This is a genomic window from Segatella copri, from assembly GCF_019127135.1.
Lineage (GTDB): Bacteria > Bacteroidota > Bacteroidia > Bacteroidales > Bacteroidaceae > Prevotella.
In genome coordinates this window covers 1-57,671 of record NZ_JAHOEA010000022.1, presented here as the reverse complement: position 1 = coordinate 57,671, position 57,671 = coordinate 1, and the positions used below count along the sequence as shown (strand labels likewise).

Below are 57,671 nucleotides of genomic sequence, written 5' to 3'. Positions count from 1 at the left end.
AGGACGAGTATCAGGCAGCGGCTTGATGCGGATAGACCGGAACTGTATAAGCGCAAAAGAAGATGGCTGATAAAGCAAAGCCACATCTATGCCTCGTTCATCAGGCGAATCGGTCATCACATAATCATAATTCACACCGCGAAGAGCTGAACGCCGGGTTAAATCAAACAGCACACTATCGTTCTCCACTTCGCAAAGCGCCACAAAATCGGGAACATGCCAGGACTTCTCCGAGGGTCTTGAAGGATTATCTGGGGAGGCGGTACCAACAAGCGACAAATCTTCATAACCCAAAGCTACTATAGTCTTGGAAAGATTTGCCAGCTTGCGCCAATAGCGATAAGGCGTCCACTTGTAACTGCTCTGTGGCAGGAATTCATAGTCATTCTTCAGCGAATCATGCTTCGTATCGAAGAGGTTTTCGCAGTTCAACTCCACAAAAGTGAGGAAACTTGATAAGATGAGAGTGAAAAACATAACATTTTATTTTGTATTGTCAACGATTTGATGTATCTTTGCAGTCGGTTTACAATGGTCCTATAGTTTAACGGATAGAACGGAGGTTTCCTAAACCTTTGATCCGAGTTCGATTCTCGGTGGGACCACGTACTTTCCTTATCATTCCAGAGATGATAAAACAATAAAGGTCGCTCCTGACAATCAGGAAGCGACCTTTATTATTTTTATATTCTTTCCAGTATCTTTCTCTATCCGACATACATCGGACAGAGAAAGAATGAAGAGTTTCTGATTACTTAACTTCTGCAACCTCCTCAGCTGGCTCTTCCTTAATCTTACGACCAAGAACGATGTAAGCCATTGGAGATGCAATGAAGATAGATGACAATGTACCGAATACAACACCCAGGATCATTGCGAATGAGAAGCTGCGGATGCTGTCACCACCGAGGATGAAGATACAGAGCAACACGAGCAATGTAGATGTAGATGTATTGATGGTACGAGCCAATGTCTCATTGATAGATGCATTGAAGAGCTGCTGACGGTCGCCCTTAGGATGCAACTTCAAGTTCTCACGGATACGGTCGAACACAACCACCTTATCGTTGATAGAGTAACCTACCACGGTCAGGATAGCACCGATGAAGGTCTGGTCAATCTCCAATGAGAATGGAACGAGCCCCCACAGGAGTGAGTAGAAACCGATTACTGTCAAGGCATCAAATGCCAAAGCTACAGTAGAACCTACAGAGAAGGCCACGTTGCGGAAACGTACCAGGATGTAGAGGAAGATAGCAATCAATGCGAAGAGCACACTATAGATAGCACCCATAGTGATATCCTTAGCCACTGAAGGACCTACCTTTGTACTACTGATGATAGAACCACCCTGACGAACATCTGGATTCTTGAATGCCTCAACACTCTTCTGAGAAACCAGGTTAGCCTTCTTCAAGGCATTGTAAAGGATAGTCTCAGCCTCATCGTCAACAGTTGGACTGTTGCTCTCAATCATATAGTTGGTAGATACACGGATAGTCTTACCGTCTGTACCGATAGCAATAGCGCCAGTAGTTGCCTTAGAACCATCTGCATTAACGAATGCATCACCAAGAACGGTACGGATCTGCTCAGGCTCTACAGGATTCTCGAACTGTACCACATAGTTACGACCACCAGTAAAGTCGATACTCTTACTCAAGCCACGAACAAAGAAGCTACCGATGAATACCACTGCAGCAACGATGGCTACGGTGAAGGTAGTCTTGTACATAGACATGAACTTATACTTCTTGCCCTGCATCAGGTTGTGAGAAACTGGAGTATCAAACTTGCAGTGCATCCACTTATCGTGGTTCAACTTATAATCGTAAACCAGACGAGTCAGGAACACAGCAGTAAAGAATGAAACTACGATACCGATGATCCATGTAGTAGCGAAACCACGGATAGGACCTGTACCGGTAGTCAACAGGATAACACCAGTAATCAAAGATGTCAAGTTAGAGTCGAAGATAGCAGAGAAAGCGTTACCATAACCGGCAGCTACAGCCTGCTTCATACCCTTGCCAGAGCGGAGCTCCTCCTTGATACGCTCATAGATAAGCACGTTGGCATCCACGGCAGTACCCAGAGACAAGACCATACCGGCAAGACCTGGTAACGTCAGAGCCGCCTGGAAGGACGTCAGAATACCCAACGTGAAGAATACGTTGACGAGCAATGCCAGGTTAGCCATCATACCAGGAATGACATTGTACATCATCACCATGTAAACCATCAGGAGTACGAAAGCTACAACGAATGATACAATACCCATCTGGATAGACTGTGCACCGAGTGTAGGACCTACAACCTCCTCCTGAACGATACGTGCAGGAGCTGGCATACGACCAGACTTCAATGTGTTAGCCAAGTCCTTGGTATCCTCGATAGTGAAGTTACCGGAAATCTGAGAGCTACCACCGTCAATCTCGCCGTTTACACGAGGAGCAGAGTAAACTACGCCATCCAGAACGATAGCAATAGCCTTACCTACGTTAGCCTTTGTCATCTGAGCCCACTTACGTGCGCCCTCAGTATTCATCTTCATGCTAACAACAGGTGAACCCATCTGGTCGAACTCGTCCTTAGCATCGGTAATTACATCACCCTCCAAAGGAGCACGACCGGTAGTAGTTGTAACCTTCAAAGCATGAAGCTCATAGATATTCTTAACCTTCAGGTTATCAGCTGGCTTAGCACTCCAAAGCAGACGCAAGTCTGATGGCAAAACGCGCTTAGCCACAGCAGAGTAGATAATCTTGTTGATGGCAGCAGTATCGCGAACACTAGCATAACCAACAGTGCTCAAACCACCACCGAGCTGCAAACGAGCCAACAATGGGTGAGCCTTGATAGCAGCAGCATTCTGAGCATCCTCGCCTACCTTGCTTGCAGCATCGTCCTTCTTCTTGATAGAGAACTTAGCCTCAGCCTTCTTAGGCTCAGCCTTAGCAACTTCCTTCTTTGCAGCAGTTGAATCAGCAGCAACAGAGTCAGTCTTCTCCTCACCGTTATCACCATTAGCGATACGAGTATCAAGCTGCTGGAGATAAGGAGCAACTTCCTCTGAGTTATATGTCTCCCAGAACTCAAGGTTAGCACTACCCTGAAGCATCTTACGCATACGTTCAGGCTGGCTGATACCAGGCATTTCTACCATGATACGGCCCTGCTGACCTTCCAGCTTCTGGATGTTAGGCTGAACAACACCGAACTTATCGATACGGGTGCGGACAACATTGAATGAGTTGTCGATAGCATCCTGTACAGAAGCGCGGATAGCCTTCTCTACCTCTGCATCGCTGCTCTGAGGAGAAACCTTGCCCTGCAACTGCTGGGTAGCGAACACTTCTGCTAGTTTATGACCTGGTGCGCTCTTATGATAAGCGTTAATGAAAAGTGACACGAAGTCACCACCGTTAGCTTCTTCCTGAGCTCTAGCTTCCTTCATGGCATTGGTAAAACCAGCGTCGGTCTTATGATCGGCAAGGTTTTCAAGTACATCAGGTACAGAAATCTCAAGAATTACATTCATACCGCCCTTAAGGTCAAGTCCAAGACCAATCTGAGTCTCCAAGCAGTTCTGGTAAGAATAAACACCTAAGTACTTAACAGAATCCTTATAATCCTGCTGAGCAATAGGATCTTTAATCTTTGCAGCCTCGCTGTCATAGTAACGTGTGGCAAACGAGAATGACAAATAGAAGATACTTGCGAGTGTCAGTAAGACGGCTACACAAATTACAATTCCTTTGTTTTGCATTTCTATTTATTGTTATTAATTATTTGTTTCTTTTCAATTGCTTTTAGGGATTCTTTCAAAAACCTCCATAAAGTTGTGCAAAAATAAGCATTTTTTTTCTTATATAAGAATAATTTGCTCTATTTTTGCTTTTTAGGGCGCATTTTTAGCTTACAAATGATAGGATAGTGGTCTGAAACGGCGATTTTATCATCAACTTTACATTCATAAGGCTCCCAATCGTCTGAACACATGATATTGTCAATGCGAACAAAAAAGCCTCCATGATGATAGCTGATACCCGGTCCGTTACCACTTGCAATGTAGCAATCCGTCAAATCTTTAGCTATCGTTCGATGAGCATAAGAGATAGGACCATCATTAAAGTCACCGCACAAAATAATACTCTGTTCTTTATGCTGCTGAATGTATTTTGCTACAGCCTCAGCCTCCGGAGCCCGTTTCTTTGTTGCCTCGGCAAGTTTTACAACGAGCAGTTTGGACGTTTCTTCTGCAGTATCAACCTGCAATTTTCCGATAACCAGATTCTTGAACTGGCGTCTGTCCTCTAAACTTAAGCCGGTAGTTTCCAAATGATTATTGATGAGAAGGACCTCTCTATCTTTCATTTTCAGACGATATGCTACACTCATATTTCCTTGCGATTCATAAGAAATTCGCTCTTTTGAAAGAATAGGGTATTTACTGAGCAACATAAGACAATTTCCACCATTCACGTGCATCGTTGTATCCTGATAAGCATACATCGGCTTGAGCATACTATCTATCTGCTCAATATTCCGGGCTGTAGGACATGCTTCCTGCAGACAAACTATGTCAGCATCCTGCTCCTGCAGATAAGCAATACAGACATTAGTTCCTTCGGCATCCTCTGTCTGTGCACCAAAATTCCAAGTATTATATGATAGAACTTTGATACAACCTTTTGGAGTTTCGCCAGAAAAATTGATTGGCATATACTTGCGAACAGGAACAAAACAAATCAAAAAGCCCAAGAATGGAATAATGGCATACTTAGACCGGAAGAGCAACCAGAAAAGCAAAAAGCCTAGGTTAACTATAAGAAAAACCGGGAAAAGTAAGCCAAGATTAGCCAATGCGGCGAACTTTTCCGGCTGAAAGAAGTCAGAAAAGCCCACCAGCAACATGATGATGATAGTTGCCACATTAGCACCAGCTATCATCTTATATGTAAATTCCTTAAATCCTTTAAACATGCTTTTTACTTATTACTCTGATCAAAGAGCATCTGCTTTTCACTAGGAGTCAAGCTATCATAACCGCTCTTTCTTATTTTATCTAAGATTCGATCTATCTCTTCCTGTGATACAACCTTTTCGTTGGTCTTACATTCAGCATCCTGTTCATAAGTCTGATTATAAGATTCATTCTTGGTATAAGTAAAATGCGTTCTACCAGCCCGACGCTTTCCACCGAACATACCTTTCAACTTATCAAAAGCGTCTGCAGAATTTGAATGATAGTAACCATTATCAATCTGCTTACGCCAATAACGGATCAGGAAGAATCCAAAGACCATACCTCCCAAATGGGCAATATGAGCCACACCATCATCAGAGAGAGAGAATGTTGAAACCAATTCTATGACAGCATAGCCTATCACGAAGAATTTAGCTTTAATAGGAACTGGCAACGGGAAAATGAAGAGACGCTCGTTTGGATAAATCATACCAAAGGCAAGCAATATGGCATAAATAGCTCCTGAAGCACCCACGGTAGTCCATAGGTTCAGATATTGCTCCATTGTAATTCTGGCCCCATTAACACTTACATAATCATAAGCAACCATATCCTTTGCCACATACGTAATATACTGGGCTGCCTCTTGGAACAAGCCGGCTCCGATTCCACACACCATGTAATAAAAAAGGAATTTCTTAGGTCCCCAAACTCTTTCTACCACACAGCCAAACATCCATAGGGCAAACATATTGAAGAGAATATGCTGAAAACCGCCATGCATAAACATGTAGGTAACTAACTGATAAATATGGAAATCTGAAGCTAAGAAGAAATGGAGCCCAAACATATCTGTCAAACTAGAACCACCACCCATACTCTTATCCATCAGCATGCATGCCAGGAATGCTACTACATTCACTATCAGCAAATTCTTTGTTACAATTGGAATATTGCGCATAACTTTATTTCTCTAAACTGTTTAATAATCTAACTAATATTTGTATTTTGGCGGCAAAATTACGAAAAATATCCGTGAAAACACCAAAAAATAGGCTTATTACACTTAATTTTCAATAAATTCATCACTTTTCTGCTTTTTTTATTTGAACTTTCACAAGAAAAAGCTATATTTGTAAACGAATTCAACTTAGAAACAACAATATTATTCATTTAATAACGAAAAATTATGAACAAGACAGAATTGATTGACAAGATTGCAGCAGGTGCTGAGATTACAAAGGCACAGGCTAAGGCCGCTCTCGAAGCTACAACAAATGCATTGAAGGAAGCTCTCATTGCAGGTGATAAGATTCAGTTGGTAGGTTTCGGTACATTCAGCATTAACGAGCGTCCTGCTCGTGAGGGTATCAATCCAGCTACTAAGGAGAAAATCCAGATTGCAGCTAAAAAGGTTGCTAAGTTCAAGGCTGGTGCTGAGCTCGCAGATGCAATCAACAAATAATTGTAAAGATTATTTTAATCATAAATATAGGGCAGCCCTTTATGGCTGCCCTATATTTTTTTATTCTATTCAAGTTTATTCTAACTCAAATCTACAAGTTTAATCCTTTATTTTGGCTGTTTTCCGATATATGCCAAGATACCACCATCTACGTAGAGAATGTGGCCATTCACTGCATTAGAAGCATCTGAAGCCAAGAAAACAGCAGGACCTGCCAACTCTTCTGGTTCCAACCAGCGACCTGCAGGAGTCTTTGCACAGATAAAGCTATCGAATGGATGACGGCTACCATCAGCCTGACGCTCACGGAGAGGTGCAGTCTGAGGAGTTGCGATGTAACCAGGGCCCAAACCATTGCACTGGATGTTGTACTCACCATACTCAGAGCAGATGTTACGTGTCAACATCTTCAAGCCACCCTTGGCAGCAGCGTATGCAGAAACTGTCTCACGGCCCAGCTCGCTCATCATAGAGCAGATGTTGATAATCTTACCATGACCCTTCTTGATCATACCTGGGATAACTGCCTTAGATACAATAAAAGGTGCTGTGAGGTCAATGTCAATAACCTGCTTAAAGTCATCTACAGACATCTCAGTCATAGGAATACGCTTGATAATACCTGCATTGTTTACCAAAATATCAATAACACCAAGTTCCTTCTCGATGTCAGCTACCATGTTTTTCACCTGTTCCTCATCAGTTACATCACAGATATAACCCTTTGCCTCAATACCCTTTGCTTTGTAATCAGCAAGAGCCTGATCCATGTGATGCTGGCTGCGGCAGTTGAAAGCAATCTTAGCACCAGCCTTGGCATAAGCCTCAGCAATAGCGAAACCGATACCATAAGCGGCACCTGTCACGAGGGCAACCTTACCCTCTAATGAGAATAGTTTATTAAAGTCCATAATTTTATTTTTTATAAATTGTTTGATTTGTTACGAGGGCAAAGATACAAAATAATTTTGAATATCACCCTAAATCAATACGAAAGATGCACCCTTTTTACTTATTTTCTCATTTTATTGCCTACTTTTCCTAAGTTTGTCCCTTTTTACGATGTTTTATTCACACACTTATCTTATCTGAACACCCAATGTTTCTTCTATTACTTGGATGATCTGTGGGATGGAATTGGTATCAAAATCACCCGTCAGACGCTTGCTCTCATCAGAAGCCGTATATCTTGTACCAGATAATTTAGAAAGATCCTCCAATACTTCTGATAATGGAGTATTGTCGAAATGCAGGCGATGGGTAGCCCATGCCACATCATTGATATCATAATCTGCCAACAACTTAGGTTGGACAGCCCCTTTCAACAGACGTGCCCGCTTGCCTTTAATCAGGAAGACACCCTCTTCAGAGTTACGAGCTGTGAAAAGCACCTTTCCGCTGGTTACCATCACTTCGGGAGCATCCGTTCTTTCATCCACCATAAACTGGGTACCGAGCACCCTTACGTGTCCATGCTCTCCCATCACATCGAAAGGATGCTGTTCATCATGCTTCACCTGATAATAGATACAGCCCTTCATCTCCACCTTTCTGCAATCATCTTCCTGATAGGAAAGAGAAGAATGAGGCATCAACGATACCTTCGTTCCATCAGGCAGATGATATGCCACTACTTCTGAATCAGCAGAAAGCGTCACCGTCTTTGGCTGCAAAAGCGTATAGGCTCCTATGGTGAAGAGCACCAAAATAGATGCAGCCACAGCTATCCAGCGGATGCGACACATGCGTAAAGATACAGTTGCAGCATGCGAAACCTCTTCATCAGAAATGCCAACCCGAGCCTTCACCTTCTGCAAGGCCTTCCGGGTATCCAGCTTGCCCGGCTGAAAATACTTCAGCACAAATTCCTGTTCATTCTTGTTGATCTTCATCATAGAATCCCTTTCTTCCTTTAAAATTGTCCTGTAATAGATGCAAAGAGCGTATTGGTATGCTTATACTTCTCGATGCCATTATATCGCTTACCCTTTGTATAGCGGATATTGTTTCTGCTATTTTCGATATTGAAGTCGCTTGTCAGCCATCCCAAAGACAGAAATACATCGCCCGAACGGAAGGTCAAAGCCGACTTGATGCGCCAAGCCAGCCATTTTCCACCATGATTACTGACGGTTCGGATAGTTGCATTACCATAAAGCTCATCTTCATAAGATGCAGGATGCCCCACACCTTGTGCATCCTTGATTTCGGTAAAAGATACCCAATCATTATAAAATGGCGTGATGCAGAGTCCCGGCTCGCAATGCAGCATCAAGCCCGCAGAACGACGCCTGCTCAACCACAAGGTAGGAGTACGAAAAGCCAAACCTGGTGTCAGGTTGATTTTAATCACCCTCTTTGGATCATATTCATCATCTTCATAACGTTCCATCAATGGTCTATCCCCGTAGTTATCGTTCCATTCTATTCCACAGGAAACGCCTGCATAGGTCAGGGGATAATAGGCAAATGTCAACTCAACCATGTAGCTGTCTTCATTGGCATCACAAAGTCCGCCCGTAATACCAGCCACATAGCGCAGCAGCTTGGTATCCTGCTTTAACTTCATGCGATTGATCATTTCCACACGCTGTTCAAAAGTCATAGAATCCTTCACCGCTTCCACGGTATCATTCAAGATACGATAACCCGTATTCGCCTTTTGAACAGAAACATCAGAACCTTGTGCCTTGCCGGCAATGGCAAAGCACAAGGTACCTAAAATGATAAAAAGACTTCTTTTCATACTCCTCACCTTTTTTATTTGGTATATATTCCGCCTTGATTATCCGATGGCAATGGGGCGATATATTTCGAAGCTTCACAGACATTAAATCCTGCCACTACACCGAAACCACCTTTTACGTTCGAATAAGTAGGTGTCACCTGCATCAATCCAGCGTCCGCCCAACTATTGCTCTGCGCATCGTTAATGCTCTTCAAGAAGCGATAGTACTCTGGAGTAACCTTGCAAAGTTGTACATTATAAGTAAAGCCAAACAAACGGTCCCAACCATCATACGTGTGCCAATAAGAATCATTACTGTTCACTTCCAAATGCATCGTATAGGTCTGTCCATTTATCGTCCGGTCATTGAAGATATAAACATCATCAAAGTATTCGTATTCGTCAAAGCCGAAATCATTATCCAACTCTGACTTCTTGCTAATCAATGGCTCACTGGTGGTCACCATCTCAGGCCAAACGATATTTGATGCCAAACTATCAAAACACCATTCATATTCATCCTCCCTACCCAAATAATTAAGATAATCTTGGTAATTATTAGCATAAACATCATGTTGCCATCTATTGCCTTCTTTGGGAACACCTTTCAAGTTTCCATATTTCTGCTTGCGAGTTACCTTCACAGAATAATAATCCGTGGTTGAAGCAGGGTCACTAAAAGTCGCTTCCAACTTATCTACCGAGAAATAAACATCATGATCCGACGATTTCTCTTTCAAATGGATGTCACCTATATTTACATCAACCTTCTCGGGAATGGAAGTCGAAGCAGAAACCTCGGAGAGACCATCTGCCGATACCTGGACCTCAATCTTATCTCCAGCCTTCTGCTTTCCTACGGCATAATACTGTCCTATTAGGGTAGAAAGAGACCAACTATCGGAAACTTGAGAAAAGAACTGCGCTTCCTTTATGTTTTCGATACGTTTCACCTCCTGTGGCATTCCATTTACCTTATATACGACACTTGCATCCACGGTTAAACGTGATTGGGTATCTATATCTCCTTTGAAAGAAGAAACGGGCAAGCTTTTCGTTACAACGATAAGTGTGGTATCTCCCTCCGTTGGAAAACAATAAAGTACCAATCGGGGAGTATCTTGCAGCTTCTTCACATCAAAATCATCTATGCAAGAAGAAAAGGCCACGCTCATCAAAAAGAAGAACAGTCCCCATTTCCAACTTACATTGATTTTTATTCTTCTATGATTTGTATTCATATCCAATGAGATTTCTTTTGTTTTAAAACTTGATAGTATAACTAAATGAAGGTATTATTGGAATAAATCCCTTGTTTTTCGCCTCAAACTGCTGCGTACCCTCATTATAGTCCACCTTGACGTACATCGAGTTGAGATGACAATAAGCATTATAGATGCTCAAATTCCAAATGCGCTCATGTCCATGCTTGGTGACATGACGGAAATCAAATCCCAAGTCCAAGCGATGATAAGCTGGAAGCGTCAAATTATTGGGGATGGCATAGACATAAGAGGCGGAATTCCACCAATTCCTGTAATACTTGCCTTCTTGATCTGGCAAGCTTGGCAATGCCGCCAACTGGGTTGGCACCGTGGCATGATTGCCCGTGTGACAGTTCCAGACCGCAAAGCAACTCACCTTTTTGTTAAACGCATACCGCAAAGACAGATTCAACTTATGGCGGTTGTCAAACTTGTCGTAATACCAATCCTGATAGAAGTCATCATACTTTCGCTTGTTCCAAGAGAGCGTATAAGAACCACTCAAAGTCAGATGATTGGTGCGATAAGTGGCATCAGCCTCAACGCCATAGAAGAGCCCCTTGCCATCCATCACTTGCGAATCCCAATGCTCAGCAGGCGGCTCTATGCCTACCCAACTGCTGTATTGAAGCAGATGCTTGGACAACTTGTAATACCCTTCGAGCGACAGAAGCCAATGGCGGTTGGGCTGGGCATAGATTCCTGCCGCAAACTGATAAGAACGCATTGGCTTCAGATTTCGGGTAGTCGGTACCCAATAATCCGTAGGCAAGGACAAGTAGCTGTTAGAGACCTTATGCACATACTGGGTCATCTGAGTAAAGGAAGCCTTCAGCGACACCTCATTGCTCAGTTGATATTTCAGGGCAAAACGTGGGTCGATATTCAAGAAGTTCTTGTTACTGATATGAAAAAGGCCCATATTGAAGCCAACATTCATACTCCAGTTGCGGTTGATATTGATTTCATCCTCTGCGTATACCGTCCACTCATGCGCCACATGACGATTACTACTATTCATTCGGATGGTATCAACTTGGGCTGATGCATTTCCCTCATATCCAGTATAATCCAATTGCATAGCTGTCTGGGGGCGAAAGAGATGCATCGTATAGTCGCTTCCAAAACGGAAATGATGACGAGGGTTCGGACGGTAATCGAATGCCAGACGATAGCCCGCATCATAAATCGTTGAGGTATAACCATGCTCCAAGTGAGTGACAGAAGTGGCATTCTCTCCCGAAGGATTGATGTAACGATCATCATCAAAGGAATACAACTTGGAACGATTATGGGAATACACCGCTGTAATGTTTGAAAAGAGCTTCGGAGAGAACAGGTAGTTCCAGTTGAGTGCTACATTAAAGTTTCCCCAATCCAGCTGCGACTTCGTCAAGTCCTTGTCATAGCTTTGGTTGGGTTGATACCCATCTGCCTTACTTTGATCAAAATCATCCTTCACATCCCAGCTGTCTTTTCCGTGATAGAGACTCAAGTCTATCTTCGAGCGGTCGTTGAAACGATGGGTTACCTTGGCATTCAGGTCCATGAAGTAATAACCTATCGAGAGTTTATCGTCTGGATCAGAGAAAGCCTTGGTCAAGGGACGGGACAGCAAATCCATCCAGGAACGGCGCATACCTATATTATAAGAGGTCTTGCCTTTCCGGATAGGTCCCTCAAACTGCACACTGGCATCGAGCAGTCCGATGCGATAGGCACCATGAAACTGATTCATGTTTCCATCGGCAGTACGCACATCCACCACCGACGACAATCTTCCACCATATCGTGCAGGAAAGCCGCTCTTGTAGAAATCCACATTCTTCACCACATCGGCATTGAAACTGGAGAAAAGCCCCAGCGCATGATTCGTATCATAAAGCGGAGTACCATCTATCAGATAAAGGTTCTCATCGCCATTGCCACCATGCACATAGAGTCCGCTTGCCAACTCCTGTCCTTCTGCCACACCACTCACACGCTGCAGGGTCTTCACCACATCCGGCGAAGACATCAGGGCAAACTCTGTCTTGATATCCTTGTTCGAAAAGGAGCGCTTGCCGGTTTGTGTGGTCAGAAGCGGAGAGTTCAAATCGCCATCTACCACCACCTCAGGCAGTTTACCATCAACACGGAGTGCCATATTATGATGCATATCTTTCGAGAGATTCAATTTTTCCACCTTATCGGCATAGCCCACATACGAAAAGCGGAGCTGGTGCTCGCCTTCGGGCAGGGTAAGCGAAAAGAAACCATACTCATTGGTGGTTGTGCCGATGCCATCCGTCAGATCATAGATGGTGGCATTAATCAGCGATTCGCCACTCTCATCACGGACATATCCGCTGAGAGTGTGGCGACGCTGAACCTGCTGAACTTTGTGATTGATATTCGTGTAAGATGTTGATATTTGTTGTACGGGTTTTCGCTTCAATATCACATAGTTCGCATTGATATTATATAGAATATGAGTTTTCTCGAAAAGCGCCTTCAGTGCCTTCTTCACCGGAAGATGCTGGATGTCTGGTCCATGATACTTGATGTTCAATTCCCCATCAAGCGATGAATCATAGACGAAGTTGATTTTCCTGATACGGTGCAGCCAATCCATCTGCTGACGGATGGTGGTAGAAGTCTGAGCCTCCACCATCATCTTCGGCGTGCCTGCCAACGTTGGAGCTGGCAAGGCTAGAATTGAGAGCGCAAAAATAATCTCTTTACCTTTCATAACTGTACTTTTATTCATTCTTTTATTGCTATAACGCAAGAATTACAGAATACCCCCATGGATGAAAGGTAAAATATAGAAAAAATCTGCAAGAAAATCATCTTTCTTGCCTCGTAAGGTCTTTAAAGCCTTGGAAATCTGATGCTCCACGGTCTTTTCCGACAGGTTCAGTTCTTCAGCTATCTCCCGATAAGTCATTCCGTCACGCTTGCTCATCAGGAAGATTTCCCTGCATCGTTCGGGTTATAGCTCGATAGCCGTCCACAATTCTGCCTCCCGGAAAGAACTTTCCTGTGCCTGGTCTTCAGAAATCACGCCACATAAATCGGTAGGAGAAATCTCCGTATCTATCGGAGACTGGCGGCGCAACAGGTCGATGCAGGCATTGCGCACAGAGATATATAAGAAAGCCTTGATGTTTTCCGGCATGATGCTTCTACTTATCAATTTCACAAAACAATCCTGCACCACGTCTTCAGCCTCATCGATACCATGCAGATAATGAGTGGCATAAAGACATAGCGGACGATAATACTGCTGAAATATCAAGTCTATCTCTTGCATAAACTTTCTCTACCTAAACTAAACTCTTATATAACAAAATAACCCTTCAAATCCGCAAAGACTTGAAGGGTTATTTATGACCTGTTGTCCCAGGCGGATTCGAACCACCACTGACAGAACCAAAAACTGTAGTGCTACCATTACACCATAGGACAAGCAAATCGAATGCAAAGGTAGTGGATTTTTTCTCCACTACCAAATATTTTCAATACTTTTAACGATTACTTAACGGTAATCAAGAAGTAGTTCTTCTTACCTTTCTGAACCAAAAGATACTTACCGTCAATCAGGTCATCAGCAGTTACAACCTGGTCGAAAGCAGCGAGCTTCTCCTTGTTGAGTGAAACGCCACCACCCTTAACGAGCTTGCGCATCTCGCTCTTGCTTGGGAAAATCTGCATGCCCTCCTGATTGAAGAGATCTACAGCAGTTCCACCGAGCAGGTTCTTATCGAGGTCGTAGTGAGGAACATTGGCGAATACATCGTTCAATGTTGCCTCATCGAGCTGTGCCAAGTTCTCCTTGGTAGCCTTACCGAAGAGGATGTTGCTGGCTGCGATAGCCATATCCAAATCCTCCTGAGAATGAACCATTATGGTAACCTCCTCAGCCAGACGCTTCTGGAGTACACGGCGACCAGGATCCTGCTTGTGCTCCTCTACAAGGGCATCAATAGTCTCCTTATCGAGGTCGGTAAAGATCTTGATATACTTCTCTGCGTCGTCATCGCTTACGTTCAACCAGAACTGGTAGAAAGCGTAAGGAGTAGTGCGGTTACGGTCCAACCAGATGTTACCGCTCTCTGTCTTACCGAACTTCTTACCGTCTGCCTTGGTAATCAATGGGCAAGTAAGGCAGAAGCACTCTGCGTCGTTACCCAATGTACGGTGAATCAACTCAGTACCGGTAGTCATGTTACCCCACTGGTCGTTACCACCCAACTGGAGGCGCACGCCATACTTCTCATACTGATAGAGGAAGTCATAGCCCTGGAGCAACTGATAGGTGAACTCAGTGAAAGACAAGCCATCACGTGCCTCACCGTTCAAGCGCTTCTGCACGCTATCCTTCGCCATCATATAGTTAACTGTGATGTGCTTACCTACCACACGAGCAAAGTCGAGGAAGGTGAAGTCCTTCATCCAGTCATAGTTATTAACCAACTCCGCCTTGTTTGGCTCATTGCCATCAAAGTCGAGGAACTTAGATACCTGCTTCTTGATAGCTTCCTGGTTATGATAGAGAGTCTCTGAATCGAGAAGATTGCGCTCCTGGCTCTTGCCAGAAGGGTCGCCAATCATACCTGTAGCACCTCCCACGAGGAGATAAGGCTTATGGCCACAACGCTGCAAGTGGCGCAACATCATGATACCACAAAGGTGACCGATGTGCAGAGAGTCTGCAGTAGGGTCGGTTCCGAGATAGGCAGACACCATGTGGGTGTTGAGATATTCCTCAGTACCTGGCATTATCTGCGCCAGCATACCACGCCATTTCAATTCTTCAACAAAATTTTTTGCCATAGAATATGATTCTTTATTATATTATATAATATGTATAAGGGGCCCAACAACACAGTCGGAAACTTACGGTACGGGATCATAACCCGAACCACCCCAAGGATTGCATCTTAAGATGCGCCAAACAGCCAAAGCCAATCCTTTAAAGGGACCATGCTTTAGAATGGCTTGTCTCGCATACTCTGAGCAAGTGGGCTGAAAGCGACAGGAAGGTGGCGTATAAGGAGTAATACACTTCTGATAAAACAATATCGGCAGTATAAGAATCCATATTAACACCTTTTTCATGCCATGTGCTATCATTAACAGAATCTTCATCATAAACTGCTCTCTTTTATGACAGTTTCAGATTGCATCTCCTTGATGTTATCAACCAATCTGTCCAAAAGTTTAGCCATTTTGGTTGAAACCAACTTTGAAGGCTGCAATTGTTCTGTTTGCCAAACAAAAGCCACAAGCAATTGTTTTCCAACATAATTCTGCATACAAGTCTCCAGCTCTTGTTTTTGATAACGAAAAGCTTCACGTATCTGTCGCTTTACCCGATTGCGTTTTACTGCACGTTTAAAATACCGCTTTGATACACTGATAAGAACTTGAACAGAAGGAGCTTGCTCATCTTTCTTGTCAACAAGAAGAAACACCATTCTCATAGGCCATGCCGTCATTGCTTTAGCACCACCTCCAAAGAGCTGTTCTATAAGTGTCAGTTTACATAGATGCTCTTTCTTTCCGAATGTTTTATTTCTGTCTGATGACATAATATATACTATTAAATATTTCCTATTTATTGTGACGTTTCAGATAATCAGCCAAGGCACCAGTCATAGATGGAAAAGCTTTATTAGGAGCCTCCAAATCAAGACGTAAGCCTTCATCTGTTGCAGTCTTGGCTGTAGCAGGTCCAAAAGCACCAACAGCGATATTCCCTTGTTCAAAGTTAGGGAAATTCTTCTTCAGAGCCTTTACACCTGTTGGACTAAAGAAAAGCATCATATCATAGTCGAAGTTCTTGATTTCCTCTTCAGAGAAATCATTGCTCACGGTACGATACATTACACATTCTGTATGATTGAGTTTTTTCTCATCAAGCAAGTTGGCAATATCATCATTATGAACACTGCTTAATGGTACCAGATATTTCTCGTTTTTATGGCGAGCCATCTGTCCCATCAAACCATCAATTTTACCTGTATCACCAAAGAACACTTTACGCTTGCGATACTGCACATACTTTTGGATGTAGAGAGCGATAGTTTCTATCACACAAAAATATTTCATATCTTCAGGAATTGTGATACGCATCTCCTTAGCTAATTTAAAGTAGTTGTCTACTGCATGACGAGATGTAAATACGACAGCAGTATAGTCAAGCAAATTTATCTTCTGCTGACGGAATTCTTTAGAAGAGAGTCCCTCTACCTTAAAGAATGGACGGAACACGCATTCTACTCCATATTGATCCTGGATATCGAAGTAAGGAGACTTCTCACTTGCAGGTTTTGGCTGAGAAACTAAAATTTTCTTTATCATTTTGTCTTAAAAGTTTATTTTCAAATAATGACTGATTAGCACAAGTCCACCCCAAAGAGCGAACAAGGGTACCACTTCAAGGGCACAAAAGTACAAAAATATTTGCAGAAACACGCCATTTCTTCTAAAAAAGATAATGTAAGCCTTCAAAAAAGCCAATATTTTAACTAATCCAAGTACTATCAACGTGTATATAACTGCAATTTGTAATGGGAAATCGAAATACGACAAAAGCATCACCATAGGAAACAAGAGCACTCCCTGACATGAAATAAGGAACAAGTATGCCTTGAGCCATTGTATATTTTTTTTCTTTTCAAAGAAAACCCATCCAGAAACCATATAAAGGAATGTCTTCAACAAGAAATAGCCTCCCATGCAACCAGCATATATACTGATAACCTGATATTGGTCTACGATAAACGTATCGCTGATAGATGCTTTCGAATAAATAAAATACCCGATTGCCAACAAAAGACAGGTCTGCAACACGAAGAAGAACTGATATCTTACCTCAGAACTGGTCTCAGTCACCTCTGTTGTACCTATACGCGGAGTACGAAAGAAGGTTTTTGCCTGGCGTATAACAAAATGCTTAGACTTAGAGAATGCTATACAAGCCAAGAGAAAACAGACCAACAGCAATGAAGTAATAAAGCTATCACCTGCTACAGTATAGGGAACAGGATCACCTGCCACTCCTAAACGTCCACCCTTTAATTCCGGATGAAACAGAGAATCTTTTGAAAAGAATGACTCACGATAATATTGTGGCAAACTTACATCCCTAAAACTCTTGCCTGCCTCATGTCCTGGCAAGTGCAAAGTATCCGGCATCTCACTCCAATGAATCTCACTTGGCTTGATATGCGCCCTAATCATGGAGTCTTGCTGAGCTGGCGTAGCATTCTTAGGCAACCAACCCAACACCTCTTTGGGTGTGGGTTGGCTGCTATGTTGCCTAAGCACTTGCGGTTGCGATTCTGCCTCAAGTGCGGCTTCTGTTTGTATCGAATCTGCCTGTTGCACCATTCCTTAAAGTCCGAAAGCTTTCTTGATTTCGTCTACCTTATCTAATTTTTCCCATGTAAAGAGTTCCACCTTTACAGTTTTAGCCTCATGATATCGGCTGGTGAAGGTCTTCTCTACAATTTCATTCTTACGTCCCATGTGTCCATATGCTGCAGTTTCCTGGAACATAGGCTGGCGCAACTTCAACTGGCGCTCGATAGCCTTTGGACGGAGATCAAACATTTCAGCAATTTTCTTTGCAATCTCACCATCCGTCATATTCACATGGCTTCTGCCGTAAGTATTTACATAGATACTAACCGGCTCTGCAACACCAATGGCATAACTTACCTGAACCAACATTTCATCAGCAACGCCAGCTGCAACCATATTCTTTGCGATGTAACGGGCAGCATAAGCAGCAGAACGGTCAACCTTACTGCTATCTTTACCAGAGAAAGCACCACCACCATGAGCGCCCTTACCTCCATAAGTATCTACAATGATCTTACGACCGGTAAGACCTGTATCTCCATGAGGACCCCCAATCACGAACTTACCTGTAGGGTTTACGAAGTACTTGATGTCATCATTGAAGAGAGCCAACACCTTGTCGCTCAGGTGAGTCTTTACTCTTGGAATCAGGATATTGATTACATCCTCACGAATTTTTGCCAGCATAGCATCATCATCGTCCTCACCATTTGCCTTCTTGATGAAATCATCATGCTGGGTAGAAACTACGATGGTATCAATACGCTGTGGGATATTATCGTCAGAATATTCGATGGTAACCTGGCTCTTAGAGTCAGGACGGAGATAAGTCATCACCTTGCCCTCCTTGCGGATATCTGCAAGTACACGCATGATGAGCTGAGCCAAGTCAAGTGATACCGGCATATAATTTTCGGTTTCCGTTGTAGCATAACCGAACATCATACCCTGGTCGCCTGCACCCTGATTATCATCCTCCTCACGACTTACACCGCGGTTAATATCATCGCTCTGCTCATGGATAGCAGTGAGCACACCACAAGAGTCGCCGTCAAACTGATATTCGCTCTTGGTATAACCGATTTTCTTGATGGTCTTGCGGGCAATGGTCTGCAAATCAACATAAACGTTAGAGCGAACCTCACCCATGACTACTACCTGACCTGTAGTACAAAAGGTTTCGATGGCGCAATGAGCGTGGTCATCGTATGCCAAAAACTGGTCAAGCAATGCATCTGAAATCTGATCAGCCACTTTATCTGGATGTCCTTCAGAAACTGATTCTGATGAAAACAAATATGCCATATTTTCTTACTTTATTTCTTTTAATTATTGATATTCATTATTTTGCGGCTGCAAAGTTACTCATATTTTTTCAGATTTTGTCATATTCCTATATAAAAAACGTCAATTCCTTGTGCTTTATCCGTTATTCGGGTATCTTTTGTCTGTTTTATCTGAATCAAGCACTTGATTTTCTTCACTATATTTGATATTTCGAGGATGATGTTCCAAGATAGCCCTGCGCAAATCTGAAGTTTCAAGATGAGTATAAATCTCTGTAGTTCCAATATCCTCATGCCCCAATAAGGCCTGAATTACCCGCAAATCTGCTCCACCCTTCAACAAGGCTGTAGCAAAACTATGACGCAAAGTATGAGGAGAAATAGTTTTCTTGATTCCTGCCTCATAAGCCGCATTTTTAATCATGATAAGTATCATATTGCGCGTGAGATGAGCGCCTCTACGGTTCAAGAAGACATAGTCTTCCTCACCTGGCTTGATTGCCATCAGATTCCGGTCTATATACCAAAGATTGATTTCTTTCAGAGCTTTGCCTGAAATAGGAACTATGCGTTCCTTGTTACCTTTACCTATGATCCTAATAAACTTTTCTTCTTCAAACACATCGCTTTTCTTTAGATTCACAAGTTCCGAAACGCGAAGGCCACATGAGAACAGAGTTTCTATAATCGCCTTATTACGCTGTCCCTCCCATTTTTCCAAATCAATAGCCCCTTCAAGCATGTCAACCTCTTCTACAGATAAATATTCCGGCAAATGCTTTCCTATTTGGGGAGAAACCAGTAATTCGGTCGGATCGTCTTTTATATAATCATCAAGTACCAGATACCGGTAGAAAGAACGGATTCCGCTCAAAATCCGAGCTTGTGAACGAGCAGAAACGCCACGATCATGCAAACTTGCAGAAAAATTCTCCAAGTCTTCCAATTTTATTTCCGTCAGCACCAAATTATTCTTATCTGCATACTCCAAGAGAAAATTCAAGTCATGATAATAGGCATCCAACGTATTTTTGGAGAAATTACGCCCCAACTTGAGGTATCTCATATAGTTCTTTATAATTTCATTCCTCATTTTTTGTCAGTTTCCTTAATTTATTGTATCTTTGCATCGTCTTTGCATAAGACAGGAGAGTACAAAAGATCTCTGCCGCAAAGATACGAAAAAAATATGGATTACGATTAAAAATCAAGTAAATATGAAGATACAAATTATTAATGGTCCAAACTTGAACCTTCTTGGTGTAAGAGAACCAGGTATTTATGGCAGCAATTCTTTCGAGAGTTATCTGCCCAAACTGAAAGCGAAATTCCCTGATATTGAGATAGAGTACTTTCAGAGCAACATTGAAGGCGAGTTAATCAACAAACTGCAGGAAGTAGGTTTTTCCTATGATGGTGTAGTACTCAATGCTGGTGCTTATACTCATACCAGCATCGCCTTGCAGGATTGTATTCGCAGTTTGAAATGCCCTTGCGTTGAAGTACATATTTCCAATGTACATAAACGTGAAGAGTTCCGCCATCATTCATATATTTCCTGTGCTTGCCTGGGCGTAATCTGTGGTTTCGGTCTGGCTTCTTACGAACTTGCCATTTCTGGAATCTTAGCACAGAAAGAAACAGAAGAGTAAGATTTCCACTACTCTCTAAATCCATAAGATTATGACTGAGACTGAACTCATAGATAAATATATCTGCCAGCATATAGAGCCTGAAGGCGATTATCTGTATCGTCTTTACCGCGCCACCAATATACATACTATCCATGGACGTATGGCTAGCGGCCATATTCAGGGCAGGCTTCTCAAAATGCTTGTAGAGATGATTCGCCCGAAGAACATTCTGGAAGTAGGCACTTTTAGTGGATATAGTGCCATCTGCCTGGCCCAGGGATTGCAGGAAGGTGGAAAACTCTATACTTTCGAGATCAATGATGAGATGGAAGATTTTACCCGTCCCTGGATAGAAGGGTCGAATGTTGCCGATAAGATTGACTTCCGCATCGGTGATGCCAACGTAGAAGCGCCCCAATTAGGTGTAAAATTTGATATGGCTTTTGTTGATGGAGATAAACGTACCTATATAGAAACATATGAAATGGTTATGAGCATCCTGAACCCTGGAGGCTACATCCTTGCAGACAATACTCTTTGGGATGGTCACGTCATCGATCCAGCCTACGACCGAGACCACCAGACTCAAGGCATTCGGGCTTTCAATGATTTAATAGCAAGAGATTCTAGAGTAGAGGTTGTTATCTTACCACTACGCGATGGTCTTACACTCATCAGGAAAAAATAAATAAAGGAGTTAAGGAGTTAAGACAACAGTCTTTTGGCATATATTTAAAACCAATAAGACATACGTCTTAACTCCTTAACTCCTTTAACTCCTTTAACTCCTTAATAAAAAAAAGTTCAGCACTAACTCAAAAGCCTTTTACTCAGCGCTCTTACAGGATACCATACAGCAAGCCAACCTACAGCAATTACTGTAACGAAAATAATGGCAACATCTGAGTAATGAACGCTTACAGGATAAGCATCAACGATAAAGGAGCCTTCAGAATCTCCCAGACGTACAAATCCATATTGCTGCTGCAAAAAGCAGAGGAGCAAGCCCAATCCGATACCGATGACCGCACCTATCACAGCTATCATTCTACCTTCAAAAAGAAATACCCTGGTAATCTGCTTATCGTTAGCTCCAAGATTACGAAGAGTCACAACATCATTTTTCTTATCAATAATAAGCATAGAAAGCGACCCGATGATATTGAAACATGCAACAACTAAGATAAAGGTCAGGAAGATATAAGCAATCATCTTCTCTATCGACATAATTTTAAAGGTATCTTCCTGTTGTTCAAATCTGTCAAGCACTTTATATTTATTACCAGCTATCTGCTGCATCTCAGCCTTTACAGCATCCAAATTACTACCCGGTTTCAGCCGTATCTCCAAATCAGAGAGCATACCTTGCTGACCAAAGAGATTACGGGCAAATGAGATAGAAGTGATGATGTAGTTTTTATCATACTTTGCCTGTTTAACGGCAAAAAGCACTCCAGGAGAGTTGAGCGAGTCAGCTACAAAGCCATCACCAGGGTTAGTCATATCCAGCTGTCCCTCTTTTTTAGGAGCATAGATTTTCAGGAAACCATCCCATTGTGCTCCTATACCTAAGTTCTGGGCAAGACGAATACCTACGGTTCCATATTCCAGATTGGCAGCATGCAAGGAGAAGGAGCCATCACCATATAAAATATCTGTAATATGAGAAAGTTCTGCAAAATTATCATCTACACCCTTGATTTTCACCATTGCCTGATGATCATTATAGATTGCAAGAGCTTGATCTTCCACGGTTTCTGTCGCAACATCCACCTGCGGCAAAAGACGAATCTTAGTAAGAATAGGATCATCTGCAGGTGCAGTCTTTCCCTCAACAGGCACAACCTTGAGTTGTGGATCAAAACTCGTAAAGAGTGAAGCTACCAGGTCATGGAAGCCGTTAAAAACACTCAGAACGATGACCAGAGCCATCGTAGCTACCGCCACACCTATTACAGAAATAGAACTGATGACGTTGATAACGTGCGTACTCTTCTTAGAGAAAAGATACCTGCGAGCAATAAAGAATGGGAAATTCATAATTCTATCTTACCTTATTTATATAACAGTATAGGGAGTCAAGAATTGTCGTCTTAACTCCCTTGTCTTTTTACTTCTTTACTCTTTTACTTTTTCAAGAGTTCATCAATGTGCTCCAAATAATCGAGACTATCATCAAGGAAGAAACGAAGTTCTGGAATAATACGCAACTGGTTTCTCACTTTTTTACCCAAGTCGAAACGGATTGTCTTCTCATTTGCATTGATATTCTTCAAAATCTCCTCTCCTTTTTCAGAAGGGAACACACTCAAGTAAGCAGTACAGATACTGAGATCTGGACTTACTCTAACCTTAGTAACACTTACCATCACACCATGCATCATGCGAGTTTGTGACTGGAAGATAAGACTCAACTCCTTCTGGAGAAGTCTTGATATACGGTTTTGTCTTGTTTCTTGCATAACTATTAACTATAAATTATTAACTATAAACTATTCAAGATCTACATGTGTAACCTCCACTTGTTCATGAAGGAAAATCTGTGCAGATTCCTTGAATTTATCCTCACTCTCTGTTGTGAGATATCGGCAAGAGCCTGTTTTGGTAATCATCTGTTCCATCTGCGGATGGCGTTTCAGATAATCTTTCAGACTATTTGCTACATATTGTCCTTGCGGAACCACTCTTACGCCATCAGGAAGATTCTTCACAATGCTACTCATGAGAAGCGGATAATGCGTGCAACCCAAAATAATGGTATCAATATCAGCGTCCTTCAACATCAGCTGGTCGATGCGTTTCTTTACGAAATAATCAGCTCCCGGACTATCTGCTTCATTAGCTTCTACGATGGCAGCCCAAAGCGGACAAGCCACGCCACTCACCTGAATCTCCGGCCAAAGTTTCGAAATTTCCATATTATAACTTTGGCTTTTAATAGTACCTTCTGTAGCCAGAAGTCCCACGTGATTACTCTTGGTAATAGTACCAATCACTTCAGCTGTAGGACGGATAATACCCAGAACTCTTCTGCTGGGATCCAACTCAGGAATATCGCGCTGCTGTAATGAACGGAGAGCCTTAGCCGAAGCCGTATTACATCCCAGGATAACGAGATGACACCCCATAGAGAAAAGTTTAAGCACAGCCTGACGTGTGAACTTATAAACCACCTCAAACGAACGCGAACCATAAGGAGCACGAGCATTATCACCCAAGTACATATAATCATACTGAGGCATCGTCTGGCGCAATCCATGCAGGATTGTCAGTCCGCCATAACCAGAATCAAAGACACCAATTGGTCCGGGATTAGAAGGCAACATCATTTTAAAGTCTCCTCCAGCAAAGCTGTAATATCCTCCCCCATCTCTTCGTTGAGATAAGGAGCTGCATTATTGTCTGTATTGAGAATAAAGGCAAAGCCCTTCTGCTTGCCAATCTTTTTGGCTTCCTCGTTTATTTTTGCTTTAAGCGGAGCATAAGCATCATTCTCTGCTTGCTGCAAAAGGCGGGTTGCCTCAGCCTTAAAGGCAATATTCTTCTCCATTAATTCACGCAATTCTGCCTGACGCTTCTCCAGGATTGTTTTGGCATAAGTGCGCTGTCCATCAAGAAATTCCTCATACTTAGCATTAAACTCTGTTTCTACACGTTTCGTTTCTGCATCGTATTTCTCACGGAGTTCATTCATATTATGCTTGGCTATAGCGTAACCAGGCATAGTATGAAAAACCTTATCAAAACTAAAGTAGCCAAAACGCAAAGGAGCCGGTGCAGCAACCTGTTGCTGCTGAGCCTCTGTCGCAGGCATTGCTTGCTGGGCTGAAGCTGTCAAAGAGCAGAGAGCAAAAGCCAAGAATAAGAGATTCTTTTTCATGATGAGTGATACCGTTTATAATGAATACTTTATTAATATCTCAAAATTTAAAATGAGAAATAAGGGCAAGCACTTCTGCCTGCCCTCAATCTATCTGATTTTTCTTGCCTTGATTACTTAATCTTAGCCTGTACTTCCTTAGTAACGTCTACTACGTTAGTACCAGTATATACAGCTGCACCATCCTCGAAGATAAAGGTATAGTTGCCTGCCTTACCTACAGCCTCGATAGCTGTACGTACCTTTGCTACGATAGGCTGCATGAGTTCGCTGCTCTTCTTCTGCAACTCCTGCTGACCATCCTGGTAAGCCTGCTGAATTTTCTGCTGAAGAGTCTGCAACTCAGTTTCCTTCTGCTGCTTTGCTGTAGCGTTCATTGTGCTGGAGCCCTTCTGATACTCGTCAGCCTTACGCTGGAACTCATCCTGCATAGACTTCAAGTCATTCTCCTTCTGCTTCTGGAGAGCTTCCATCTCGCCATTAGCCTTAGCTACATCTGGCAAAGACTGCATAATCTGCTGAGTATTTACTTTACCAAACTTCTGAGCCATCATAGTCATTGGTGCACAGAGCATCAACATTAAAATAAGCTTTTTCATTGTTCTATTCTTTTTAATTATTAATTTCTAAATGAAGTTTTCATGCCGCCAACCATTGGCACATGTACTTACCGGCTGCAAATATACAATTATTATTTGGAATAACCTAATTTTTGGAGCACTTCGTTGCTAATATCTATCTTAGGAGAGCCAAAGATGATGCCGCTGTTGCTAGCTCTATCGAGAACAAGCGAATATCCGCGCAGGTCTGAAATCTCTTTTACGGCTGTATAAATCTCTTCCTGAATAGGTCCCATCAATGCCTCACGCATCTTATAAAGGTCGCCTTCTGCACCAAAATATTTTTTCTTCAAATCGCTAGCCTCCTTCTCTTTCTGCATGATGGCATCCTGCTTAGCCTTCTTCTGCTCCTGGGAAAGGAACACTACCTCGTTCTGATAGTTCTTATACATGGTGCTTGCCTCTGTGTTAAGAGCTTCTACCTCAGCCTGCCATTTGCGGCTTACCTGATTCAGCTGCTCGTTGGCACGCTCATAAGCGGGTACATTCTTCAAGATGTACTCCATATCTATCAATGCATATTTCTGTGCATGTGCTGAGATGGCTGCTACAGCCATCATCAGCATCAATACTATTTTCTTCATAAAACCCATTTTTAGAATTCCTGACCTAAGATGAAGTGGAACTGACTTCCACCCTTCTTATATGAGCTACCATTCCATACAGTATCGAAACCGTAGGCCCAGTCAATACCCATCAGACCAACCATAGGCAAGAAGATACGTACACCGACACCGGCACTACGCTTCATGCTGAATGGGTTGAACTTCTTGGTTTCATACCAGGCGTTACCAGCCTCTACGAAGGTCAAACCGTAAATAGTTGTATTACCTAAGAGGAATGGATAGCGAAGCTCCAATGAGAAGCGGTCGTATGCATAAGCATAGTAACCGGTTGTAGGACTGTAAGATACAGAACCATTCTCATAACCGCGGAGTCCGATTGTTTCCTCACCATAATATGATGAGTATCCACTCATACCGTCACCACCCACATAATAGGTCTCGAACGGACTCTTCTTATACTTGTTATAAGAACCGAGCAAACCGAGTTCTACACGGGTCATCAATACGAAGCACTTCTGACCCTCTGTGAGTGCAGTATAAGTCTTTGCCTTGAACTTCCACTTATGGTATTCAATCCATCTGTACTTCTCCTGCTGCTCTGCAGAATAGGTTGGCGACTTAGAATCGTTGGCAAGATTCTTGTAGTCCTTGTTGTCGAACGCACTCCATGGTGGAGTAAGGTTGACACTTGCCTCAAACTCTGAACCACGACGTGGGAAGAGTTGGTTATCGGTTGATGTTCGGTTCAATGCGATGGTCAAGTTCAAGTTGTTCGCATTACCGTTGGTCATCAACATATAGCTCCAGTTCTTCATCATGTAGCGCTGGTAAGCCAACTGTACAGACAAGGTGAAGTAATCATCCGGCCAACGGAGGCGCTTACCCCAACCGAGGCTTACACCCACCATCTGGATATACTTGTCTGGATCGTAATAATTCTCGTAGTTGTTATAGTAACTAGAACCATAACCATACATATAACTGTAATAGTTGTTCATGTAAGCACTATTGTAATAGTTGCTTGACACGTCGGTACTCTTACTGTAGTATGCACCTACGCTGAACTGGATAGGGCGCTTGCCGCCAAACCAGTTGGTAGAGTAGCTTACGTTATAGCTCTGGTAGTAGGTACCATTGGTCTGTGCACCGATACTCAGCACCTCACCATCACCGATAGGCATGATACCACGATGCTCCTTGTTTTTGTTGAAGAGGTTTGCCATAGAGAAGTTGTTGAGCTTCAAGCCCACACGTCCGATGACACCCGTCTGACCCCAACCGAGCGAGAACTCAATCTGGTCGTTACTCTTCTGCTCCAGGTTCCAGTTTACATCAACCGTACCATCTTCAGGATTAGGCTTTACATCCGGGTTAACCTTCTCAGGATCAAAGTGTCCCATAGAAGCAAGTTCACGAGCCGAACGCATCAGAGCATCCTTAGAGAAAAGGTCGCCTGGCTTGGTACGAAGTTCACGACGCACTACGTTTTCGTAAAGACGGGTATTACCATTGATACGTACATGACTCAGATAAGCCTGAGGTCCCTCTGTTACGCGCATCTCCAAATCGATAGAGTCGCCATCAATATTGATTTCAGTCGGTTCGATACGAGAGAACACATAACCATTATTATAGTAGAGGTTAGAAACAGCGTCATCATCTTCATTCAGGCGCTTACCCAATATCTTCTGGTTATATACATCGCCCTTCTTCATACCGAGCAATGCTTCGAGATAAGCAGAAGAGTAAACGGTATTACCTGCCCAGGAGATGTTACGGATATAGTATTTCTTACCTTCATCTACCTTGATGTAGATATTAACGTGCTTCTCATCGAAGTTGCTCACGCTATCTTCCAGAATCTGAGCATCACGGAAACCATACTCATTATATTTGTCGATGAGTTTCTGCTTATCTTCCTTCCAACGCTCAGGGGTAAACTTCTTCGACTTGAAGAAAGAGGCGAACTTACCAGCCTCATGAGTCTTGGCAAAAGCACCCTTCGAGAAGACTCCACCCTTAATCTTGCGGTCAGAAAGCTGTTCGTTTCCATCGATTGTTATCTGATGTACCTTGATTTTTTCTTTCTTGTCAACAACAACATCCAGGATTACCTGTCCCTTGTTGGCAACATCATCGCGCTGGTTAATCTGGATATCAGCGTTCTTGAAACCCTTATCATCGAAATACTTCTTGGCGAGGATCTTGGCACGGTCGAGCATATTCGGAGTTACCTGAGTACCCTTTACCATACCCAACTTCTGCTCCATATCTTCACGCTCGCTCTTCTTCAAACCAACATAGTTGATATTAGAGATACGTGGACGAACCGCAAGATAGATATGAAGATAAAGTTTCTCACCTACGATAGAGTCGGCAGCGATAGCCACCTTTGAGAAGAGTCCATGTTTCCAGTAGCGCTTTACGGCATTGGTAATCTCGTCGCCAGGCACAGTAATCTCGTCGCCCACACTGAGGCCGGAGATACCTGTGAGAACATAGTCTTCGTAGCCCTCAACACCCGAAACATTGATACCACCAATCTTAAGGGTACGAGGTGTACCTGCATACGAGATATCAGGGTTTACGATTTTATCTTGTGCCTGAATCTGCATGCATGCCATTACGCCGAACAGCAGGATGAAAATCTTTTTAAATCTATTCATTTATACCTTATTATATATAATATGATTTTTCTATGCTTGTATGAGGTTTGCTTATTTCTCCTCCTCTTCCACCTGTGCCTCGGTTTTTCCAAATCGACGTTGGCGGTTCTGATAACTTGCTATTGCCTTATGCAGATCTTCTTCATTGAAGTCTGGCCAGAAGGTATCACAGAAATACAACTCAGAATAAGCTATCTGCCAAAGAAGATAGTTGCTGATACGGAGTTCACCTCCTGTACGTATCAGGAGTTCTGGATCTGGCATGAAACTAGTCTCAAGATGCTTCTCGAAGTTCTCCTCTGTCAGTTTATCCTCTATCTGCTCATAGGTTGAACCTGACTCCAATGCTTCTTTTACCATTTTCTTTGTAGCATTCAGAATTTCCCAACGTGAAGAATAGCTCAATGCCACAACCATAGTCATAGCATCGTTCTTCGCAGTATGGTCCATAGTCTCCTGAAGTTTGTCCTGCACCTGTTGTGGCAAGCGGTTCATATCGCCAATCACACGGAAGCGGACATTATTCTTCATGAAGATTTCATCTTCGAGCGAAGTCAGTACCAGTCCCATCAAGGCAGCAATCTCATCGGCCGGACGGTTCCAATTCTCTGTAGAGAAAGTATAGAGGGTGAGATATTTCACACCCAATCGGGTACACTCCGATGTAATTCGACGCACTGTATCTACTCCTGCCTGATGGCCGTAGCTACGTTCTTTGCCTCGTTCTGTTGCCCAGCGACCATTGCCATCCATAATGATAGCGATGTGCGCAGGAATCCTGTTCATATCTAAGTTGTCCATCATTCTTCTTTATTACAAGTTCTACATTTTGCACTGAAACTATAGGTCACCGAAACGGCTATGGTAGAATAGCAGTCGGAATTCTTGAAAATGCCACTGCTCTTTACCCAGTAAGGGTCTTTCACACCATCCAGTTCATCGCTAAGCGGGAAATGGAAAGTCCAGGCCAATCCCAAGTTCAACCTTTCGTTTACTTTATATTTTGCGCCGATGCCTAAAGGCACGTTGGCTGTAAATACCTTTTTTTCATTACCTTTTACATAGGTTGCTCCCAAGCCACCCAGTATATAAGGAACCAGACGCTGAGCTCCACGATAGTCTCTGCCTGTTCCGTAGGGCCAGAAGTTGTACTCAAACACCAGATTCATATCCACCAGCGTATGATTGAAGGAATAGGGATTCTCAGCATAATCAGGATAGAAAGTATCCACATTTGCCGAAGAACCTTTTATTTTTCCAAAGCCCACGCTCAGTTTCAAGTCCTTGTAGGGGTCGAAATTGTATCTTCCCACCAGGAAACCGGCAGGTTGCATGTCGCCAAGCACATTTCCGTTAAAGTCGCCTTCATAGGTCATCATCCCCACACCGGCGCCTATCTCCATGCGATATTGCGGATCGTCCTGTGCACGAACCGCCATACAGCCCAGAGTTAAGAAGGCAAGCAGGATGATTAATCTTCCTTGCTCCAGCCATCTATATTGAAACGTCCTCTCCATACGTATCCGTTTCTGATAATCCAATAATAATGTTGCTTGTCACGGCAGAAAGCGAAACGACCTTCAGAAGCAAACTTAGCAGGCAGAACAACCATCGCATCCTGCTTCCAAGTCAATCCGGCATCCTGGCTCTTATACCATTTGCCATTGCTGCCTAAAGCAACGAAGCCTGTATCGGCAGCACAGGTAATTACCTGATCCAGCCAAGGCATCTTTCCACTTTTATTTTTTTCGATTTCCAGATAGTTCCACTGTCCGTCTTCATTTGCATCATAGTCAACCGTGCGCAACCATGTGGTAGCAACCGTATCTTTCAAAGCCTTGTCGCGAGTACCCAGCAGCATTACGTTCTCTACATTTTTTGCAGAAAGCACGCCAGCCACATTCATTGAGATATTCTGTTTTGGCAAATAGGCTGCATCTGTATCAAGTCTCTCTGCCTTCCAGCTGGCACCCTTATCTTTTGAAACAGAGATACCTGTAGCTGTATAAGCATAGAGATACTTGCTGCTTGCACCAATGAGCTGCTTGATATCTGCATTTTCAGAAACCAATTTCCATGTTGCAGCATCGGCAGAAGCATAAACCTTGCCGCCATCTGAGATATAGAGTTTGCCATCCAGCGCTACTGCACTCTGGTAAGCGTCACTACTTAAGCTTTCGTTCATCATAATAGATGACCAGGCGCTACCATCATTGATGGCTGACTTCAGCACCTTAGTACCCTCGGCAGTCTTGCCGAATACATAGATGTCATCACCACAAGCTACAGCCTTCAGATCAGAGAACGCAGCCAACTGACTGTTGTTCTGAGCCAGCTCATGCCACTTAAACTCATAAGGCAACTCCTTATGTACGTTTACGGTAACCTTATACTCGGCATAGGCAGAGTAGTCACCGCTGTAAACTCTAATAAAGCGAGGCTTTGAGAAGTTAATGGAATCAGAGCTTGAATAATATGCTGCGACAGAATCTGTCTTGTTGATATCCATCAGGAGAATAGGGCTGCTATTCTTGCTGCTGATAATAGCCAATATGGCAGTATCCCTCACCCCACAAGGCAAGGAATCTACATTATAAATCAAGCGTTGTGCCTGATCTATGTAAAATTTATAGTCAGAGCCCTTCACATTAGCCTTGAGCAAGGTATCTTTACCTGCCTTCGTTTTGGTATATCTGTCAAGACTACCCAACGAGAAAGCCGTGATGGCTGTATCATGTGTATATTCTACTGTTGTTTCATCGCTGCTCAAGCAAGAAGAGAGCGAGAGCGTAGCTGTAATCAGCGCTATGAAAGCAAAAAACTTCCTTTTCATTCTATCCTATTTTATTTTTAGCTGCAAATTTACTGAGAATTCTTTAAAAACTCGACCTTTTCTCCTTATTATTATGCAAATTATTCATTTTTAGGCGCATTTTTTAAGTTTTTTAGTGATTTCGAGGCGTAAAAACGAAGAAATCCCGCTTCTCTTGCGAGAAACGGGATTCCATATTTAGTATAAATTCGAAACGTCGAATTAGAGCTGTGGACCAGCAGCAACGAGAGCCTTACCAGCCTCGTTTGTCTCATACTTCTTGAAGTTCTTGATGAAACGAGCAGCCAAATCCTTAGCCTTCTCCTCCCACTGAGAAGCCTCAGCGTATGTATCACGTGGATCGAGGATCTTAGGATCTACGCCTTCCAACTGTGTAGGAACTACGAAGTTGAAGAATGGGATAGTCTTTGTAGGAGCTGCGTCGATTGAGTGATCGAGGATAGCGTCGATGATACCACGTGTATCGCGGATAGAGATACGCTTGCCTGTACCGTTCCAACCTGTGTTAACCAAGTATGCCTTAGCACCAGACTTCTGCATCTTCTTTACCAACTCCTCAGCGTACTTAGTTGGGTGCAACTCCAAGAATGCCTGACCGAAGCAAGCAGAGAATGTTGGAGTAGGCTCGGTGATACCGCGCTCTGTACCAGCCAACTTAGCTGTGAAGCCAGAGAGGAAGTAGTACTTAGTCTGCTCAGCGTTCAAGATAGATACTGGTGGCAATACACCGAATGCATCTGCTGAGAGGAAGATAACCTGCTTAGCAGCTGGACCCTGAGAGAATGGACGCTGGATGTTCTTGATGTGGTAGATAGGATAAGATACACGAGTATTCTCGGTAACAGTCTTATCTGCGAAGTCAATCTTACCATCCTTAGCTACAGTTACGTTCTCGAGGAGAGCGTCACGTGTGATAGCGCCGTAGATATCTGGCTCAGACTCCTTGTCGAGGTTGATAACCTTAGCGTAGCAACCACCTTCGAAGTTGAACACACCCTCGTCGTCCCATCCGTGCTCATCGTCACCGATCAACTTACGCTTAGGGTCTGTTGACAATGTAGTCTTACCTGTACCAGAAAGACCGAAGAAGATAGCTGTATTCTCACCGTTCATATCTGTGTTGGCAGAGCAGTGCATAGAAGCCATACCCTTCAATGGCAAGAAGTAGTTCATCATAGAGAACATACCCTTCTTCATCTCACCACCATACCATGTGTTGATGATAACCTGCTCCTTAGAAGTTACGTTGAATACAACGGCTGTCTCTGAGTGGAGACCCAACTCCTTCCAGTTCTCAACCTTTGCCTTAGAAGCATTGTAAACGATGAAGTCTGGCTCCTGATCGAACTCAGCCTCGTTCTGAGGACGGATGAACATATTTGTTACGAAGTGTGCCTGCCATGCTACCTCAACGATGAAACGTACCTTCATACGTGTATCCTTGTGTGTACCGCAGAAACCATCTACTACGAACAACTTCTTGTTAGAAAGCTCCTTCTTAGCGATCTCCTTAACGGCGTTCCATGCCTCTGGAGTTGCCTTGTGGTTATCGTTGTGATACTCCTCAGAATCCCACCATACTGTGTCGTGAGATGTAGCATCGTCAACGATGAACTTGTCTTTAGGAGAACGACCAGTGTAAATACCAGTCATTACGTTAACTGCACCGAGCTCAGTCTCCTGACCAACCTCAAAACCCTCGAGACCTTCCTTAGTCTCCTCATTGAACAATACCTCATAAGAAGGATTGTAGAGAACCTCAGTTGTACCTGTGATTCCGTACTTTGCTAAAACTGACTTATCAAACTTTGCCATTTTATTTTAAATGTATTTAAGTTGTGAATAATTTCTTTTTACCTTGGTTGACAGAAGAAATCATCATTCTCCCAAAACCGCCGCAAAGTTACGAAAAATATGTTTTATAGCAAAGATTCTTAGGTATTATTCTTTCTTTTTAAAAGCTTTTTAGGTTAAAGAACTTAAAAAAAAGCCGATTCGACCGACATTTGCCACGTTGACTTTGCAAAAAATCTCTGCTTAGAGAAAAACAAGCAGAGATTTACACCTATTTATATATAAGAGGATATTTGAAGGAAAAATAAGATAGTAACATGTTCTTTCATTCCTCCAGAGAGAAAATAATTGCCCAAACATTTTGCCGTTTCCGAGATTTGTTATATCTTTGCAGAAAAACTACAACTATATGAAGATAAATAATTTAAGCGAGCACAATTGCATCATCAACCGCTATCTGGCAGAGATGCGTGACTGCGATTATCAAAAGAACCGACTGCTCTTCCGCAACAACATTATGAGAATCGGTGAGTATGAAGCCTTTGAAATATCAAAGACTCTTAATTACGAAAAGACTGAGGTGACTACACCGCTCGGTGTGGCCCAGGTTAATCTTCCTACCGAAAAGATTGTCATCGGTACTATATTCCGTGCCGGACTTCCTTTCCACGAAGGTTTCCTCAATATTTTCGACCACTCTGGCAATGCCTTTGTGAGTGCCTATCGCGAGTATACCAACAAGGAGCATACTGAGGTGGGCGTACATATCGAATACCTCGCCACACCTGATCTTACTGATAAGGTGCTCATCATTGCCGACCCTATGCTTGCCACAGGTATCAGCATGGAGATGGGTATGAAGGCTTTTCTCACCAAGGGCAATCCTAAACATATCCACATTGCCTGTGTTCTCGCTGCACCTGAGGGCATTGAGCACATCAAGAAAACCTTCCCAGAGGACAAGACTACCATCTGGTGTGCCTCTATTGATGAGGGGTTGAACGAGCATAAGTACATCGTGCCAGGCTTCGGCGACGCCGGCGACTTGTGCTATGGCAGCAAGCTCTAAGCCACAGGCTTTATAAATTCGTACGCTATATAAAAAGTATAGCAACTCTACTCTGAAATACTCTTCACTCTTCACCTTTCGGCCCGAAACCCCTGTGTTTATCGGCATTCCGAGGGGTGAAGAGTTATTTGTATCTCTTCACCCACTCTTCACCACTCTTCACCGACAGACATAAAAAAGACTAGAATCTCTTTAGTATGGTCAAGAACGGGCTGAAGGCCCAAAAGCTCCTAGCCCAGGGCATCGCCCTGGGTATAATAGCAATCAGCAAGGCGCCCTGTAAGGGCAAAAGCTTTATGTTTTGCCTGGAGTTTTAAAGCTTTTGCCCTTACAGGGCGACAGGGTTGCGTCCGTAATTACCCAGGGCGATGCCCTGGGCTAGGAGTTTCTGCCCCTTCAGGGCGTGTGGGGCAAAACTTAAGAAAGTGCAATTAAAAAGAGGTACAAGACCGCTACAACAGAAGGTGAAGAGTGGTGAAGAGTGGTGAAGAGTGGGTGAAGAGTGCCCGAACACTCTTCACCCCTCGGAATGCCGATAAACACAGAGGTTTCGGAGCATTTGGTGAAGAGTGAAGAGTTTTTCGTCTATTGCATAAAAAAGAAAATCAGATGCCTAAAAGGAAATCAGATAAACCCATTTCCGAGGACTGTTAAAGACAAACAGCCGACTAGCGGATAAGGCGCTAGTCGGCTGTCCGGCTTCTGCCAGTTGGCTGTCCTACTCAAACAGCCAACTTATCTCCGAAAGATAAAACCTTTAATAATGGAACGAACTACCTCCCAGGAACTCTCGCAGAAGCAAAGTAGGCGGCATATTATTATAAGTGCGCTCTTTTAGAACAAAAATCGTATCGTCAAGCGCACAGACGATAAAATAGGAAAAGTTTTTGTTACATAAGACAAAGTTCGTTTTAAATTAATCTTGTATATTTGCACCCATAATTTAATTATTAACAAAAATGTCAAACGTATGAAAAAGATTATGAGAAGTACAATAATATCAGCAATATTAAGCTGCATTTTAACATTAATGGCAGGTTGTTCTAACAACGATGAAAATACTGCGTCATATAGAAAGTATGAGATTCCTACCGATGTGATGATAGAGACTCCAGATAATCAGATCCTTACCATAAATACGAAAGATGACTTTGAAAAGTATTTCAAGAATTGTGTAAGTAGCGCAAAACCTGACACAAAAATAGAACTACCAGAAGTGAACTTTCTAAAATACACGCTAATCTACATACAAGGAGAATCAACACATGGGATAGCCAAACTAGAGAGTTCCTTGACGTCAACAGAAAGTTGCAAAATTCTATCCATCCATATAGAACAGAACTTTACAAATGTGATGCAAAGATGGAATGTCGCATATCTTATCGACAAAGAGGATAAGCCAAACATCAAATTACAATACCCAATAATAGAGCCATAGCCTTTAAAGAAAAAGTCCAAAGAAAGAAATCTGGTTTGAAAACTATCTTTGGACTTTTTTGATAAGCTACCCTTTAATAATGGAATGAGCTGCCCCCCAGGAACTCTCGCAGAAGCGAAGTAGGCGGCAGATTATTATAAGGTATACCCTTGAAGTATTTCAGGAACTTAAGCAACCGGTAAGCCTCAGCATATTCCTCGCAATTCTCCGGAACCTGCTGCAGCAGCGGCTCTGCCTGCATCTTGATTACAGCCAGTTCATAAAGCATCGCCGTATTGAGCATCGCATCGGCATTCTCCTGGAACGGGAATATCCACTTGTTCTCACCTGCCCTTACCGAAGGCCAGCGATGAATGGTTTCCTGGGCAGAGACACCACGATATTTGTTATCGCGGATGATACGGCGGAGCAAACGGTTGTCTGTTGTCGGGATATAATTGTGATTATCCAGAAGAATCGTGGTCAGCGCCGAAGCATATACTCTGAATATCTGCTCCTGTGGGATGTGGGCCGTCAGTTCAGGGTTTAATGCATGAATACCCTCTACCACCAGCACATTGTTATCGGTCATCTTCAACCTGTTGCCGCTCTTTTTACTCTTTCCGCTCTGGAAATCATACTTCGGCAATTCTACCTCCTCACCACGGAAGAGGGCGTTGAACTGCTCGTTGATCAAATCGAGATCCAGGGCATAAATGCTCTCATAATCATATTCGCCCGAAGCATCCTTCGGCGTTTTCTCCCTATCTACGAAATAATCATCGAGCGAAATCTGGAGCGGTTTCAGTCCGTTTACGGCAAGCTGTATGCTCAGGCGCTTGCACGAAGTGGTCTTGCCCGAAGAAGAAGGACCTGCCAGCAGTACCAGTTTCACCCCCTTGCGGCTGGCTATCTCCTCAGCAATCTTGGCAATTTTCTTCTCCTGCAGCGCCTCGCTGATATTGATGATATCGGTAGCATGATTGGCATCTATCGCCTGGTTAAAATCACCTATGGTTCTGATGCCCAGGATACTCTGCCAGCGATGATGCTCCTTGAATATCTCAAACATCTTGTCCTGTCGGGTCATTTCGCCCAGCACATCCGGGTTCTTGAGCGAAGGAATGCGCAGGAGCATGCCATCATAATATTTCTCCAGTCCGAAGAGATAAAGCTGCGAGGTATTGGTGAGCAGCGTGCCGTAGTAATAATCTACATAATCACCTATTTTATAATAGGTAGTATAGATAGAGCCCGATGTCTTGAGCAGTTTCACCTTCTCAACATCCCCTTTCTCCTGGAACAGCGCAACAGCCTCTTCGGTAGGCACGGTGAACCGGCGTATCGGCATCCTGGCATCGATAATCTCCTGCATGCGACGGCGAATAATGTTCACATCTTCATCAACAACAGGTCTGCCCAGGCGAATATCTACGTAGAAACCATTCGATACGGGAATGTCAATCACCACATCTGTAGCAGGATAAATGTCCTGTACCGCCTTGCAGAGAACAAAGAAGAGGGTACGGGTATATGCACGTGAACCGGATGAAGAAGTCATATCAAGAAATTCTACATCTTTAGAATTATAAACACGATAATGCATGCCTTCAACCTTGTTATTTACCCTTGCAGACACCGGTCCGTGGGTCATTTTGAGGTCAAATGCTGAAAAAATATCAAAAAGTGTGCTTCCGATTTCTACTTTCTGAGATTTTTTATTATTTTTGCAACGGATTTGAATTACTTGTTTCATTTGTATTAAAACTATGTTACAAAATTAAACTAATCTACCAGCTCTCGAAGCCCCCGAAGGTGCTTTTTGAGCATCGGCTTACTCTTTTTAGAAGAGAGACGCCTACAGAGTGTAAAGTTACGAAGAAATTCGGAAACTTGATGTATTTGACAACATTAATTAAGTTATTATATGTCGATTTGGATATTTTTTAAGCTTATTGGAGCACTCGCCCTACTGATGTTCGGTATGAAGTCCATGAGCGACAGTTTGCAGAAGATGGCAGGACCACAGCTCCGCCATGTGTTAGGAACCATGACCACCAATCGTTTGACGGGCATCCTCTCGGGTACGCTCATCACCGCAGCGGTGCAGTCTTCTACAGCCACGACGGTGATGACCGTATCATTCGTCAATGCAGGTCTCCTTACCCTAGCCCAGGCTATCTCCGTTATCATGGGCGCCAACATCGGAACCACGCTCACCGCATGGATCATGAGTGCCGGTTTCTCGTTTAACATCACAGATTTTGTATGGCCGGCGTTCTTCATCGCCATCATCCTGATTTACAGCAAGAAGCGCAAGATTATCGGCGACTTCATCTTCGGTATATCCTTTATGTTCCTCGGTTTGGGTACTTTACGCCAAACCGGTATCGACATGGATCTGGCTCATAATCAGCCAGTTCTTGAATTCTTCGCAAGTTTCGACCCTCACAGTTTCCAAACTACCATCACCTTCCTGATTATCGGTAGTATACTCACTATGTGCGTACAGAGTTCGGCAGCCGTCATGGCGATTACGATGATTCTCTGCTCTACCGGTGTATTGCCAATCTATCAGGGCATTGCGCTTGTGATGGGTGAGAATATTGGTACAACCGTAACCTCCAACGTGGCAGCGCTCACCGCCAATACCCAGGCCCGGAGAGCGGCGATGGCGCACATGGTATTCAACATCTTCGGTGTGCTTTGGATACTCTGCATATTCCACCCGTTCATCCATCTGGTTTGCGGCTGGGTAGGTTTCGACGATGCCATGGAGAAGACTGATCCTCATTTCGTAGCCAATGCAACCAAGCTATCCTTTGTGCTTGCCGCCTTCCATACCACCTTCAACCTCGCCAATACCTTTATCCTGGTTTGGTTCATTCCACAGATAGAGAAGCTGGTATGCAAGATTATCCGTCCTAAGAAGAATACCGATGAGGACGACTTCCGCCTGCGCTTTATCCAGAGCGGTATCATGAAGACACCGGAAATCTCTGTCTTGGAGGCACAGAAGGAAATCCATTGTTTTGCCGAGCGCATCCAGCGCATGTTCGGCATGGTGAAGACGCTTCTTGGCGAGACCAATGAAGAAAAGTTTGTAAAACTCTATAGCCGCATCGAGAAATACGAGGGCATCTCTGACAACATGGAGATAGAGATTGCCAAGTATCTCGACCAGGTGAGCGATTCTCATCTTTCTGACGAGACCAAGGCAAAAATCCGCGCCATGCTCCGTGAGATTTCTGAGATAGAGAGTATCGGTGACAGCTGCTTCAACATCGCCCGCACGCTGAACCGCCGTTTCAAGGGCAAGGAAGACTTCATCACTTCACAGTATGAGCACATGCATCAGATGATGGAGCTTACCGACAATGCCCTTACCCAGATGAACATCACCCTCGTAGGTCATAAGGGAGACAACGATGCCAACCTCTCTTTCAACATCGAGAACGAAATCAACAACTATCGCAATCAGTTGAAGAGCCAGAACATCAACGATGTAAACAACCATCTCTATACCTACGCCATCGGTACCATGTATATGGATATCATCCAGGAATGCGAGAAGCTCGGCGACTACGTAGTAAACGTAGTAGAGGCCCGCATGGGTGTAAGACAGCATGAAGCTTAGGGAGAGTTAACAAATAGTTTATAGTTAAAAGTTAATAGGGCATGAAGTTCAGAATTGTGAACTTCATGCCCTATTTCTTTTGACAACAGTTTCGTTGGCTATCTTATATTTATCAATCCTTCTACTTGTCAATAATGTTCCACTTAATACCTCCGTTCTGTCCAGCCACATAGTTGCACGGAGGAACACCAGGATGATTCAAATTAGAAAGATAAAGCGGTTCTTCTGCCACAAACTGATGACATGTAAAAGTATCATTTACTGAGAGTTTGCTATTCTGCACCTCCACCACTTCGAAAGAATCATTTCCCTTATATCTGATAGTAACTACACGTCCTGGCTGCCAGGTCAATCTCACTAGCTCGCCCACATCCAGCGCATTGGCTATCAGTTTGCTTTTCATAAAGAACCGGCTGGAGGCTACAGAATCCTGCCCCTGCACAAAAGCATCCCAGCCAGCATAACCTACCATACGAGACAGCAAATCGAGATTAAACTTGCTATGCTTGGTATTGCTATTCACATACCCCCACATACGTTTCAGCGTGCTCACCGAAATAGTCTCCTGGGTATAGCCGTGTATCTGGCGCATTAGGAAGGCGAAGTCCTTAGGAGAAGCTATCTTTCGTCCAACAAGAGTCTCGACTTCAGACTTGAGTCTTTCAAAATCTTCTTTTCTATAATCTTCAACCATACTATTTCTATATTAACGGTTAATATATGTTCGTTTCCTGACCGCACAGACCATTTTTATCTGCCTGTGCATCAACAGGAGTCCGACATCAAGATTCATATTCCTTGATATTCTTGAAACGTCCCCATGCCGACTGCCGGTAAGTCGCAGCACTACCTTCCGGCACATAGAGCACAACATACTCAAAGCAAGCGGACTTAAAGACATCGGACATCTTCACCTTCCAGATATCATTGCCTAGAGCAGGTGGCGTTTTACAGCGGAAAGAGATGCTCTTCAGCTGCGGACTGTCATCACAAATATGCTTCATTACATGAAGATCCGGGTTGTCAGGCAGCATCACCCGCCGGAGCAGAGGATGTGCGGCAAAGGCACTGTCTTCAATCTCATCCACACGATAATTCATGCCCTGATAATTAACCATGAGCGGTATCTCTATAACCGAATCTCTCTCGTTGGCAGCACATACGGTTACCAGTCCTCCACCCCACGATTTATACTCCAGATTACCTATCGTAAAATGAGCAACCACATCGTATAGTTCGGCAGGTTTTGTCACCTTATTATATATAGCAACACCCGAAGCTCCCAACACCAGGAAGACGAAGATACAAACCATGGTTATCAGACGATGCTGATACGACTGTATATGCATGCGCAAAGCATGAACATTCGGATAGCGCTGCTCCAGAGGACGGAGACAATGCTTAGCCGCCCAGCGGTAAGACAGTCCGAGGTGCATCTCTTTCAGAATAACACCTAAACTGTAGATATCATTGCGCACATCGGGTGTGCTATCCTTCTGCTGCTCAGGAGAAATGTATCCATCTGTACCGGCTGGACTTTTCAGAATAGCATAACTGTCGGCATCAGACAAACCGAAATCTATCAGTTTGATGGTTCCCCCATTCCGGGCTACCATAATATTAGAAGGCTTTAAGTCGCGATGCACAATCTGCTGGTCATGCACATATTCCATCACCAGCAAGAGCTGACGGACTATCTGGCTCCGCTCTGCGCAGGAATGTTCATGGGCGAGCCATTCATCAAGCGTCATTCCATCTACCCATTCCATCACGATACATCTGCCATAGCCCTCAACTTCTTCCAAACCTTCTACCTTTACAATGCCCGGATGGTCCAGGCGAGCCAGAATATCATACTCTTTCTGCTGAAGCTGCAAGTAGGTTGAATCATGACATACATCGGGAGCTAACGCCTTCAATATCCACCACTGCCCATTGCGCTTGGCACGGAGCAGGATATTGAAACCGCTAGAAGAGAGTTCGGAGATTTCTGTATAAGATTCCGAAACGTCTCCAACAGGAGGAAATATAAAACCCGAAACTTGATTCATAACTGCAAAGATAGCATAAAAAAGTGATTTCACAAAGAAAAAGAAAGAATTTTGGCATAACATAGAGGATAACTCGATTTTTTGTTGTAATTTTGCAGCCGAAATTGCAATTTTATAAATAATTAATGAAGATTCTAGTAACGGGTGCGTCGGGCTTTATCGGCAGCTACATCGTGGAAGAGGCCTTAAGACAGGGCATGGAAACCTGGGCGGCAGTACGCCCTACCAGTTCCAGAAAGTATCTGCAAGACGAGCGCATCCATTTTATCAATCTCAATCTTTCTTCAGAGGAAGAGTTGGAGAAAGAACTCGCCCCGCACGAGTTCGACTATATAGTGCATGCAGCCGGCGCAACGAAGTGCCTGCATGCAGAGGACTTTTATAAGGTAAACACAGAGGGAACCAAGCATCTGGTGAACGTCCTTCTGCGCCTCCAGATGCCTATCAGGCGATTTGTCTTTGTCAGTTCGCTCAGCATTTTTGGAGCCATCCGCGAAGAGCAGCCTTATCAGGAAATCTCAGAACATGATACTCCTAAGCCAAATACAGCATACGGAAAGAGTAAGCTGGAGGCAGAACGCTATCTGGACAGCATCGGCAACAACTTTCCTTATATCATCCTCCGCCCTACAGGAGTTTACGGTCCCAGGGAGAAAGATTATTTTCTCATGGCGCAGAGCATCAAGCAACATGTTGACTTTGCTGTAGGATTCAAGCGCCAGGACATCACCTTTGTATATGTACAGGACGTGGTACAGGCTGTATTCCTGGCTCTGGATCATGGAATGAACGGCAGAAAATACTTCCTCAGCGATGGAGAAGTATATCAGTCAGCTGCCTTCAGCGACCTGATAAAAAAGGAGTTAGGCAATCCTTGGATGCTACGCATCAAGGCACCTGTCTGGGTGTTGCGCATCGTAACCTTCTTCGGTGAATATATCGGAAAGATGACGGGCAAGATGTCGGCCCTGAACAATGATAAGTACAACATTCTGAAACAGCGCAACTGGCGATGTGATATTGAGCCAGCCATGGATGAACTGGGCTATCATCCTCATTATCCACTGGAAAGAGGTGTGAAGCTCGCCATCAAGTGGTACAAGGATAACGGATGGCTGTAAATTATAAACTAATAAGAAGCGTGATAAAAGATTATTTCAAGATAGACAAGAACCCGAAGAAGGGACTGATGACACTGGAATGGGTCATGCTGGGATATATGGCAATCACCATTATCACCATGCTCTTTACCTACACCAAACTCGTAAACCCGGAAGCTATGCTCTGGGGACGACTGAGAGTGCTCGTCATGACCATAGCTCTTTGGGCAGTATACCGCATGATACCTTGCCGCATCACCAAGATGGTGCGCATCATTGCCCAGATGGCTTTGCTTGCCTGGTGGTATCCCGACACCTACGAAATCAATCGCATGTTCCCAAACCTCGACCATATCTTTGCAGGTTGGGAGCAGGATCTTTTCGGATGTCAGCCCGCCCTGCTCTTTGCCAAAGCCCTGCCTTGGGCTGTAGTAAGCGAACTGATGTCGATGGGCTACTTTATGTATTATCCGATGATTGCATTGGTTACATTCTATTATTTCTTCTGCAGATATTATGAGGCTGAAAGAGCAGCATTCGTCATGCTCGCCAGTTTCTTTATCTACTATCTCATCTACATCTATGTACCGGTAGTGGGCCCGACCTTCTACTTTGATGCAGTAGGAATATCAGAAATAACCAAAGGCATCTTCCCAGCTTTGGGTGATTATTTCAATACCCATACCAACTGCCTGCCAACACCGGGTTACACCGATGGAATCTTCTACCAGCTTGTAGAGGATGCCAAGAACGCCGGCGAGCGTCCTACTGCCGCTTTCCCAAGTTCGCATGTGGGCGTGAGCACCATCTGCATGCTCCTGGTCTGGCATGCCGGCAACAGAAAAATGCTATACGTGATGCTGCCATTCTACATCTTCCTGTGTCTGGCTACCGTATATATTCAGGCGCATTATCTCATCGATGCCATCGCCGGCCTCATCTCTGCCGTCGTCATCTATTTTGCATTGATGGCAGTATCGAAGGGAATGATAGAGCATCATACTCTTTCTTCGCGACTGAGATTCAGATAAATACATATTTTAATTACAATAACATTATAAACGAATAGAATTCATCTAGAACAATGAAGAAACTATTTATTGAGACTTATGGCTGCCAGATGAACGTGGCAGACAGTGAGGTAGTTGCCTCTGTGATGCAGATGGCTGGCTACGAAATTTGTGAGAAAGAAGAAGAGGCTGATGCCATCTTCCTGAACACCTGCAGTATCCGCGAGAATGCAGAGAACAAGATTTATCATCGCCTCGACACCCTGCATGCAGAGCAGAAGAAGGGAAGAAAGGTGATTCTCGGCGTTTTGGGCTGTATGGCAGAGCGCGTGAAGGATGACCTCGTCCAGAACCATTATGCCAACCTGGTCTGTGGACCAGACAGCTATCTCAACCTGCCGGATATGATTGCGCAGTGCGAGATGGGTACCAACGCCATCAACATTGAACTTTCTAAGACCGAGACTTACCGCGACATCGTACCTCAGCGTATCGGTGGAAACAGAGTGAGCGGTTTTGTAAGCATCATGCGTGGTTGCAACAACTTCTGCCACTACTGCATCGTGCCTTATACCCGTGGACGTGAACGCAGCCGTGATGCAGAGAGCATCCTGCGTGAGGTTCGCGATTTGCAGCAGCGTGGCTTCAAGGAAGTTACCCTGCTTGGGCAGAATGTAAACAGTTATGGTCTCTCGCCATCGGGCAAACGCGAGGAAGGCAGTCTTTCTTTTGCCGAACTCCTTCACATGGTAGCCCAGGCTGTACCGGATATGCGTGTACGCTTCACCACCTCTAACCCAGAGGATATGACCGAGGACATCCTCCACGCCATCGCCGAAGAGCCAAACCTCTGCAAACACATCCACTTCCCTGCACAGAGCGGAAGCAACAAGATTTTGAAGCTGATGAACCGCAAATACACCCGTGAGGAGTATCTGCAGCGCATCGCCGACATCAAGCGTATCATCCCAGGCTGCGGCATCACCACCGACATCTTCGTGGGTTATCACGACGAGACCGAGGAAGACCATCAGGAAACCCTCTCGCTGGTGAAGGAAGTAGGCTTCGACAGCGCCTTCATGTTCAAGTATTCAGAGCGCCCGGGCACCTATGCCGCCAAGCATCTGCCAGACAACGTTTCTGAGGAAACCAAGATAGCCCGCCTCAACGAACTTATCAAGTTGCAGACCGAGGTGAGTGCCGAGCAGAACAAGAAGGATGAAGGCAAGGTATTCACCATCCTCATCGAGAACTTCAGCAAGCGTAGCCGCGAGCAGATGATGGGCCGAACAGAACAGAACAAGGCGGTTGTCATCGATAAGGGCAACCACCACATCGGAGAGTTCGTGAAGGTTCGCATCACCGGTTCTACCTCTGCTACTCTCTTCGGAGAAGAAGTAAAGGAGTAAACCCAAACTCTTCAGAACAGCTTTTTCTGAATAAAAAGACTCTTCTGAAAGAAAAAACAGAATATAAACAAGAAAAACCGCCAAAAGTTTGGCGGTTTTCTTAAAAAGCACTATATTTGCACCTATGAAGGAATTCTTGCAAATTTTACGCCGATTCGTCCCTCCATACAAGAAGTATCTGGGACTGTCAATCCTGTTCAATATCCTGTCTGCGGTATTGAACATCTTTTCGTTTGCAGCCTTGATACCAATCCTGCAAATCCTGTTCCAAGTAGACGGTGGTATCCGTGTCAACGAGTATATGCACTGGAATGGAGATTGGGGTAGCATCAAGGAGGTTGCAACCAATAACCTGTATTATTATATTCAGGAGTTTATTGTTGTCCATAGTGCATCAACAGCCCTTTTGGTCATCGGCCTATTCCTAGCCTTCATGACATTCCTCAAGACGGGAGCCTATTTCCTCTCGTCAGCCACCATCATACCTATCCGTACAGGTATCGTAAGAGACATCCGCAACCAGATTTACCAGAAGATAAACAGCCTCTCGCTCGGTTTCTTCAGCGAGGAGCGCAAGGGAGATATCATTGCCCGCATGAGCGGTGATGTGCAGGAAGTGGAGAACAGCATCATGTCGTCGCTCGACATGCTCTTCAAGAACCCTATCCTGATCCTTTTCTATTTCGTTACGCTGATCTGCATCAGTTGGCAGCTCACCCTCTTCACCATTCTCTTTGTACCACCTTTCGGCTGGTTCATGGGAGTAGTGGGCAAGAAACTGAAGGCACACAGTATCGAGGCACAGGCACTTTGGAGCGATACGATGAGTATGGTAGAAGAAACGCTGGGCGGCTTGCGCATCATCAAGGCGTTCTGTGCTGAAGAAAAGATGAACAAGCGTTTCAATCAGGTTAACAGCAGCTACCGCGACAACATCATGCGTGTAAATATCCGCCAGCAGATGGCACACCCGATGAGTGAGTTCCTGGGAACCATCCTCATCGTAGTGGTATTGTGGTTTGGCGGCATCCTGGTTCTGGATTACGGCAGAATCGATGGTCCTACCATCATCTTCTACCTCGTGATGCTCTACAGCATCATCAACCCGCTGAAGGAATTCTCCAAGGCGAGTTACAATATCCCAAAGGGATTGGCAAGTATGGAGCGTATCGACAAGATTCTGCAGGCTGAGGTGGAAATCAAGGACAAGGAGACCCCAGAGCATATCAGCAGCTTCGAACATCAGATAGAGTTCCGCCACGTTTCCTTCGCCTATACCGACTATCAGAACGGTGAACTGGTTTACGTGCTGAAGGATATCAACCTGGTGATTCCTAAGGGAAAGACCATCGCACTGGTGGGGCAGAGCGGTAGCGGAAAGAGTACGATGCTCGACCTGATTCCTCGTTACTACGATGTACAGGAGGGCGAAGTGCTCATCGACGGCATCAACGTGAAGGACCTCTGCGTACACGATCTCCGACAGCTGATAGGTAATGTAAACCAGGAAGCCATCCTCTTCAACGCCAGCTTTAAGGACAACATCCGTTTCGGCAAGACAGATGCTACCGATGAGGAAATAGCCAATGCAGCAAAGATTGCCAATGCCTACGAATTCATCACCAAGTCGGAACATGGCTTCGATACTGGTATCGGCGACCGTGGCGGCAGACTCTCTGGCGGTCAGCGCCAGCGTGTGAGCATCGCCCGTGCCATCCTCAAGAACCCTCCTATCCTCATCCTCGACGAGGCAACATCAGCTCTTGATACCGAAAGCGAACGCCTGGTTCAGGATGCCTTGGAGAAGCTGATGAAGACCCGTACTACCGTGGCTGTGGCCCACCGACTGAGTACCATCAAGCATGCCGATGAAATCTGCGTATTGCACGAGGGCAGGATTGTGGAGCGTGGTACTCATGAGGAACTGATTGAAAAAGAAGGATATTACAAGAAGTTGCATGATATGCAGCAGGTGTAATAACAATGTTAAGTGTTGAATGTTAAATGTTAAGTTGCATTCTTGCTTATATATAATAAGGTTAAATCATAGGACTTATGACAAAGATTGTTTATGCGCTGTTTTATGCAATATCGCTGCTGCCTTTCAGGCTGCTCTATTGCATCGCCGATTTCGAGTACTTCATGATGTATTACGTCATCAAGTATCGCAGAGGCATTGTGCGTAAGAATCTCACCACCTCCTTCCCTGAGAAATCAGAAGAAGAGATTGTTGACATCGAGAAGAAATTCTACCGCTGGTTCAGCGATTACTTCTTCGAGGCGGTTAAACTTTTGAGCATCAGCGATAAGGAACTTCGCCGCCGATTCAAGGTATATAACAGCGAAGAAGTGGAACAATGTTTCCAGGAAGGTCAGGATGTGGCAGCCATCCTCGGTCATTACTGCAACTGGGAGTGGCTCTCATGTGTAGGCATCGAACTGCCCAAAAACCGCATTCTGGGTCTCATCTATCATCCACTGTACAATAAAGCTTTTGATGAACTCTTCAAGCGCATCCGCTCTCACGAAGAAAACGGAGTGCCTATCCCTAAGAAGGACATCCTCCGATATCTCGTAGACTACAAACGCAAGAACATCCGCAGCCTCTTCGGCTACATCAGCGACCAGGGTCCCAAGTGGGAGAACATCCACCTGTGGCTTCCTTTCCTCAACCATCCCGAAACCCCTGTGTTTACGGGTGGTGAGAGAATCATGAGAAAGATGAACGATGCCGTGTTCTATGTAGAGATGTCCCGCCCTAAGCGCGGCTACTACACGGCAACCTACAAGCTTATCACCCGCAATCCGAACTCCCTGCCGGAGCACGAGATTACCCGTCGCTTCTTTAAGATGCTGGAAGAAACCATCCGCCGGAATCCACCTTATTATTTATGGACGCATAACAGATGGAAGCGAACCAGGGAGGAGTTTGACAAGCGATATGAAATTAAAAACGGCAAAGTAATTCCTATAGAATCATGAGAATAGTTCTTTTCTGTGAAAACAAGTATGCCATAGACATACTTAATCCGATACAAGAACATGTGACAAAGCAACATTTGCCACACGAGATATTGTGGTATATCCACAAACCAAAGATAGACAGTTTTCCATATGCCGACCAGGTGAAATGGACCAACTCTATTCAAGAAGTCTATGACTTCCAGCCAGAGGCTATCTATGTGCCAGGCAACATTGTGCCTTACTATCTGCCAGGCGTCAAGATACAGGTATTCCACGGCTATGCCGCAGAGAAGAAAGACCACTGGATTATCCGCCGTTACTTTGACACCTATTTTACCCAAGGTCCTTACTTCACTTCCCACTTCGAGGCTCTGGCCAAGAAATATGGCGACTTCGAAGTATTGGAAACGGGATGGCCTAAGCAGGATTGGATCAAGGAAAACCTGCATAAATATGATGCCGACCGAGAGAAACTGCTCAGGGAAAGCGGCAAGGAGACCTTGATCCTTTACGCTCCTACCTTCTCGCCAAAACTCACTTCGCTTCCTTACATCAAGGAAGAGCTGGGCAAGTTGGCTAAGGAGCGCAATGCCCTGGTAGTAATGAAGTTCCATCCGCTTACCCGTCAGGAATGGGTAGATGAATACCGTGAATGGGCTGCAACCAAGAAGGATGTTCTCTTCATCGACAAGGGAGAGAACGTAACCAAATATCAGCTGATGGCAGATACGCTCATCAGCGATACCTCTTCTACCATCTATGAGTTCCTGCTGCTCTCTCGCCCAGTAATCACCCTCGGCACCATATCCAAGGATATCTACTGGGAAAACATCACGGAACCTGATCAACTGATTGCCGCCTACGACCATGCCCTCACAGACCCTGAGGCGATAGCCAAGAGACAGTGGATAGTAGACAACTACGATCCATATTTGGACGGCAACGTATGCCAGCGCATGCTCGACGGAGCAGAAGACTACCTCCGTCGCCATGGTGTACCAAAGAACAGAAAGCTGAATCTCTGGCGTAAATATACCAGCATCAAGACATTTGGAAGAATCAAAAAAGAATAAAGATATGCTTAATTTTACAGTAGGACCTGTGATGGCAAGCGATGAGGTTAGAGCCATCGGCGCTGAGCAGGTGCCTTATTTCAGAACAGCAGAGTTCTCCGCCATCATGAAGGAGAACGAACAATTGATGAAGCAGTTTGCCAAGGCATCAGACGATGCCCGCACAGTTTTTATCACAGGTTCGGGCACAGCCTCTATGGAAGCCGTGGTCATGAATGTATTCACTCCTGCCGACAAAGTACTGGTAGTGAATGGCGGCAGCTTTGGTCACCGATTCGTACAACTCTGTGAAATTCATGAGATTCCACATACAGAAATCAAGCTTGAGATGGGGACTCCACTCACGGCAGAAGACCTCAAGCCATACGAGGGACAAGGCTACACCGGCTTCCTCGTCAATCTACATGAGACTTCTACCGGCGTACTCTACGACATCCAGATGATCAGCGACTTCTGTCATCGCAACCATATTTTCCTGGCCGTAGATTCCATCAGTTCTTTCCTCGCGGACCCATTCAACATGAAGGAACTCGGCGTGAACGTAATGATTACGGGTTCACAGAAGGCACTGGCATGTCCTCCAGGCATCTCTGTCATCATTCTCGATACAGAGGCAATCAAGCGAGTAGAGGCAAACAATGTTAAGTCGATGTATTTCGACCTGAAGGATGCCTTGAAGAATGGTGAGCGTGGACAGACTCCTTTCACCCCAGCCGTAGGAACCTTACTGCAGATTCATGCCCGCCTGAAGGAGATAGAGCGCAATGGCGGTGTGGAGAGCGAGAACCAGCGCATGAAAATGCTTGCAGAAGATTTCAGAAGCAAGATCAAGGACCTGCCATTCACCATCGTTTCCCAATCGATGTCAAATGCCGTTACTCCTCTGCATCCACAGAACGCCTCAGCCTACGACATCTTCCTGAAACTGAAAGACGAATATGGCATCTGGGTATGTCCTAATGGTGGCGACATGGCAGAAAAGATATTCCGTGTAGGTCATCTCGGCAACCTGAGTCCAAAAGACAACACCACTCTCGTTGATGCACTGAAGGATATGCAGGCTAAGGGACTGCTATAAAGGGGCTGCTATATTATATATAATAAGGTATAGAGAACTTTCAAGATAGAGAAACTTATGGTTAAAGTCATCACATACGGTACTTACGACCTGCTTCATTATGGTCACATCCGTCTCCTGGAGCGCGCCAAGGCTTTGGGCGACTACCTCATCGTGGGCGTAACCTCGGATACCTTCGACCGTGAGCGTGGCAAAATCAATGTACAACAATCCCTCATGGAACGAGTGGAAGCCGTGCGTGCCACTGGCATCGCTGATGAAATCATCATCGAGGAATACGAGGGACAGAAGATTGACGACATCAAGCGACTGGACGTAGATATCTTTACCGTAGGTTCTGACTGGAGAGGCAAGTTTGACTATCTCAACGCCTATTGCAAGGTGGTTTATCTAGACCGCACTCAGGGCGTATCGAGCACGGAGATCAGAAGCGAGCAGCAGGTGGTTCGCCTCGGACTGGTTGGCGAATCGCCTATCCTCAACAAGATAGAGCGGGAAAGCCAATATGTCAATGGATTGGAGGCAGGAAAGGTTTTCTCCCTCAACGACCAATATCTCTCAGAGAATCTGCAGGCAGCGGAAAAGCAGGCTGCCAGTTTTCAGGAACTCCTGGATGAAAGCGATGCGCTCTATGTTATCTCTGCCCCAAGCAAGCACTATGCTCAAATAAAGGAGGCATTAGAAGCTGGCAAACACGTATTGTGCGAATCGCCTATCACTCTTCAGCCTCAGCAATGGAAAGAACTCAAGGGAATAGCAAAAGATAAGAAGGTAGTCTTGATGGATTCTATCAAGACCGCCTATTCCGTAGCCTATTACCGACTCTTACTCTTAGCTAAGGGCGGTATCATCGGTGATATCATGTCGGTGGATGCAACCTGCACCAGTCTCGTAGACTTTGACCCGACCCAGGATTCACAGAAGAGTCTTTACGAATGGAACAGTATCTGCGCCTGGGGACCGACGGCACTCCTGCCTATCTTCCAGCTTCTGGGCACAGAATACAGCAGCAAACAGATAGCCACTCACTTCTTGGACGAAGCAAAGCGCTATGATGCCTTTACCAAGGTATCCTTCCTCTATCCTCATGCCGTAGCTTCGCTGAAGGTTGGTCAAGGCGTGAAGTCGGAAGGCGAATTGATTATCTCGGGCACCAAGGGATACATCTACGTACCAGCCCCATGGTGGAAGACCGATTACTTCGAGGTGAGATACGAGAATCCGCAGAACAACAAGCGCTACTTCTACCAGCTGGATGGAGAAGGGTTGCGCTATATGCTCCTCTCCTTCCTCAAAGCCATCCGCACCGGCAAGGACTTCTCGTATGTATCCGATGACATATCAGAAGAAATCGTCAAGACTATCGCCAATTTCGAGGCAAGAAAAGACATGGTCATCATATAGGTTCGTCTACATGATGTCCATTTCCTTTCTTGAAAGCTTTTTCCTTTTAGTCTTAACGGCATTTATATAATTTAACAACTATTAGTGCAAGAAAGCACAAGTTTCTCTGTTATTATACATATAAAAATAAGCAAAAACAATAATACGATGAATCAGAAATTGTTAAAAAGCCATACGATATTGGCGATTTGTATTCTAATCTTATCCATCATCCCTGTTGTGGCAATAGGTCCCTATCTCCATCAGTTTGCAGATGACTATGTATTCGGAGCTCCTGTCTACAAGGCTTGGACTGCCACCCATTCATTTGGGGCATGTATTCAGGCGGCCTGGGCTGAATCCATGCATATCTACCAGACATGGCAGGGTACCTATTCGGCATGTTTCCTGATGGCATTACAACCTGGAATTTTTGGCAAATACTGGCTTGTACCGATTATTCTATTGGGAAGCCTGATTCTTTCTACCTATACATTGGGATACACTGTATTACGCAGGTTGCTTCATATCAGCAAGTTGGAATACACTTTCATTTCTACTCTATTTGTATTAATGACCGTACAGTTCGTATGGTCGTTCTACGATGCATTCTGCTGGTATAACGGAGCGATGTACTATACCTTATATTATAGTATTTCTTTGTTTCTTGCCTCCCTACTCATCGAATTCCATCTTACAAAATCCATCATAGCGAAAATCATCATCACGCTGGTTTCCGCAGCACTCGCCATATTCATTGCCGGCGGCAACTTTGTTACCGGTCTGGGTATGCCAGCCATTCTCTTTATGGCAATCGTATGGATGTGGGTGGAGAGGAAGAAGACTCCTTTCTTCTTGCTTTCTATCCTTATCATTTATGCCTGCGCTTTTGCTTTCAGTGTATTTGCACCAGGCAATACTGTCCGCCAATCCACAGTCACCAGTCAACCGAATGTGGTTTCAGCCTTCTTTATTGCGATAGCAAAGGGCATAGAATTTCTCGCTGATGCCATTAAAATCACAGAAATACTCATGTTTACCATTCTCATACCTTTTCTTGCAAGATTAGCCAAGGCATCCCACTTTAGGTTTTCTCATCCATGGCTTTATCTGCTCATCTCTTTCCTACTCTATTGCGCCTTCTTTTTTCCAAACAGCTATGCCATGGGAACCAAAGGAGCAGACAGAACACAGAATGTATACTTCTATGTGCATCTGTGGATGATTTGCTTCAATATCTACTATCTTTCTGGTGCTCTTCAGCGCAGAGCGGCTGATCTGGAACCAATAAGCGTTGCTATTGTAAACTTGACAGAGGCAATCAGACTGAAATATAATAAATACTTCAGATGGCTACCGGTATATTACTGGCTTGTGTTGGTACTTTCTATCACAGCAAAGCCAACTACTACCAACAGAACACTCTCCTTGCTGCGTAGAGGAACAGCACAGAAGTTTGATCTAGAAATGCAGCAGCGCGAAATTGCCGTAAAGCAAAGCAAGGCAGATCATCTGGTATTAAATCCGCTTACCGTAAAGATGCCATCCGATGCCTTCCATGATATCACTATTTATCCAGGTTATTGGATTAACCGAGGTATGGCAAACTATTATGGCAAGAAAACGGTAGTAGCATTACCTTTCGATGATGGCGAAGAAACGCCAGCCAAGTTGTTAAAACGCTGCCGTGATGAAGTAGGTCCAGGCGGAATGACCTTTATCGAAGGAAAATAAATCAGAAATAACAATACCATTCATTAATCGAGTAGGAGGAAAACGAAGCAGTTTTCTTCCTACTTTCGTTTTCCGACCTCTCACACCACCGTACGTGCCGTTCGGCATACGGCGGTTCCTATTTTGGATACCATTCGAGATACGCATCCATTAAAGTAGCATACCCTGCAGAGCGCAGATTATTGTTGTTTATCGCCCTCGTTAATACAGGACTGTCAGCTATGCGCCAATAGCCCTTGCGAGTATTACCCCATTCGTATGCTTGGTATTTATTGATACCACATTTAATGAGGTTTGCCACTTTTGTCTTGGGTTTCTTCCAAGCTTTCCATATACACATGCGGATTCTACGTCTTAACCATTTGTCTGTTTTACGTAAAAGACTTTTCATATCGGCAAGATGATAATAACCAACCCATCCTCTTATGTATTCTTTCAGTTTTTGCTTTCTCTTGGCATATCCCCAACCATTGCTGCGACTTGTCAGTTCTTTCAACCTTGACTTCATCTTAGCTTTGGACTTTGGATGTACCGTGAGTTGGCATTTGCCTTTCTTCACATAAAAGGAGTAGCCGAGGTATTTCACTCCGCGCACATACGACACTACGGTCTTTTCCTTGTTGACTTTGAGATATAGAGTATTCTCTATAAATCGGGTTATAGACTCCTTCACTCGCATTGCAGCCCTCTTGGACTTGCAGAATATCATCGAGTCATCTGCATAGCGTACAAAGGGAAGCCCTCTGCGTTCAAGTTCTTTATCCTGTTCGTTGAGCATGATGTTACTCAACAACGGACTTAGCGGTCCTCCTTGGGGAGTCCCTTCCTCGCTCGCTTCGAACAAGCCTTTGTTCATTACACCACTTCGGAGATATTTGTGTATAAGACTGACAACTCTGCCGTCTTTTATCGTACGGCTGAGGATTTCTATGAGTTTGCTATGACTCACCGTGTCGAAGAAGCGTTCAAGGTCAAGGTCTACTACATATATGTAGCCTTCGTTGATTATCCTTTGCGCTCTTCGCAGTGCGTCATGGCATCCTTTTCTCGGGCGGAAGCCGTAGCTCGTCTTGGAGAATTGGTTCTCATAGATGGGAGTCAGTACTTGGTTGATGGCTTGTTGCACCAGACGGTCTACTACTGTAGGTATTCCTAACAGGCGCTTCTTGCCATTGTCTTTGGGTATTTCTACCCTTTTCACTGGGTTCGGACGGTAAGAACCGTCCATCAAGGAACGGATGAGCACGTCCTTATTGGTCAAGAGCCATGGGAGCAGCTGCTCACATGACATCTTGTCGATACCACCACAGCCCTTGTTTCTCATCACTGCTTTGTAGGCTCGGCTGAGATTTGCAGGACTAAGGATTTGCTCGAAAAGGTGTTCCTTGTCGAATGGTACTTCCACGATGTTGTCTTCACACATCCACATAAAGGTCTGCACTCCCCCATACCATTCGGTTTCCGACCTATCTCTTTGGGGACAGCCATTAACTTGGGATAATGTTTTCTGCATTCTTTCCTTCATAAGGTATGTTTCAATTACTATCGTTTAATATATAGGTTCTGCCCTTTATGCAACATTATCGAGTATTGCACTACTATGGCGTCTGCTGACTTCTCACGGCAAGCTTTACTCCGCTTCTTTCGTAAAAACAACTATTTGAAGCGTCCGTGAGACCTCCTCGGATAAGGGCATTGTCTTTCCATCTTATACCTACTTCATTTACACCGACCATTCCGAATAGCTATGGGACTTTGATTTGTGTTGCAATCTTATCCATGGTCAAATGCCTTATATGAAGTTTCTGTTCGTTAGGTCAGATGTTTGCCGCCAGCTTCCTTCAGATTTCACCTTACGATGAACACCCTTGCTCTTGGCTATGTAATTCCCGCTATTAGGGCTTACTCGGGACTTTCACCCGTTAGACAATGCTCATGCCGAGCGTACAACAAAAAAGGTAAGTAGCCAAAACTGCTACTTACCTTTTTTATGTTTCAAGCGATCTTCTATAATCTTGCTGACAGCAACAAACTGATAGATGCCTTCATAGCAGGCACATACAAATCCTTCCTTACCATCACGGAAGCCACCCTTCTGAATATAAGCACGGAAGAAACGCACCAACGGACGATAGAACAAAGCTGTCATTCCATAATTGCGATCTTTCTTCTTTTCTATCTCGTTAGCTGTATACTGGTTGATTTTCCCCATTCTGCTGGCAATGCTGTCGTCTGCCAGATGAACCAAAGCCATATCTGCATGGGTTGCTGGTATCTTTTCTATCCTGCCCTTGATAATAGGGTCGGCATGGATGACAGCAGGCCATACCGTATCCTTCCTGATAAAGAAACGCAACTGATAGTCGGGATAGAAACAATGCATGAATCTTCCCATAAAGCGACTCTTGCGTGGCACATACAATCCCAATGGAGCATTCTCCTTCCCTATTAGGGAATAAAGATATTGTTTCAGTGCTGGGGTGACCAGTTCATCTGCATCCACCACCAGTACCCATTTGCAGGAAGCTGCATCTATGGCTGTCTGTCTTGCCGGTTCACAAATCTGATAACTGCCTCTAGGGAAAACAACTATCTTGCAACCATTACGCTTTGCAATATCCAAGGTATCGTCGGTACTTTCCATGTCGCAGACAACCACCTCGTCAAAGCCCTTCACTGTATCCAGCACCTGCTGAAGATGGCAGGAGGCATTATAGGTATTAATAACCACCGAGATGCCATTTCCCTGCTCTTGTTCTACACTTGTCTTATCCATATATCTATGCTCTATAAATATTGATCGATACCATTTGTGCAACGAACCAAACGCTCCTTCTTCACCTGGTTCAAAACATCTTTATGCATGTTCTCTTGGGCTTTAGACGCCTCCTTGTGATAAAGATGGTACATGATTCCTCCCATCTTCAGAGCCTTCTTCCGAACGCCAGCAAAATGCAAGCGATAGGCAAACTCGGCATCCTCATGTCCCCATTCCAGCAAATCCTCATTGTAACCATTTACCTTGATGGCATCCTCTCTCCAATAAGCCATGTTGCAACCTCTGAGATGGTCGATTCTACGGGCATAGCGAAAAGCCAGCAATCTGCGGAACACATGAGAACGGAAGCTATTGCTTACATAACTGAAAGGCATGTTCCAAAGATTCACATTGACTACCTTTGTATCCAAAATTTTTTTGGAAATCTGGGCAGACAGCAGCACTCTACTTCCACAGACGAAACATCCTTTCTGAGCCATTTCTATATGGTCTTCTACAAAATGAGAACTCAAAACAACATCTCCATCAACTTGGATGATATAATCACCCGTAGCCTTTGCTATTGCCTTATTCAAAATGGAAGTTCTTCTGAATCCCTTATCTTCCTGCCAAACCCAAATTACCGGTACTGGCATTTTTTCAGCATAACGGTCTATCAGTTTTTTAGTCTCTTCGGTAGAACCATCGTCAGCAATAACAACTTCATCAGGCATAACATGCTGATGCAACACGCTATACAACACGAGTTCTAAGGCTTTAGGCCAATTGTAAGTCGTAATCAATAATGTTGTTTTCATAAACCTAACTTTTTACGTTTAAAATAATGCAAGATACTTTTGCGATGTACCCATCGCCAATCGTGTATCTTCTTTGCTCCTATTATTTTTTGTAATATTTTCTCATCCATTCCCCGCAGTTTCACATACTCTCGTGCCACACACTCGAAGACATCCATTCTTCCGGTAAACCTCGTCAGGTTTTCCACACATTCCTTCATCGGCGGATAGCCTGAGTAAAACCTCATACGATTGATATCGATAAGCGAGAACGTATAATGACCATCAGCCTGAGGCTGATACAGCACATTGCCGGCATTCAAGTCAATATCGATGATGCCTTTCTGGTGCAATCGATTCACAAAGTGCGCATAATCTGCCGCCATCACCCTGTTGAATTCCTCTGGGGAGTTCAACTGATCGTTGATAGGCATACTGTTATCAATATCAGAGATAAAGTAGCAATAGTCAATAAGTCCCTTTACCCTCGTTTCAATATATCCAAAGCCTTCGGGAGTGGCAAAGCCATCTGCCATCAGCCTAAGGGCATTCTCATAGGCACGGAAAGCCTTGGTAGAGCGGAAGAAGCTATATCCTATCTTCTGAATGAAATTAGGCTGCTTGTATCTCTTCACCACAACTTCTTTCTCTTTTCCATCAAACTTTACATGAAAAGCCTTGATAACATTTCGTCCTTCAAAGATACAACGTCCCTCCTGCTCGAACACATCCGGGATGCGCTCGATGAAACTTCTCATCTCTTCGTATTTTGGATTTATCTTTATCTTCATTTGTTTACAGTACTTTTATATTTTTGCCTAGGATGGTTAGGAACACCAGGGAATAGCATTTCCAGACTATTATCTTCTAGCATCTTAGGAATTATTTTATTTCTCAAATATGTTCTTTTCCTACGAAGTTCTTCTGCCAATTCATCGACACTTACCCAATCTGAACATAAAGAACATATCTTATCTTTGAGCTCAGAATAAGACATCCTCTGTTTTATCAAATTTGACATAGGAGAGCTTGCAACCTTAGAGCCAAAGCTTGCAACCTTAGAGCCAGAACTTGCAACCTTAGAGCCGGAACTTGCAACCTTAGAGCCAGAACTTGCAACCTTAGAGCCAGA

General features: G+C 44.2%; 49 protein-coding genes, 2 tRNA genes and 2 pseudogenes (1 of these 53 running past the window's edge). 16 read left to right on the top strand and 37 right to left on the bottom strand.

Translation table 11 applies throughout. The annotated features are described in order from the left end of the window. Window positions 1-477, bottom strand: the start of a protein-coding gene (locus tag KSW37_RS07720; RefSeq protein ID WP_217313899.1) for an endonuclease/exonuclease/phosphatase family protein. The gene continues 531 nt to the left of window position 1, outside the view; 477 of the gene's 1,008 nt are visible here — the first part of the coding sequence; its start codon is at window positions 475-477; its stop codon lies off the left edge, out of view. A 56-nt stretch (window positions 478-533) separates the two neighbouring features. On the opposite strand from KSW37_RS07720, the gene KSW37_RS07715 reads away from it, so the two are divergent. Continuing rightward, window positions 534-605 (top strand) — tRNA-Arg (locus KSW37_RS07715). A gap of 146 nt (window positions 606-751) precedes the next feature. On the opposite strand, the gene secDF is transcribed toward KSW37_RS07715, so the two are convergent. The 3 genes from secDF to KSW37_RS07700 form a co-directional block, all read right to left on the bottom strand. Continuing rightward, window positions 752-3,769, bottom strand: coding sequence for a protein translocase subunit SecDF (secDF, locus tag KSW37_RS07710; protein ID WP_217313898.1), 3,018 nt, complete (start codon window positions 3,767-3,769; stop codon window positions 752-754). Between the two features lie 119 nt (window positions 3,770-3,888). Further along, window positions 3,889-4,986, bottom strand: a complete 1,098-nt coding sequence (locus tag KSW37_RS07705) for an endonuclease/exonuclease/phosphatase family protein (RefSeq protein WP_217313897.1) — start codon at window positions 4,984-4,986, stop codon at window positions 3,889-3,891. Between the two features lie 5 nt (window positions 4,987-4,991). After that, a complete protein-coding gene (locus KSW37_RS07700) occupies window positions 4,992-5,930 on the bottom strand; it encodes a rhomboid family intramembrane serine protease (RefSeq protein WP_217313896.1) in 939 nt (312 codons plus the stop codon). 228 nt (window positions 5,931-6,158) lie between these two features. On the opposite strand from KSW37_RS07700, the gene KSW37_RS07695 reads away from it, so the two are divergent. Continuing rightward, window positions 6,159-6,434 (top strand): HU family DNA-binding protein, encoded by a 276-nt coding sequence (locus KSW37_RS07695; RefSeq protein WP_006848085.1) that lies wholly within the window; start codon window positions 6,159-6,161, stop codon window positions 6,432-6,434. A 107-nt stretch (window positions 6,435-6,541) separates the two neighbouring features. Here the strand turns inward: KSW37_RS07695 and KSW37_RS07690 are convergent, their stop codons facing one another. The 14 genes and pseudogenes from KSW37_RS07690 to xerA form a co-directional block, all read right to left on the bottom strand. Continuing rightward, window positions 6,542-7,345, bottom strand: coding sequence for a gluconate 5-dehydrogenase (locus tag KSW37_RS07690; protein WP_022121527.1), 804 nt, complete (start codon window positions 7,343-7,345; stop codon window positions 6,542-6,544). Between the two features lie 168 nt (window positions 7,346-7,513). Then, window positions 7,514-8,329: a FecR family protein gene (locus KSW37_RS07685; RefSeq protein WP_217313895.1), complete on the bottom strand. Its 816-nt coding sequence runs from the start codon at window positions 8,327-8,329 to the stop codon at window positions 7,514-7,516. Window positions 8,330-8,346: 17 nt separating this feature from the next. Beyond that, window positions 8,347-9,180, bottom strand: a complete 834-nt coding sequence (locus tag KSW37_RS07680) for a hypothetical protein (protein WP_217313894.1) — start codon at window positions 9,178-9,180, stop codon at window positions 8,347-8,349. A gap of 14 nt (window positions 9,181-9,194) precedes the next feature. Next, window positions 9,195-10,403, bottom strand: a complete 1,209-nt coding sequence (locus KSW37_RS07675; RefSeq protein ID WP_217313893.1) for a DUF4249 domain-containing protein — start codon at window positions 10,401-10,403, stop codon at window positions 9,195-9,197. A 22-nt stretch (window positions 10,404-10,425) separates the two neighbouring features. Beyond that, window positions 10,426-13,176, bottom strand: a complete 2,751-nt coding sequence (locus KSW37_RS07670) for a TonB-dependent receptor (protein ID WP_254368580.1) — start codon at window positions 13,174-13,176, stop codon at window positions 10,426-10,428. 24 nt (window positions 13,177-13,200) lie between these two features. Beyond that, window positions 13,201-13,722: pseudogene (locus KSW37_RS07665) on the bottom strand (RNA polymerase sigma-70 factor). 84 nt (window positions 13,723-13,806) lie between these two features. Then, window positions 13,807-13,877 (bottom strand) — tRNA-Gln (locus tag KSW37_RS07660). A gap of 66 nt (window positions 13,878-13,943) precedes the next feature. Beyond that, on the bottom strand, window positions 13,944-15,245 hold the full coding sequence (gene tyrS, locus KSW37_RS07655; protein ID WP_006848087.1) for a tyrosine--tRNA ligase: 1,302 nt from the start codon (window positions 15,243-15,245) through the stop codon (window positions 13,944-13,946). 63 nt (window positions 15,246-15,308) lie between these two features. Further along, on the bottom strand, window positions 15,309-15,560 hold the full coding sequence (gene yidD / locus KSW37_RS07650; protein WP_217313900.1) for a membrane protein insertion efficiency factor YidD: 252 nt from the start codon (window positions 15,558-15,560) through the stop codon (window positions 15,309-15,311). Beyond that, window positions 15,560-16,003, bottom strand: coding sequence for a ribonuclease P protein component (rnpA, locus tag KSW37_RS07645; protein ID WP_217313892.1), 444 nt, complete (start codon window positions 16,001-16,003; stop codon window positions 15,560-15,562). The genes yidD and rnpA overlap by 1 nt, the downstream gene beginning before the upstream one ends. A 22-nt stretch (window positions 16,004-16,025) precedes the next feature. After that, window positions 16,026-16,775 (bottom strand): uroporphyrinogen-III synthase, encoded by a 750-nt coding sequence (locus KSW37_RS07640; protein ID WP_217313891.1) that lies wholly within the window; start codon window positions 16,773-16,775, stop codon window positions 16,026-16,028. 6 nt (window positions 16,776-16,781) lie between these two features. Then, window positions 16,782-17,807 carry a DUF4271 domain-containing protein gene (locus KSW37_RS07635; RefSeq protein ID WP_217313890.1) on the bottom strand — a complete coding sequence of 342 codons (1,026 nt, stop codon included), beginning with the start codon at window positions 17,805-17,807 and terminating at the stop codon, window positions 16,782-16,784. A gap of 3 nt (window positions 17,808-17,810) precedes the next feature. Next, complete coding sequence (gene metK / locus KSW37_RS07630) at window positions 17,811-19,085, bottom strand: methionine adenosyltransferase (protein WP_217313889.1); 1,275 nt, start codon at window positions 19,083-19,085, stop codon at window positions 17,811-17,813. Window positions 19,086-19,202: 117 nt separating this feature from the next. Next, entirely contained in the window at window positions 19,203-20,159 is a 957-nt protein-coding gene (gene xerA, locus KSW37_RS07625) for a site-specific tyrosine recombinase/integron integrase (RefSeq protein ID WP_217313888.1), read from the bottom strand. Between the two features lie 124 nt (window positions 20,160-20,283). Between xerA and aroQ the strand changes: the two genes are divergently transcribed. Next, window positions 20,284-20,718, top strand: a complete 435-nt coding sequence (aroQ, locus tag KSW37_RS07620; RefSeq protein ID WP_006848094.1) for a type II 3-dehydroquinate dehydratase — start codon at window positions 20,284-20,286, stop codon at window positions 20,716-20,718. Between the two features lie 31 nt (window positions 20,719-20,749). After that, window positions 20,750-21,388 carry an O-methyltransferase gene (locus tag KSW37_RS07615; protein ID WP_118079558.1) on the top strand — a complete coding sequence of 213 codons (639 nt, stop codon included), beginning with the start codon at window positions 20,750-20,752 and terminating at the stop codon, window positions 21,386-21,388. A 122-nt stretch (window positions 21,389-21,510) separates the two neighbouring features. On the opposite strand, the gene KSW37_RS07610 is transcribed toward KSW37_RS07615, so the two are convergent. The 11 genes from KSW37_RS07610 to pckA form a co-directional block, all read right to left on the bottom strand. Continuing rightward, entirely contained in the window at window positions 21,511-22,740 is a 1,230-nt protein-coding gene (locus KSW37_RS07610) for an FtsX-like permease family protein (RefSeq protein WP_217313887.1), read from the bottom strand. Between the two features lie 86 nt (window positions 22,741-22,826). Beyond that, the gene (rbfA, locus tag KSW37_RS07605) at window positions 22,827-23,162 is read right to left on the bottom strand and encodes a 30S ribosome-binding factor RbfA (RefSeq protein ID WP_006848097.1); all 336 of its coding nucleotides are present in this window, start codon (window positions 23,160-23,162) and stop codon (window positions 22,827-22,829) included. Between the two features lie 30 nt (window positions 23,163-23,192). Next, window positions 23,193-24,029 carry a glutamate racemase gene (gene murI, locus KSW37_RS07600; RefSeq protein ID WP_118079560.1) on the bottom strand — a complete coding sequence of 279 codons (837 nt, stop codon included), beginning with the start codon at window positions 24,027-24,029 and terminating at the stop codon, window positions 23,193-23,195. Then, the gene (locus tag KSW37_RS07595; RefSeq protein WP_217313886.1) at window positions 24,026-24,580 is read right to left on the bottom strand and encodes an OmpH family outer membrane protein; all 555 of its coding nucleotides are present in this window, start codon (window positions 24,578-24,580) and stop codon (window positions 24,026-24,028) included. The genes murI and KSW37_RS07595 overlap by 4 nt, the downstream gene beginning before the upstream one ends. Before the next feature lie 113 nt (window positions 24,581-24,693). Further along, entirely contained in the window at window positions 24,694-25,179 is a 486-nt protein-coding gene (locus KSW37_RS07590; RefSeq protein ID WP_006848100.1) for an OmpH family outer membrane protein, read from the bottom strand. A gap of 92 nt (window positions 25,180-25,271) precedes the next feature. Continuing rightward, a complete protein-coding gene (locus tag KSW37_RS07585; protein ID WP_022121518.1) occupies window positions 25,272-25,784 on the bottom strand; it encodes an OmpH family outer membrane protein in 513 nt (170 codons plus the stop codon). An 11-nt stretch (window positions 25,785-25,795) separates the two neighbouring features. After that, window positions 25,796-28,432: a BamA/OMP85 family outer membrane protein gene (locus KSW37_RS07580; protein ID WP_217313885.1), complete on the bottom strand. Its 2,637-nt coding sequence runs from the start codon at window positions 28,430-28,432 to the stop codon at window positions 25,796-25,798. A 51-nt stretch (window positions 28,433-28,483) separates the two neighbouring features. Next, entirely contained in the window at window positions 28,484-29,236 is a 753-nt protein-coding gene (locus KSW37_RS07575) for an isoprenyl transferase (RefSeq protein WP_217313884.1), read from the bottom strand. Then, entirely contained in the window at window positions 29,233-29,949 is a 717-nt protein-coding gene (locus tag KSW37_RS07570; RefSeq protein ID WP_217313883.1) for a DUF6089 family protein, read from the bottom strand. Before KSW37_RS07570 ends, KSW37_RS07575 begins: the two co-directional genes overlap by 4 nt. Further along, window positions 29,904-31,265, bottom strand: a complete 1,362-nt coding sequence (locus tag KSW37_RS07565; RefSeq protein WP_217313882.1) for a DUF6242 domain-containing protein — start codon at window positions 31,263-31,265, stop codon at window positions 29,904-29,906. The genes KSW37_RS07570 and KSW37_RS07565 overlap by 46 nt, the downstream gene beginning before the upstream one ends. 201 nt (window positions 31,266-31,466) lie before the next feature. Continuing rightward, complete coding sequence (pckA, locus tag KSW37_RS07560; RefSeq protein WP_022121513.1) at window positions 31,467-33,080, bottom strand: phosphoenolpyruvate carboxykinase (ATP); 1,614 nt, start codon at window positions 33,078-33,080, stop codon at window positions 31,467-31,469. Window positions 33,081-33,468: 388 nt separating this feature from the next. Between pckA and upp the strand changes: the two genes are divergently transcribed. Both upp and KSW37_RS07550 read left to right on the top strand, forming a co-directional pair. Beyond that, window positions 33,469-34,128: a uracil phosphoribosyltransferase gene (gene upp / locus KSW37_RS07555; protein ID WP_022121512.1), complete on the top strand. Its 660-nt coding sequence runs from the start codon at window positions 33,469-33,471 to the stop codon at window positions 34,126-34,128. Window positions 34,129-35,110: 982 nt separating this feature from the next. Further along, entirely contained in the window at window positions 35,111-35,566 is a 456-nt protein-coding gene (locus KSW37_RS07550; protein ID WP_217313881.1) for a hypothetical protein, read from the top strand. Between the two features lie 73 nt (window positions 35,567-35,639). On the opposite strand, the gene KSW37_RS07545 is transcribed toward KSW37_RS07550, so the two are convergent. Further along, on the bottom strand, window positions 35,640-37,301 hold the full coding sequence (locus tag KSW37_RS07545) for a nucleoside kinase (protein WP_217313880.1): 1,662 nt from the start codon (window positions 37,299-37,301) through the stop codon (window positions 35,640-35,642). Between the two features lie 171 nt (window positions 37,302-37,472). Between KSW37_RS07545 and KSW37_RS07540 the strand changes: the two genes are divergently transcribed. Then, window positions 37,473-39,182 (top strand): Na/Pi cotransporter family protein, encoded by a 1,710-nt coding sequence (locus KSW37_RS07540; RefSeq protein WP_022121509.1) that lies wholly within the window; start codon window positions 37,473-37,475, stop codon window positions 39,180-39,182. Window positions 39,183-39,303: 121 nt separating this feature from the next. On the opposite strand, the gene KSW37_RS07535 is transcribed toward KSW37_RS07540, so the two are convergent. Both KSW37_RS07535 and KSW37_RS07530 read right to left on the bottom strand, forming a co-directional pair. After that, window positions 39,304-39,876 (bottom strand): hypothetical protein, encoded by a 573-nt coding sequence (locus KSW37_RS07535; protein ID WP_217313879.1) that lies wholly within the window; start codon window positions 39,874-39,876, stop codon window positions 39,304-39,306. 88 nt (window positions 39,877-39,964) lie between these two features. Beyond that, entirely contained in the window at window positions 39,965-41,233 is a 1,269-nt protein-coding gene (locus KSW37_RS07530) for a serine/threonine protein kinase (RefSeq protein WP_217313878.1), read from the bottom strand. 125 nt (window positions 41,234-41,358) lie between these two features. Between KSW37_RS07530 and KSW37_RS07525 the strand changes: the two genes are divergently transcribed. The 9 genes from KSW37_RS07525 (at window position 41,359) to KSW37_RS07485 (ending at window position 52,984) form a co-directional block, all read left to right on the top strand. Continuing rightward, entirely contained in the window at window positions 41,359-42,354 is a 996-nt protein-coding gene (locus KSW37_RS07525) for an NAD-dependent epimerase/dehydratase family protein (protein ID WP_217313877.1), read from the top strand. Further along, on the top strand, window positions 42,345-43,364 hold the full coding sequence (locus KSW37_RS07520; RefSeq protein ID WP_217313876.1) for a phosphatase PAP2 family protein: 1,020 nt from the start codon (window positions 42,345-42,347) through the stop codon (window positions 43,362-43,364). Before KSW37_RS07525 ends, KSW37_RS07520 begins: the two co-directional genes overlap by 10 nt. 53 nt (window positions 43,365-43,417) lie before the next feature. Continuing rightward, window positions 43,418-44,752, top strand: coding sequence for a tRNA (N6-isopentenyl adenosine(37)-C2)-methylthiotransferase MiaB (gene miaB / locus KSW37_RS07515; protein ID WP_217313875.1), 1,335 nt, complete (start codon window positions 43,418-43,420; stop codon window positions 44,750-44,752). Window positions 44,753-44,876: 124 nt separating this feature from the next. Next, entirely contained in the window at window positions 44,877-46,730 is a 1,854-nt protein-coding gene (locus tag KSW37_RS07510) for an ABC transporter ATP-binding protein (RefSeq protein WP_217313874.1), read from the top strand. Window positions 46,731-46,807: 77 nt separating this feature from the next. Further along, window positions 46,808-47,734, top strand: a complete 927-nt coding sequence (locus KSW37_RS07505; protein ID WP_217313873.1) for a lysophospholipid acyltransferase family protein — start codon at window positions 46,808-46,810, stop codon at window positions 47,732-47,734. Then, window positions 47,731-48,789: a CDP-glycerol glycerophosphotransferase family protein gene (locus tag KSW37_RS07500; RefSeq protein ID WP_217313872.1), complete on the top strand. Its 1,059-nt coding sequence runs from the start codon at window positions 47,731-47,733 to the stop codon at window positions 48,787-48,789. Before KSW37_RS07505 ends, KSW37_RS07500 begins: the two co-directional genes overlap by 4 nt. Before the next feature lie 4 nt (window positions 48,790-48,793). Then, window positions 48,794-49,867, top strand: coding sequence for a pyridoxal-phosphate-dependent aminotransferase family protein (locus KSW37_RS07495; RefSeq protein ID WP_117728787.1), 1,074 nt, complete (start codon window positions 48,794-48,796; stop codon window positions 49,865-49,867). A 57-nt stretch (window positions 49,868-49,924) separates the two neighbouring features. Next, the gene (locus KSW37_RS07490; protein ID WP_217313871.1) at window positions 49,925-51,271 is read left to right on the top strand and encodes an adenylyltransferase/cytidyltransferase family protein; all 1,347 of its coding nucleotides are present in this window, start codon (window positions 49,925-49,927) and stop codon (window positions 51,269-51,271) included. 147 nt (window positions 51,272-51,418) lie between these two features. Next, window positions 51,419-52,984 (top strand): DUF6056 family protein, encoded by a 1,566-nt coding sequence (locus KSW37_RS07485; RefSeq protein ID WP_217313870.1) that lies wholly within the window; start codon window positions 51,419-51,421, stop codon window positions 52,982-52,984. 118 nt (window positions 52,985-53,102) lie between these two features. Here KSW37_RS07485 and ltrA read toward each other — a convergent pair whose 3' ends face one another. The 5 genes and pseudogenes from ltrA to KSW37_RS07460 form a co-directional block, all read right to left on the bottom strand. Next, complete coding sequence (gene ltrA, locus KSW37_RS07480; RefSeq protein ID WP_217313869.1) at window positions 53,103-54,509, bottom strand: group II intron reverse transcriptase/maturase; 1,407 nt, start codon at window positions 54,507-54,509, stop codon at window positions 53,103-53,105. A gap of 450 nt (window positions 54,510-54,959) precedes the next feature. Beyond that, window positions 54,960-55,760: a glycosyltransferase family 2 protein gene (locus KSW37_RS07475; RefSeq protein WP_217313868.1), complete on the bottom strand. Its 801-nt coding sequence runs from the start codon at window positions 55,758-55,760 to the stop codon at window positions 54,960-54,962. Window positions 55,761-55,771: 11 nt separating this feature from the next. Next, complete coding sequence (locus KSW37_RS07470; protein WP_117693245.1) at window positions 55,772-56,560, bottom strand: glycosyltransferase family 2 protein; 789 nt, start codon at window positions 56,558-56,560, stop codon at window positions 55,772-55,774. Continuing rightward, window positions 56,557-57,330 (bottom strand): lipopolysaccharide kinase InaA family protein, encoded by a 774-nt coding sequence (locus KSW37_RS07465; RefSeq protein ID WP_217313867.1) that lies wholly within the window; start codon window positions 57,328-57,330, stop codon window positions 56,557-56,559. The genes KSW37_RS07470 and KSW37_RS07465 overlap by 4 nt, the downstream gene beginning before the upstream one ends. After that, window positions 57,327-57,671 (bottom strand): annotated as a pseudogene (locus KSW37_RS07460) (RNA-binding domain-containing protein); the annotation flags it as partial. The gene KSW37_RS07465 and the pseudogene KSW37_RS07460, both read right to left, overlap by 4 nt.

Bases quoted from the DNA above. Each gene is read 5' to 3' on its own strand.
- rbfA (WP_006848097.1), bottom strand. From the start codon at position 23,162: ATGCAAGAAACAAGACAAAACCGTATATCAAGACTTCTCCAGAAGGAG.
- KSW37_RS07550 (WP_217313881.1), top strand. From the start codon at position 35,111: ATGAGAAGTACAATAATATCAGCAATATTAAGCTGCATTTTAACATTA.
- yidD (WP_217313900.1), bottom strand. From the start codon at position 15,560: ATGAAGATTCTGTTAATGATAGCACATGGCATGAAAAAGGTGTTAATA.
- secDF (WP_217313898.1), bottom strand. From the start codon at position 3,769: ATGCAAAACAAAGGAATTGTAATTTGTGTAGCCGTCTTACTGACACTC.
- KSW37_RS07700 (WP_217313896.1), bottom strand. From the start codon at position 5,930: ATGCGCAATATTCCAATTGTAACAAAGAATTTGCTGATAGTGAATGTA.
- KSW37_RS07670 (WP_254368580.1), bottom strand. From the start codon at position 13,176: ATGAATAAAAGTACAGTTATGAAAGGTAAAGAGATTATTTTTGCGCTC.
- KSW37_RS07635 (WP_217313890.1), bottom strand. From the start codon at position 17,807: ATGGTGCAACAGGCAGATTCGATACAAACAGAAGCCGCACTTGAGGCA.
- KSW37_RS07675 (WP_217313893.1), bottom strand. From the start codon at position 10,403: ATGAATACAAATCATAGAAGAATAAAAATCAATGTAAGTTGGAAATGG.
- KSW37_RS07520 (WP_217313876.1), top strand. From the start codon at position 42,345: ATGGCTGTAAATTATAAACTAATAAGAAGCGTGATAAAAGATTATTTC.
- KSW37_RS07505 (WP_217313873.1), top strand. From the start codon at position 46,808: ATGACAAAGATTGTTTATGCGCTGTTTTATGCAATATCGCTGCTGCCT.
- KSW37_RS07525 (WP_217313877.1), top strand. From the start codon at position 41,359: ATGAAGATTCTAGTAACGGGTGCGTCGGGCTTTATCGGCAGCTACATC.
- KSW37_RS07530 (WP_217313878.1), bottom strand. From the start codon at position 41,233: ATGAATCAAGTTTCGGGTTTTATATTTCCTCCTGTTGGAGACGTTTCG.
- KSW37_RS07705 (WP_217313897.1), bottom strand. From the start codon at position 4,986: ATGTTTAAAGGATTTAAGGAATTTACATATAAGATGATAGCTGGTGCT.
- KSW37_RS07615 (WP_118079558.1), top strand. From the start codon at position 20,750: ATGACTGAGACTGAACTCATAGATAAATATATCTGCCAGCATATAGAG.
- KSW37_RS07585 (WP_022121518.1), bottom strand. From the start codon at position 25,784: ATGAAGAAAATAGTATTGATGCTGATGATGGCTGTAGCAGCCATCTCA.
- KSW37_RS07490 (WP_217313871.1), top strand. From the start codon at position 49,925: ATGGTTAAAGTCATCACATACGGTACTTACGACCTGCTTCATTATGGT.
- KSW37_RS07685 (WP_217313895.1), bottom strand. From the start codon at position 8,329: ATGATGAAGATCAACAAGAATGAACAGGAATTTGTGCTGAAGTATTTT.
- KSW37_RS07590 (WP_006848100.1), bottom strand. From the start codon at position 25,179: ATGAAAAAGCTTATTTTAATGTTGATGCTCTGTGCACCAATGACTATG.
- KSW37_RS07690 (WP_022121527.1), bottom strand. From the start codon at position 7,345: ATGGACTTTAATAAACTATTCTCATTAGAGGGTAAGGTTGCCCTCGTG.
- murI (WP_118079560.1), bottom strand. From the start codon at position 24,029: ATGATGTTGCCTTCTAATCCCGGACCAATTGGTGTCTTTGATTCTGGT.
- KSW37_RS07485 (WP_217313870.1), top strand. From the start codon at position 51,419: ATGAATCAGAAATTGTTAAAAAGCCATACGATATTGGCGATTTGTATT.
- KSW37_RS07610 (WP_217313887.1), bottom strand. From the start codon at position 22,740: ATGAATTTCCCATTCTTTATTGCTCGCAGGTATCTTTTCTCTAAGAAG.
- KSW37_RS07535 (WP_217313879.1), bottom strand. From the start codon at position 39,876: ATGGTTGAAGATTATAGAAAAGAAGATTTTGAAAGACTCAAGTCTGAA.
- KSW37_RS07470 (WP_117693245.1), bottom strand. From the start codon at position 56,560: ATGAAAACAACATTATTGATTACGACTTACAATTGGCCTAAAGCCTTA.
- miaB (WP_217313875.1), top strand. From the start codon at position 43,418: ATGAAGAAACTATTTATTGAGACTTATGGCTGCCAGATGAACGTGGCA.
- tyrS (WP_006848087.1), bottom strand. From the start codon at position 15,245: ATGGCAAAAAATTTTGTTGAAGAATTGAAATGGCGTGGTATGCTGGCG.
- metK (WP_217313889.1), bottom strand. From the start codon at position 19,085: ATGGCATATTTGTTTTCATCAGAATCAGTTTCTGAAGGACATCCAGAT.
- KSW37_RS07570 (WP_217313883.1), bottom strand. From the start codon at position 29,949: ATGGAGAGGACGTTTCAATATAGATGGCTGGAGCAAGGAAGATTAATC.
- ltrA (WP_217313869.1), bottom strand. From the start codon at position 54,509: ATGAAGGAAAGAATGCAGAAAACATTATCCCAAGTTAATGGCTGTCCC.
- KSW37_RS07595 (WP_217313886.1), bottom strand. From the start codon at position 24,580: ATGAAAAAGAATCTCTTATTCTTGGCTTTTGCTCTCTGCTCTTTGACA.
- KSW37_RS07565 (WP_217313882.1), bottom strand. From the start codon at position 31,265: ATGAAAAGGAAGTTTTTTGCTTTCATAGCGCTGATTACAGCTACGCTC.
- KSW37_RS07475 (WP_217313868.1), bottom strand. From the start codon at position 55,760: ATGGATAAGACAAGTGTAGAACAAGAGCAGGGAAATGGCATCTCGGTG.
- KSW37_RS07540 (WP_022121509.1), top strand. From the start codon at position 37,473: ATGTCGATTTGGATATTTTTTAAGCTTATTGGAGCACTCGCCCTACTG.
- KSW37_RS07580 (WP_217313885.1), bottom strand. From the start codon at position 28,432: ATGAATAGATTTAAAAAGATTTTCATCCTGCTGTTCGGCGTAATGGCA.
- pckA (WP_022121513.1), bottom strand. From the start codon at position 33,080: ATGGCAAAGTTTGATAAGTCAGTTTTAGCAAAGTACGGAATCACAGGT.
- KSW37_RS07695 (WP_006848085.1), top strand. From the start codon at position 6,159: ATGAACAAGACAGAATTGATTGACAAGATTGCAGCAGGTGCTGAGATT.
- KSW37_RS07465 (WP_217313867.1), bottom strand. From the start codon at position 57,330: ATGAAGATAAAGATAAATCCAAAATACGAAGAGATGAGAAGTTTCATC.
- KSW37_RS07680 (WP_217313894.1), bottom strand. From the start codon at position 9,180: ATGAAAAGAAGTCTTTTTATCATTTTAGGTACCTTGTGCTTTGCCATT.
- rnpA (WP_217313892.1), bottom strand. From the start codon at position 16,003: ATGTCATCAGACAGAAATAAAACATTCGGAAAGAAAGAGCATCTATGT.
- KSW37_RS07495 (WP_117728787.1), top strand. From the start codon at position 48,794: ATGCTTAATTTTACAGTAGGACCTGTGATGGCAAGCGATGAGGTTAGA.
- KSW37_RS07640 (WP_217313891.1), bottom strand. From the start codon at position 16,775: ATGATAAAGAAAATTTTAGTTTCTCAGCCAAAACCTGCAAGTGAGAAG.
- KSW37_RS07575 (WP_217313884.1), bottom strand. From the start codon at position 29,236: ATGATGGACAACTTAGATATGAACAGGATTCCTGCGCACATCGCTATC.
- KSW37_RS07500 (WP_217313872.1), top strand. From the start codon at position 47,731: ATGAGAATAGTTCTTTTCTGTGAAAACAAGTATGCCATAGACATACTT.
- upp (WP_022121512.1), top strand. From the start codon at position 33,469: ATGAAGATAAATAATTTAAGCGAGCACAATTGCATCATCAACCGCTAT.
- xerA (WP_217313888.1), bottom strand. From the start codon at position 20,159: ATGAGGAATGAAATTATAAAGAACTATATGAGATACCTCAAGTTGGGG.
- aroQ (WP_006848094.1), top strand. From the start codon at position 20,284: ATGAAGATACAAATTATTAATGGTCCAAACTTGAACCTTCTTGGTGTA.
- KSW37_RS07545 (WP_217313880.1), bottom strand. From the start codon at position 37,301: ATGAAACAAGTAATTCAAATCCGTTGCAAAAATAATAAAAAATCTCAG.
- KSW37_RS07510 (WP_217313874.1), top strand. From the start codon at position 44,877: ATGAAGGAATTCTTGCAAATTTTACGCCGATTCGTCCCTCCATACAAG.